This window comes from Modestobacter muralis (genome assembly GCF_010682105.1).
Classification (GTDB): domain Bacteria; phylum Actinomycetota; class Actinomycetes; order Mycobacteriales; family Geodermatophilaceae; genus Modestobacter; species Modestobacter muralis.
In genome coordinates this window covers 1-43,319 of the sequence record NZ_JAAGWH010000050.1, presented here as the reverse complement: position 1 = coordinate 43,319, position 43,319 = coordinate 1, and the positions used below count along the sequence as shown (strand labels likewise).

Annotated in this window: 40 protein-coding genes; 27 read left to right on the top strand and 13 right to left on the bottom strand. The window is 74.4% G+C overall.

The features are described 5' to 3' along the window. The 4 genes from GCU67_RS17060 to glfT1 form a co-directional block, all read left to right on the top strand. Positions 1–788, top strand: a 788-nt coding sequence (locus tag GCU67_RS17060) for an LGFP repeat-containing protein (RefSeq protein ID WP_420846364.1), incomplete at its 5' end; no start/stop codon positions are given. 62 nt (positions 789–850) lie between these two features. Then, a complete protein-coding gene (gene wzm, locus GCU67_RS17055) occupies positions 851–1,684 on the top strand; it encodes a galactan export ABC transporter permease subunit Wzm/RfbD (RefSeq protein WP_163612540.1) in 834 nt (277 codons plus the stop codon). A gap of 2 nt (positions 1,685–1,686) precedes the next feature. Further along, positions 1,687–2,493: a galactan export ABC transporter ATP-binding subunit Wzt/RfbE gene (gene wzt, locus GCU67_RS17050; protein ID WP_246215273.1), complete on the top strand. Its 807-nt coding sequence runs from the start codon at positions 1,687–1,689 to the stop codon at positions 2,491–2,493. Then, positions 2,490–3,395, top strand: a complete 906-nt coding sequence (gene glfT1 / locus GCU67_RS17045; RefSeq protein WP_163612538.1) for a galactofuranosyltransferase GlfT1 — start codon at positions 2,490–2,492, stop codon at positions 3,393–3,395. The genes wzt and glfT1 overlap by 4 nt, the downstream gene beginning before the upstream one ends. Positions 3,396–3,568: 173 nt before the next feature. On the opposite strand, the gene GCU67_RS17040 is transcribed toward glfT1, so the two are convergent. Together GCU67_RS17040 and glf are read right to left on the bottom strand one after the other, a co-directional pair. After that, on the bottom strand, positions 3,569–5,545 hold the full coding sequence (locus GCU67_RS17040) for a glycosyltransferase (protein ID WP_163612536.1): 1,977 nt from the start codon (positions 5,543–5,545) through the stop codon (positions 3,569–3,571). Between the two features lie 5 nt (positions 5,546–5,550). Further along, complete coding sequence (glf, locus tag GCU67_RS17035; RefSeq protein WP_163612535.1) at positions 5,551–6,738, bottom strand: UDP-galactopyranose mutase; 1,188 nt, start codon at positions 6,736–6,738, stop codon at positions 5,551–5,553. 182 nt (positions 6,739–6,920) lie between these two features. On the opposite strand from glf, the gene GCU67_RS17030 reads away from it, so the two are divergent. From GCU67_RS17030 to GCU67_RS17015, 4 genes are all read left to right on the top strand, one after another. Continuing rightward, the gene (locus tag GCU67_RS17030; RefSeq protein ID WP_163612533.1) at positions 6,921–7,817 is read left to right on the top strand and encodes a glycosyltransferase; all 897 of its coding nucleotides are present in this window, start codon (positions 6,921–6,923) and stop codon (positions 7,815–7,817) included. A 13-nt stretch (positions 7,818–7,830) separates the two neighbouring features. Next, entirely contained in the window at positions 7,831–8,928 is a 1,098-nt protein-coding gene (locus GCU67_RS17025; RefSeq protein WP_163612531.1) for a sugar phosphate nucleotidyltransferase, read from the top strand. Between the two features lie 136 nt (positions 8,929–9,064). Beyond that, complete coding sequence (locus GCU67_RS17020) at positions 9,065–9,835, top strand: SDR family NAD(P)-dependent oxidoreductase (protein ID WP_163612529.1); 771 nt, start codon at positions 9,065–9,067, stop codon at positions 9,833–9,835. Positions 9,836–9,948: 113 nt separating this feature from the next. Beyond that, a complete protein-coding gene (locus GCU67_RS17015; protein ID WP_338105103.1) occupies positions 9,949–10,824 on the top strand; it encodes a DNA-3-methyladenine glycosylase family protein in 876 nt (291 codons plus the stop codon). 77 nt (positions 10,825–10,901) lie between these two features. On the opposite strand, the gene GCU67_RS17010 is transcribed toward GCU67_RS17015, so the two are convergent. Continuing rightward, entirely contained in the window at positions 10,902–11,759 is an 858-nt protein-coding gene (locus GCU67_RS17010) for an MmyB family transcriptional regulator (RefSeq protein WP_163612527.1), read from the bottom strand. Positions 11,760–11,915: 156 nt separating this feature from the next. Between GCU67_RS17010 and GCU67_RS17005 the strand changes: the two genes are divergently transcribed. Both GCU67_RS17005 and GCU67_RS17000 read left to right on the top strand, forming a co-directional pair. Beyond that, positions 11,916–12,752: an SDR family NAD(P)-dependent oxidoreductase gene (locus GCU67_RS17005; protein ID WP_163612525.1), complete on the top strand. Its 837-nt coding sequence runs from the start codon at positions 11,916–11,918 to the stop codon at positions 12,750–12,752. A gap of 306 nt (positions 12,753–13,058) precedes the next feature. Then, positions 13,059–15,317, top strand: coding sequence for a YfhO family protein (locus tag GCU67_RS17000; protein WP_163612523.1), 2,259 nt, complete (start codon positions 13,059–13,061; stop codon positions 15,315–15,317). On the opposite strand, the gene rfbA is transcribed toward GCU67_RS17000, so the two are convergent. Beyond that, positions 15,290–16,153, bottom strand: a complete 864-nt coding sequence (gene rfbA, locus GCU67_RS16995) for a glucose-1-phosphate thymidylyltransferase RfbA (protein WP_163612521.1) — start codon at positions 16,151–16,153, stop codon at positions 15,290–15,292. The genes GCU67_RS17000 and rfbA overlap by 28 nt on opposite strands. A gap of 112 nt (positions 16,154–16,265) precedes the next feature. On the opposite strand from rfbA, the gene rfbB reads away from it, so the two are divergent. Both rfbB and rfbD read left to right on the top strand, forming a co-directional pair. Next, complete coding sequence (gene rfbB, locus GCU67_RS16990; protein WP_163612519.1) at positions 16,266–17,258, top strand: dTDP-glucose 4,6-dehydratase; 993 nt, start codon at positions 16,266–16,268, stop codon at positions 17,256–17,258. Beyond that, entirely contained in the window at positions 17,255–18,139 is an 885-nt protein-coding gene (gene rfbD / locus GCU67_RS16985; protein WP_163612517.1) for a dTDP-4-dehydrorhamnose reductase, read from the top strand. The genes rfbB and rfbD overlap by 4 nt, the downstream gene beginning before the upstream one ends. A 94-nt stretch (positions 18,140–18,233) precedes the next feature. Here rfbD and GCU67_RS16980 read toward each other — a convergent pair whose 3' ends face one another. The 3 genes from GCU67_RS16980 to cofD are packed head-to-tail and all read right to left on the bottom strand — an operon-like array spanning position 18,234 to position 20,908. After that, positions 18,234–18,833, bottom strand: a complete 600-nt coding sequence (locus GCU67_RS16980; protein ID WP_163612515.1) for a dTDP-4-dehydrorhamnose 3,5-epimerase family protein — start codon at positions 18,831–18,833, stop codon at positions 18,234–18,236. A 48-nt stretch (positions 18,834–18,881) separates the two neighbouring features. Continuing rightward, positions 18,882–19,946 (bottom strand): coenzyme F420-0:L-glutamate ligase, encoded by a 1,065-nt coding sequence (locus GCU67_RS16975; RefSeq protein ID WP_163612513.1) that lies wholly within the window; start codon positions 19,944–19,946, stop codon positions 18,882–18,884. Further along, positions 19,946–20,908, bottom strand: a complete 963-nt coding sequence (gene cofD, locus GCU67_RS16970; RefSeq protein WP_163612511.1) for a 2-phospho-L-lactate transferase — start codon at positions 20,906–20,908, stop codon at positions 19,946–19,948. The genes GCU67_RS16975 and cofD overlap by 1 nt, the downstream gene beginning before the upstream one ends. A 301-nt stretch (positions 20,909–21,209) precedes the next feature. Between cofD and GCU67_RS16965 the strand changes: the two genes are divergently transcribed. Further along, the gene (locus GCU67_RS16965) at positions 21,210–21,542 is read left to right on the top strand and encodes a WhiB family transcriptional regulator (RefSeq protein WP_163612509.1); all 333 of its coding nucleotides are present in this window, start codon (positions 21,210–21,212) and stop codon (positions 21,540–21,542) included. A gap of 124 nt (positions 21,543–21,666) precedes the next feature. Beyond that, positions 21,667–22,563, top strand: a complete 897-nt coding sequence (locus GCU67_RS16960) for a GNAT family N-acetyltransferase (protein WP_211661580.1) — start codon at positions 21,667–21,669, stop codon at positions 22,561–22,563. Here the strand turns inward: GCU67_RS16960 and GCU67_RS16955 are convergent. Both GCU67_RS16955 and GCU67_RS16950 read right to left on the bottom strand, forming a co-directional pair. Then, positions 22,541–23,590 carry a hypothetical protein gene (locus tag GCU67_RS16955; RefSeq protein WP_163612508.1) on the bottom strand — a complete coding sequence of 350 codons (1,050 nt, stop codon included), beginning with the start codon at positions 23,588–23,590 and terminating at the stop codon, positions 22,541–22,543. The two genes, GCU67_RS16960 and GCU67_RS16955, sit on opposite strands and share 23 nt — an antisense overlap. An 86-nt stretch (positions 23,591–23,676) precedes the next feature. Further along, complete coding sequence (locus tag GCU67_RS16950) at positions 23,677–24,135, bottom strand: metallopeptidase family protein (RefSeq protein WP_163612506.1); 459 nt, start codon at positions 24,133–24,135, stop codon at positions 23,677–23,679. Positions 24,136–24,258: 123 nt separating this feature from the next. On the opposite strand from GCU67_RS16950, the gene GCU67_RS16945 reads away from it, so the two are divergent. The 12 genes from GCU67_RS16945 (at position 24,259) to hpf (ending at position 37,821) form a co-directional block, all read left to right on the top strand. Then, positions 24,259–24,669 carry a DUF3499 domain-containing protein gene (locus GCU67_RS16945; RefSeq protein ID WP_338105104.1) on the top strand — a complete coding sequence of 137 codons (411 nt, stop codon included), beginning with the start codon at positions 24,259–24,261 and terminating at the stop codon, positions 24,667–24,669. A 104-nt stretch (positions 24,670–24,773) separates the two neighbouring features. Then, complete coding sequence (locus GCU67_RS16940; RefSeq protein ID WP_163612502.1) at positions 24,774–26,153, top strand: phosphomannomutase/phosphoglucomutase; 1,380 nt, start codon at positions 24,774–24,776, stop codon at positions 26,151–26,153. Then, positions 26,150–26,347: a Trm112 family protein gene (locus GCU67_RS16935; RefSeq protein ID WP_211661579.1), complete on the top strand. Its 198-nt coding sequence runs from the start codon at positions 26,150–26,152 to the stop codon at positions 26,345–26,347. Before GCU67_RS16940 ends, GCU67_RS16935 begins: the two co-directional genes overlap by 4 nt. Positions 26,348–26,419: 72 nt before the next feature. Beyond that, positions 26,420–27,559, top strand: a complete 1,140-nt coding sequence (locus GCU67_RS16930; protein WP_163612500.1) for an SIS domain-containing protein — start codon at positions 26,420–26,422, stop codon at positions 27,557–27,559. Further along, on the top strand, positions 27,556–28,596 hold the full coding sequence (locus tag GCU67_RS16925; protein ID WP_163612498.1) for a cation diffusion facilitator family transporter: 1,041 nt from the start codon (positions 27,556–27,558) through the stop codon (positions 28,594–28,596). Before GCU67_RS16930 ends, GCU67_RS16925 begins: the two co-directional genes overlap by 4 nt. Before the next feature lie 73 nt (positions 28,597–28,669). Continuing rightward, entirely contained in the window at positions 28,670–29,875 is a 1,206-nt protein-coding gene (gene manA, locus GCU67_RS16920; RefSeq protein WP_163612497.1) for a mannose-6-phosphate isomerase, class I, read from the top strand. 229 nt (positions 29,876–30,104) lie between these two features. Continuing rightward, entirely contained in the window at positions 30,105–31,589 is a 1,485-nt protein-coding gene (gene ahcY, locus GCU67_RS16915; RefSeq protein ID WP_163612495.1) for an adenosylhomocysteinase, read from the top strand. Between the two features lie 264 nt (positions 31,590–31,853). Next, entirely contained in the window at positions 31,854–32,561 is a 708-nt protein-coding gene (gene mtrA, locus GCU67_RS16910; protein ID WP_163612493.1) for an MtrAB system response regulator MtrA, read from the top strand. 52 nt (positions 32,562–32,613) lie between these two features. Continuing rightward, on the top strand, positions 32,614–34,329 hold the full coding sequence (gene mtrB / locus GCU67_RS16905) for an MtrAB system histidine kinase MtrB (RefSeq protein WP_163612491.1): 1,716 nt from the start codon (positions 32,614–32,616) through the stop codon (positions 34,327–34,329). Next, positions 34,326–36,062, top strand: coding sequence for an LpqB family beta-propeller domain-containing protein (locus tag GCU67_RS16900; RefSeq protein WP_163612489.1), 1,737 nt, complete (start codon positions 34,326–34,328; stop codon positions 36,060–36,062). The genes mtrB and GCU67_RS16900 overlap by 4 nt, the downstream gene beginning before the upstream one ends. A 96-nt stretch (positions 36,063–36,158) precedes the next feature. Beyond that, positions 36,159–36,992, top strand: a complete 834-nt coding sequence (locus tag GCU67_RS16895) for a ComF family protein (RefSeq protein ID WP_163612487.1) — start codon at positions 36,159–36,161, stop codon at positions 36,990–36,992. Between the two features lie 91 nt (positions 36,993–37,083). After that, the gene (gene hpf / locus GCU67_RS16890; protein WP_163612485.1) at positions 37,084–37,821 is read left to right on the top strand and encodes a ribosome hibernation-promoting factor, HPF/YfiA family; all 738 of its coding nucleotides are present in this window, start codon (positions 37,084–37,086) and stop codon (positions 37,819–37,821) included. 166 nt (positions 37,822–37,987) lie between these two features. Here hpf and GCU67_RS16885 read toward each other — a convergent pair whose 3' ends face one another. Further along, positions 37,988–38,554 carry a GNAT family N-acetyltransferase gene (locus GCU67_RS16885; RefSeq protein WP_163612483.1) on the bottom strand — a complete coding sequence of 189 codons (567 nt, stop codon included), beginning with the start codon at positions 38,552–38,554 and terminating at the stop codon, positions 37,988–37,990. Then, on the bottom strand, positions 38,551–38,988 hold the full coding sequence (locus GCU67_RS16880; RefSeq protein WP_163612481.1) for a TIGR03618 family F420-dependent PPOX class oxidoreductase: 438 nt from the start codon (positions 38,986–38,988) through the stop codon (positions 38,551–38,553). The genes GCU67_RS16885 and GCU67_RS16880 overlap by 4 nt, the downstream gene beginning before the upstream one ends. A gap of 89 nt (positions 38,989–39,077) precedes the next feature. On the opposite strand from GCU67_RS16880, the gene secA reads away from it, so the two are divergent. After that, a complete protein-coding gene (secA, locus tag GCU67_RS16875) occupies positions 39,078–42,233 on the top strand; it encodes a preprotein translocase subunit SecA (protein ID WP_163612479.1) in 3,156 nt (1,051 codons plus the stop codon). A gap of 117 nt (positions 42,234–42,350) precedes the next feature. Here the strand turns inward: secA and GCU67_RS16870 are convergent, their stop codons facing one another. Then, the gene (locus GCU67_RS16870) at positions 42,351–42,926 is read right to left on the bottom strand and encodes an Rv3235 family protein (protein WP_338105102.1); all 576 of its coding nucleotides are present in this window, start codon (positions 42,924–42,926) and stop codon (positions 42,351–42,353) included. Positions 42,927–42,974: 48 nt separating this feature from the next. Next, the coding region (locus tag GCU67_RS22065) for a LysM peptidoglycan-binding domain-containing protein (protein ID WP_476738954.1) at positions 42,975–43,319 on the bottom strand (345 nt) is incomplete at its 5' end.

The following is a 43,319-nucleotide window of genomic DNA, read 5'->3' as shown; positions in this document are numbered from 1 at the left end:
CGTGGGCCCGGGCGGGCTGGGAGAACGGTGCGTTGGGCTACCCGACGGGTGAGGCGCGGCCGTTGGCCGCGGGCGGGTCGTTCCAGACCTTCCAGCGCGGCTCGGTGTACGTGGGCTCGAAGACCGGTGCCCGGGTCGTGACCCAGGAGCTCTTCCCCGCGTGGGAGGCGCTCGGCTGGGAGAACGGCCCGCTGGGGTACCCGACCGCCGACACGGTGGCCCTGTCCGGTGGCGGACGGTTCGCGCAGTTCACCGGTGGGTCGATCTACTGGACCGCCGGCACCGGTGCCCACGCCGTCCGCGGCATGGTCCGCGACGCCTGGGGCCGGTCGGGCTGGGAGAACGGCTCGCTCGGCTACCCGACGGGCGACGCCCGGACTCTGGCCGGGGGCGGGTCGTTCCAGACCTTCCAGCGCGGCTCGGTGTACGTGGGCCCGAAGACGGGCGCGCGGGTGGTCGTGGCGGAGCTGTTCCCCGCGTGGGAGGCGCTCGGCTGGGAGAACGGCCCGCTGGGCTGGCCGACCGCCGACACCGTCGCGCTGTCCGGTGGTGGCCGGTTCGTGCAGTTCCAGGGCGGGTCGGTCTACTGGACCGCCGGCACCGGGGCCCACGCCGTCCGCGGTGCGGTCCGGGACGCCTGGGCCCGCACCGGCTGGGAGCGCGGGTCGCTGGGCTACCCGACCGGCGACGCCCGGACGACGGCCGGCGGGGGGACCGTGCAGGACTTCCAGCGCGGCGCGATCACCGTCTCCGGTGCCGGTGTGGTCTCTGTGCAGCCTGGTTCGTGACCGTGCCCGCAGTCGTGCCTGCCGACGTGGAGCAGCAGGTGGCCCCAGGTAGCGTGGGATCCGTGGCAACTGCTCAGCTGACCGGGTCGACCTTCGGCGCGGCCGTCTCCGATCTCCGCCGGGGGTGGGAACAGCGCTCGCTGTGGGGACACCTCGGCTGGCAGGACATCCGCCAGCGGTACCGCCGCTCGTTCCTGGGGCCGATCTGGATCTCCCTCACGATGGCCGTCACGGCCATCGCGCTGGGGACGCTGTACGCCGGGTTGTTCGACAACGACCTGGCCACCCAGCTGCCCCACGTCCTGGTGGGCTTCATCGTCTGGGGCTTCATCTCCGGCTGCATCAACGAGGGCGCGGAGGTCTTCACCTCCAACGTCGGCCTGATCACCCACCTGCCGGCGCCGCTGAGCGTCCACATCTACCGGCTGGTGTGGCGGCAGACGCTGTTCTTCGCGCACAACCTCGTCGTCTACGTGGTCATGCTCTTCATCTTCCACCAGGACCTGAAGTGGACCGGCCTGGCCGTGATCCCGGCCTTCCTGCTTCTCGCGCTCAACGGCGCCTGGGCGGCACTGCTGCTGGGCATCGTCGCCACCCGCTTCCGGGACTTCGTGCCCATCGCGCAGTCGGTGGTCCAGCTCGCGTTCTTCCTGACGCCGATCGTCTGGATCTACGACGAGCTGGCCCGCAGCCCCAACCCGGCCATCGCCGAGCGCGCGAAGCTGGCGGAGTTCAACCCGTTCCTGCACTTCCTGGAGATCGTCCGGGCCCCGCTGCTCGGGCAGGACCAGCAACTGCGCCACTGGATCGTGGTCCTGGCCATCACCGTCGTGGGCTGGGCGCTCACGATGGTCGTGCTGCGCCGGTACCGCGCCCGCGTCTCGTATTGGGTGTGAGCATGTCCCAGACAATGCAGCAGGTCAGCATCGACACCAGGGGGGCCTGCGTCGACTTCCCCATCTTCGACGCCCGCAGCCGGTCGCTGAAGAAGACGGTGATGGGCCTGGTCGGTGGCAACATCGCCAGCAACAGCAAGGTCCCGATCATCGAGGCCCTGCGCAACATCGACGTGCACCTCGAGCACGGTGCCCGGGTGGGCCTGGTCGGGCACAACGGGGCGGGCAAGTCCACGCTGCTGCGGCTGCTGTCGGGCATCTACGAGCCCACCCGCGGCAGCGCGGTGATCAACGGGCGGGTCGCGCCGGTGTTCGACCTCGGCGTCGGCATGGACCCGGAGGTGTCGGGCCTGGAGAACATCATCGTGCGCGGGCTCTTCCTGGGCATGACGCGCAAGGAGATGGAGGCGCGGGTCGACGACATCGCCGACTTCACCGAGCTCGGCGACTTCCTGCGGATGCCGCTGCGCACCTACTCCACCGGCATGCGCGTGCGGCTGGCCCTGGGCGTGGTCACCAGCATCGACCCGGAGATCCTGCTGCTGGACGAGGGGATCGGGGCGGTCGACTCCGCCTTCCTGGACAAGTCCAAGAAGCGGCTCAAGGAGCTGGTCGAGCGGTCCGGGCTGCTGGTCTTCGCCTCCCACTCCGACGCCTTCCTCCGCGACCTGTGCGACACCGCGATCTGGATGGAGCACGGCCAGATCAAGGCCCACGGTGACCTCGAGGACGTGCTGAAGGCCTACAAGGGCGACGACTACCGCACGCCCGACAAGACCAGCCGCGAGCGCGGGAGCGCCGAGGCGTGAGCCCGGCGGACGGCGGCCGGGTGGTCGCCGTGATCGTCACCCGGCACCGCCGGGAGCTGCTCACGGCCAGCCTCGCCGCGATCGCCGGCCAGACCCGCCGGCCCGACCACGTGGTCGTCGTCGACAACGGGCCCGACCAGTCCGCCGAGGACGTCGTGGCCGCCAGCGGGCTGCCGGTCACCTACCTGCCCAGCGAGCGCAACCTCGGCGGTGCCGGCGGCTTCGCCCTGGGCATGCTGCACGCCCTGGCCCTGGGCGCGGACTGGGTGTGGTGCGCCGACGACGACGGCCGCCCCGCCGATGACCAGGTGCTGCAGACCCTGCTCGACTGCGCGGAACGTCACGGGCTGGCCGAGGTCTCCCCGCTGGTCACCGACCAGGCCGACCCGGACGCGCTGGCCTTCCCGCTCCGCCGCGGGCTGCGCTGGCGGCGCCGGCGCAGCGACTTCGCCGGCGTGGAGCTGCTCCCCAGCTACGCCTCGCTGTTCAACGGGGCGCTGTTCCGCGCCGAGGCCCTCGACGTCGTCGGCGTCCCGGACTACCGGCTGTTCTTCCGCGGCGACGAGACCGAGATCCACCGGCGGCTGCTGCGCGCCGGGCTGCCCTTCGGCACCTGCACCGCCGCGGCCTACCTGCACCCCGAGGGGACGACGGAGTTCGAGCCGATCCTCGGCGGCCGGCTGTCGGCGCAGTACCCGGGCAACGACGTCAAGCGCTTCTTCACCTACCGCAACCGCGGCTACCTCATGGCCCAGCCGGGCATGCGGTGGCTGCTGCCGCTGGAGTTCGTCCGGTTCGGCTGGTTCTTCCTCGTCACCCGCCGCGACCGGGCCGGCTTCCGGGAGTGGTTGCGGCTGACCCGGTCCGGACGCCGCGAGCGCTTCACCCGCCCCGGGGCCTGACGGAGGGCCCTCCTGCCCCCGGCCCCGTCCCGAGGCTCGTCCCGAGCGTGCGAGGGATGAGGAGGACGGGGTCCTTCCACTCGCGGCGGGCCCCTGCAGGCAGGCCGTACTCCTCCCTGGGACGACTGAGGCCCCCGACCGTGTGGTCGGGGGCCTCAGTCGTCGGTGCGGGGTCAGACGCGCTCGTATCCCCACTCGTCGAACGCCTCGGTCCAGCGGTCGATGGAGGTGAGCTCGCCGGCCGCGGCCCGGTACTGCTCGCACAGGGCGGGGAAGTCGGTCGACATCTGGCGCAGCAGCTGCAGCGAGGTGGCGGCCAGCCGGCGGAAGGTGGCCGGGTCACGGCGCCGGAAGGTCACCCCACGGCCGTCGGCGGTGCCGACGGTCGCGCTGTCGAGCCGGGACAGCAGGAACCACTGGGCGTCCTGGAACGCCAGGTTCAGCTGCGGGGTCTCCACGTTGTCCGGGGCGACCGGGCGGGTGTTGTGCGCCAGCGCCTTGACCAGCGTGGAGCCGATCGACCGGGCACCCACCGGGATCCGGCGGAAGCGCAGCGCCTTGGCGGTGGTCATCGAGGGCAGCGGCAGGTCCGCGGAGGACTCCAGCACCTGGCCGTCGGCGTGCGTGGTGCGCACCTTGCGGGCCTGCACCACCGAGGTGGGCATGTCGGCGAACAGCTTCTCCGGGCCGGCCAGGAAGTCCCGGTAGGCCTTGTGGTGCAGCTCGACCGTGGAGTACTGCAGGTTGATCAGGAACCGCATGTCGGCCTTGATCATCTCCCGGAACATCTTGCCGCCGTGGCGGTAGGGGGAGTGCAGCGCCGCGGCGATGAGCCGGTTGCGGATGTGGAAGTAGGCCTGCCAGTCGCTGGCGTCGTCCTTGTCACCCCAGGAGAGGTGCCAGATGGCGGTGCCCGGCAGCGACACGGTCGGGAAGCCGCCGGCGAAGGCGCGCAGGCCGTACTCGGCGTCGTCCCACTTGATGAAGACCGGCAGCGGCATGCCCACCTTCTCGACCACGGCGCGGGGGATCAGGCACATCCACCAGCCGTTGTAGTCGACGTCGATGCGCCGGTGCAGGTCGCGGGACTCCCGCAGCGTCTTGCTGCCGAAGTCGTGGTGGTAGTAGGTGTTCGGGGCGTTGGTCCAGAAGAAGTTCGACCGGTCCACGATCTCGCCCATGCTGTGCAGCACCGAGCGGTTCTGCAGCGCCAGCATCTGCCCGCCGACCAGCGTCGGGCTCTTGGTGTAGGCGGCGAAGGCGCGGGCCCGCAGGATGCTGTCCGGCTCGATCATGATGTCGTCGTCGAGCAGGATCACGTGCGTGGCGTCGCTGGTGGTGAACGCCTCGTGGATCGTGCGGGCGAACCCGCCGCTGCCGCCGAGGTTGGGCTGCTCGATGACGTGCAGCCGGTCGCCCAGCGCCGCCTTGACGTCGGCGTAGCCGGCGGCGTCCTTGACGTGGTTGTTGCCCTGGTCGGCGATGGTGAGCAGCGCCAGCCGCTCGAGCACCGCGTCGTCCTCGACCAGCGCCTTGGCGGCGGCCAGGGCGTCGACCGGGCGGTTGTAGGTGCAGATGCCGATGGCCAGCCGCGGCTCCTCCACGGGGGCCTGGGGGGCGTACCAGCCGGACTCGCGGACGACGGTGTCGGTCTCGGCGGTGACGTCGAACCAGTACCAGCCGCCGTCGATGAACGGCGCCAGGTCCAGCTCGAACTCCAGCGTCTGCTGACCGCCGGCGTGCGCGACACCGGTGACGTGCATCGACTCGCCGTCGGCCTTGGACCGGTAGACGTCGATGCGGCAGGCGCCGTCGACGGTGACCTGCAGGACCACCGAGCGCAGCACGCTCCAGCGGCGCCAGTAGCTGGCCGGGAAGGCGTTGAAGTAGGTGGCGAAGGAGACCTCGGAGCCGGCCGCGATCGCGGCGGAGTGGCGGCCGTCCTGCTTGACCCGCTCGGCGTTCTCCTCGTCCAGGTAGAGGCTGCGCACCTTCAGCTGGTCGGCCGGGCGCGGCATGAGCACCCGCTGCAGGAGGTGGACGGCCTTGTGCGGGACCAGGTCGGCCGCGGCAGGCTCGCTGACCACCTCCGGGGAGACGGGGGCCTCCTCGGGCTGTGCTGCCGACTGTGCGGCTTCGGTCGTCGTCATGGGGGTCAGTCCTCCAGGCGGCCGTCGAGCGAGCCGCCCTCGTCGAAGAAGGGGCGGATCCGGTTGTCGAACATCGTCAGGGCGGAACCGATCGCCATGTGCATGTCCAGGTACTTGTAGGTGCCCAGCCGGCCACCGAAGAGCACCCGCTTCTCGGCCGCCTCCTTGGCGGCGAGCTCGCGGTAGGTCTCCAGCTTGGCGCGGTCCTCGGCGGTGTTGATCGGGTAGTACGGCTCGTCGCCGGGCTCGGCGAAGCGGGAGTACTCGCGGACCACGACGGTCTTGTCGGTCGGGTAGTCGCGCTCGGGGTGGAAGTGCCGGAACTCGTGCACCCGGGTGTAGGGCACGTCCTCGTCGGCGTAGTTCATCACCGAGGTGCCCTGGAAGTCACCGATCGGCAGGACCTCGGTCTCGAAGTCCAGCGTGCGCCAGCCCAGCTCGCCGGCGGAGTAGTCGAAGTACTTGTCGATCGGCCCGGTGAAGATGGTGGGCACGTCGGTGGGGAGCTCGTCGCGCACGTCGAAGTAGTCGGTCGACAGCCGCACCTCGATGTTCGGGTGCTCGGCCATCGTCGTCAGCCACGCGGTGTAGCCGTTGACCGGCAGGCCCTCGTAGGTGTCGTTGAAGTAGCGGTTGTCGAAGGTGTAGCGGACCGGGAGCCGGGCGATGACCGCCGCGGGGAGGTCCGTGGGGTCGGTCTGCCACTGCTTCTTGGTGTACGCGCGGATGAACGCCTCGTAGAGCGGGCGGCCGATCAGCGAGATCGCCTTCTCCTCGAGGTTGGCCGCCGACGCGGTGTCGATCTCACCGGCCTGCTCGGCCACCAGGGCGCGGGCCTCGTCGGGGGAGAAGCTCTTGCCGAAGTACTGGCAGATGGTGGCCAGGTTGATCGGCAGGGAGTAGGTCTGACCGTCGTAGATCGAGTAGACCTTGTGCTGGTACTTGGTGAACTCGGTGAACTGGTTGACGTAGTCCCAGACCCGCTTGTTCGAGGTGTGGAAGAGGTGGGCGCCGTACCGGTGGATCTCGATGCCGGTCTCGGGCTCGGGCTCGGAGTAGGCATTGCCGCCGATGTGGTCGCGCCGGTCGATCACCAGCACGCGCTTGTCCAGCTGGCTGGCAACGCGCTCGGCGACGGTCAGGCCGAAGAAGCCGGAGCCGACGATGACGAGGTCAGGGCGTGCGTCAGTCACGAGCGCCGACGGTACCGGTAGACGGGCTCCCAGCCCCCCCGGGCGGCGAGTCGGCGTGTGTGGAGACCCGTTCCGTCACATCGGCCCCACGCACCCCGGCGCGGGGCCCGTCCGGACCTCGTCCGGCGCCCTGCCGGGCGCCGTCCGAGGCGGCGCGGGGGAGCAGTGCCTAGGGTCGGTGCGTGGTCGCCCCCTCTCTGTTGCGCGTCGTCGCCGTCACCTACTCACCCGGCACCGCCCTGGACGGGTTCGTCGAGTCCCTGGCCGAGGCCACCACCGGGCCCACCGACGTGGTGCTGGCCGACAACGGCTCGACCGACGGCGCCCCGGAGCGGGTGAGCGCGGCCCATGACCACGTCCGGCTGCTCCCGACCGGCGGCAACATCGGCTACGGCGCCGCGGTGAACGCCGGGCTGGCCGACGTGACCGAGGGATGGGCGCTGGTGTCCAACCCCGACGTCCGCTTCGAGCCCGGCGCGGTCGACGAGCTGCTGGCCGCCGCCGCCCGCTGGCCGCGGGCGGCGACCCTCGGCCCGGCGATCCTGACGCCCGAGGGCGAGCTGTACCCCTCCGCCCGCGACCTGCCCCGGCTGTCCACCGGCATCGGGCACGCCCTGCTCGGCTGGGCCTGGGCCGGCAACCCGTGGACGGCGCGCTACCGCCGCGAGCGCGAGGCCCCCCGTGAGCGCCCGGCCGGGTGGCTGTCGGGCTCCTGCTTCCTGGTCGACCTGGCCGCCTTCCACTCCGTCGGCGGCTTCGACCCCGGCTACTTCATGTACTTCGAGGACGTCGACCTGGCCGCCCGACTGGGCCGGAAGGGGTACCTCAACGTCTACGTGCCGTCCGCGGTCGTGGTGCACGAGGGCGGGCACGCCACCCGGCGCTCCCCGCACCGGATGCAGAAGGCGCACCACGCCAGCGCGCTGCGCTACCTGTCCGCCGAGCACCCGGGGGTCGCAAACGCACCCCTTCGGGGGGTGCTCCGTGTCGGTCTCGGGCTGCGCGTGCTGATCTCGTACGTCAGCGGCCGCGTGGCCGCCGGTGCCCGGTTCCAGCGCGGCGCCGACGAGCTGGACTGAGGGAGGCACGGCTGTGCGGCACGCGGTGATCATGGCGGGCGGTTCGGGGACCAGGCTCTGGCCGCTGTCCCGGCAGGCACGACCCAAGCAGCTCCTGGACGTCGTCTCCGACGAGACCGGTGCGCACAGCCTGCTGGCCGAGGCGTTCACCCGGCTGGAGGCAGTGCTCCCGGCCGAGCAGATCTGGGTCTGCACGGCGGCGCGCTACGCCGACGACGTCCGGGCCGCGCTGCCCCGGCTGTGCCCGGACCGGCTGGTGCTCGAGCCCGTGGCCCGGGACACCGCCAACGCCGTGGGGCTCGCCGCCGCCCTGGTGGCCGACGTCGACCCCGACGCCGAGCTCGCGGTGGTCAGCGCCGACCACGTCATCCGCCCGGTGGCCGAGTTCGCCGCCGCGCTGACCACCGCCTACGACGTCCTCGCCGTCCGCCCCCGGGCGCTGGTGACCCTGGGGGTGACCCCGACCTCGCCGGCCACCGGCTTCGGCTACGTGCAGAAGGGCGCGCCGACCGAGGTGCCGGGTGCCGCCGAGGCGGCCTCGTTCCGCGAGAAGCCCGACCGGGCCACCGCCGAGGGCTACCTGGCCAGCGGTGGGTACGTGTGGAACTCCGGCATGTTCGTCTGGCGGGCCCGGACGGTGCTCGACGCACTCGCCGAGCACCTGCCGGCCTCGGCCGCCGGACTGGACCGGATCGTCGCCGCGCCCGCCGGCCCGGAGCGGGACGCCGTCCTGGCCGAGGTCTTCCCGACGCTGCCGAAGATCAGCGTCGACTACGCCGTGCTGGAGCCCGCGGCCGCCGAGGCCGGCCGCGTCGTCGTCGTCGACCTCGACGTCGACTGGCTGGACGTCGGCTCGTGGCCGGCGCTGGCGCACACGCTCGACCTCGACGAGGCCGGCAACGCCACCCGTGGGCTCACCGTGCTGCTGGACAGCTCGGGCAACGTGGTGCTCTCCGACGACCCCGACCACGTGATCGCGCTCGTGGGGGTGCGCGACAGCGTCGTGGTGCACACCGCCGACGTGACGATGGTCTGCCCGGTCGGCGACGCCGAGCGGGTCAAGGCGCTCCTCGCGGCGGTCGAGGCGCAGTTCGGGCCGCGGTTCGCCTGACGGCGGTCGAAGGACCCCCTGCCCCCCACCACTCGCGAGCTCGCGGCGGGCCCCTGCACGGGGGCCTGACCCCGCCCCTCGCAGGCTCGGGGCGGGCTCCTGGAAGGGGGCCGTGGCGCGGGTTACCGTGACCGGCATGAAGGACCTCGCTGTCGCCGCTGTCGTCACCGGTGGGGCCTCCGGGCTCGGCGCCGCCACCACCCGCGCACTCACCGCAGCCGGGGTGGCGGTCACGATCCTGGACCTGCAGGAGGAGCTGGGCACCGCGCTGGCCGCGGAGCTCGGCGGGGACACCACGTTCGTCCGCACCGACGTCACCGACGAGGCGTCGGTGCAGGCCGCGGTCGACGAGGCCACGGGCAAGGGCCGGCCGCTGCGGATCGCGGTGAACTGTGCCGGCATCGCCTGGGTCGGGCGCACGCTCACCCGCGACGGGGCGCCGCACGAGCTGCCCGACTTCACCCGCACCGTGATGGTCAACCTGGTCGGCACCTTCAACGTGCTGCGGCTTGCGGCGGCGGCGATGGCCCGCACCGAGCCCTCCGCCGACGGCTCCCGCGGGATCGTGCTGAACACCGCCTCGGTGGCCGCCTACGAGGGCCAGATCGGTCAGGTCGCCTACGCCGCGAGCAAGGGCGGCGTCGTGGGCCTGACCCTGCCCGCCGCGCGTGACCTGTCCTCGGTGGGCGTCCGGGTCTGCACCATCGCGCCCGGCCTGGTCGACACCCCGATGGTCGCCGGGCTGCCCGAGGCCGCCCAGGCGAGCCTGGCGGCGGGCATCCCGTTCCCGAAGCGGCTGGCCCGCCCCGAGGACTACGCCGAGCTCGCGCTGGACGTCATCCGGCACGACTACCTCAACGGCGAGGTCATCCGGATGGACGGTGCCCTGCGGATGGCGCCCAAGTGATGAAGGACCACCCTTCCCCCCACGCTTCGCAAGCTCAGCGCGGGCCCCTGAAGGGCGGCCAACTGCTCGATGACGGTCACGACGCCGTCTTCACGCCGGACTGGCCGATCGACGTGCGCCGCATCCTGTCCCGGGACCGGCGCGGCACCGGCGACCCGACGCTGCGGATGGCCGAGGACGGCGTCTGGCGGACGACGAGCACCCCCGACGGCCCGGCCACCGTGCGGCTGTCCGGCGGCGCCACCGCGGTGCGGGTGGAGGCGTGGGGGCCGGGAGCCGACTGGGCCGGGGCGACCGCGGCCCGCTGGCTGGGCGCCGAGGACTGCGTCGACGGCTTCGACGCCGCCGCCCACCCGCTGGTGGAGCGGCTGCACCGCAGCACCCCGTGGCTGCGGCTGGGCAGCACCGGGCGGGTGTGGGACGCCCTGCTGCCCGCCGTCCTGGAGCAGAAGGTCACCGGCATCGAGGCGCACCGCACCTGGCGGGAGCTGCTGCGGCTGGCCGGGGAGCCCGCGCCCGGTCCGGCACCGGAGGGGATGCGGGTGCTGCCCTCGCCCGAGCGGGTGCTGGCGGTCACCGACTGGCAGTGGCACGCCTGCGGCCTGGACGGCGCCCGCCGCCGCGCGCTGCGGGCGGTGGCCTCGGTGGCCTCCCGGCTGGAGGTCACCGAGATGCGTGACCACGAGGACGACTGCGCGCTGCTGCGCCGCCGGCTGCAGTCGGTGCCGGGCATCGGGGTGTGGACCGCCGCCGAGGTGGTCCAGCGCGCGCTGGGCTGCCCCGACGAGGTCAGCGTCGGCGACTACCACCTGAAGAACCTGGTCGGCTGGTCGCTGGCCGGCCGCAAGACCGACGACGCGGGGATGCTGGAGCTGCTCGAGCCCTGGCGCGGGCACCGGCAGCGGGTGGTGCGCCTGCTGGGCATCGGCGGGAGCATGCCGCCCAAGCGCGGCCCGCGGATGGCCCCGACGAACTACCGGGGCTTCTAGGTCTTCCGCCGGGCCCTTCGGCGCCTTCGTAGGGGCCCGCCACGAGCCTGCGAGTGGTGGGGGGCGAGGGGGTCCTCCTAGACGCGAGGACGGCTGGTCAGCGACCAGCTGGCCAGCAGGTCCAGCGCCTCCCGGGAGGCCGTGCCCGCCGGCGCGGAGTAGACGAACAGCGTCTGGCCCGGGTCGCCGGGCATGGTCAGCGTCTCGTAGTCCACGGTCAGCTCGCCGACGATCGCGTGCCGCAACCGCTTGGACCCGTGCGTGCGCTGGTGCACCCGGTGCTCGGCCCACCAGCGGCGGAACTCAGGACTCGCCGCCGACAGCTCGGCCACCAGCTCCGCCGCGCGGCGGTCGCCGGGGTCGGTGCCGACCTCCAGCCGCAGGTTCTCCACCACCGCGCGCGCCTGCACCTCCCAGTCCAGGAACAGCGCGCGGGCCTCGTCGGTGTCGAACACCCACCGCGCGTAGTTCCGCTCGCGCGCCGGCAGCCGGTCGAAGTCGGTGAACAGCGCGGCGGCCATCCGGTTGCCGGCCAGCACGTCGGTCCGCCGGCCCAGCAGCAGTGCCGGCTGGCCGTCGAGGGAGTCCATCAGCTGGCGCAGCCCGGGCCGCGTGCGCTGGGCCGGGGCCGCGCCCCGGGCACCGCGGCCGCCGGGTGCACCGACCAGGTGGCCGAGGTGGGCCCGGCCGGCGGCGTCGAGGTCCAGGGCGCGGGCGACGGCGTCCAGGACGCCGTCCGAGGGGGTGATCCGCCGCCCCTGCTCCAGGCGCGTGTACCAGTCGGTCGAGACCCCGGCGAGCAGCGAGACCTCCTCGCGGCGCAGCCCCGGCACCCGGCGGACGCGCCCGTCGGCGGGCAGTCCGGCGCGTGCGGGGTCGACGGCGGCCCGCGCCCGGCGGAGGAAGTCGGCAAGCTCCTGGTTGGCGGCGGTCACCCTGTCATCGTGGCAGGACGACGCGTGCCCAGCCTGGGTCGCTGAGTCCCAGGCGGGCGCGGACCAGGGTCCGGAGGACCAGCTGAGCGGCCCCGAGCGCCCCGGCGCGGCCGGAGGGTGGAGGGGACCCCGGTCCACCACGTAGAGGAGAACACCGTGTCCACCTGGTTCGTCACCGGCACGTCCCGCGGCCTCGGCCTCGAGCTCGTCCGCCAGCTGCTCGAGCGCGGCGAGGACGTCACCGCGACCACCCGCTCCGCCGAACGGCTCACCGCCGCCCTCGGCGACGTCGACACCTCCCGGCTGCTCGCCGTCACGCTCGACCTCACCGACGCCTCCGCCGTGGACGACGCCGTCCGGGCCACCACCGAGCGGTTCGGCGGGCTCGACGTCGTGGTCAACAACGCCGGCTACGGGTTCCTGGCCGCCGTCGAGGAGGTCACCGACGCCGAGGCGCGCGAGATGTTCGACGTCCAGGTCTTCGGCGTCTGGAACGTGCTGCGGGCGGTGCTGCCGCTGTTCCGCGCGGCCCGCAGCGGCCACGTCGTCAACGTCTCGTCGATCCTGGGCCTGACCACGTTCCCCGGCTGGGGGCTCTACTGCGCCGGCAAGTACGCGCTGGAGGGGCTCACGGGGTCGCTCGCGGCCGAGGTCGCCGACCACGGCATCCGGGTCAACCTGGTCGAGCCCGGCTACCTGCGGACGGACTTCCTCACGGCCGGCTCGCTGGGCCTGCCGACCGTGCCGCGGAGCGGCTACGAGGCCGTCCGCGAGATGACCCGGGCGCACCAGGCGATGCCCGGCACCCAGCTGGGCGACCCGGTGCGGGCTGCGGCGGCGGTCATCGCGCTCGTGGCGGCCGGCGACGCCCCGCTGCACCAGCTGCTGGGCTCGGACTCCCACGGGCTGGCGCAGGCGGCGGTCCAGGCGCTCACCGTCGACATCGAGGCCGGCCGGGAGCTCGCGCTCACCACCGACGTCGTCCCTGCCTGACCACGCGGGGGACGGCGGCCGCGCGGCCGCCGTCCCCCGCCCGGTGTGACGTACATCTGGTCCCACCGCCCCCACGGTGCCCAGGCGCCGCGGTCGTCCCTCGGCGGCCCGGCGGTTCCGGATAGCTTCCGATCGGGTGAGTTCCGGTTTGCCGCGGCGCCGGTCGTGGCAGCGGGGCCACCCAGGAGAGCGGGGGCTCGGATGATCGACGTGGGGACGCGTGAGCTGCAGGCGGTCGTGGTGTCGGCGGGCCGGCCGACGCCACGACGGCCGAGGACCCGGGCTCTGTCGCCAGCGGTGGTCTACGTGCTGGCGCAGCTGACGGTGCTCGGCCTGCTCAAGCTCCTCGCGCCGCGCTTCTTCGTCGCGGAGCCCACCCGGCTGGCCTGGTTCTCCGACGTCCAGGCCCAGTTCATGCCGGTCATGTGGTGGATGGGGCGCAACGGGCAGGGCACGGTCCCACCGCTCGTCGACCCCGACGTGGGCGGGAACGGCAACTTCACCGCCGACATGCAGTACGGCGCGCTGGACCCGCTGCACTGGGCGCTGCTGGAGGTGCTCTCCCGCTTCGACGACCTCGTCCTGTTCTCCTGGGTCTTCGCCGCGGGCACGGTGACCGCCACCGGTCTCGGGGCCCTCCTCGTCGCCCAGCGGGCCGGCGCCCGCGGCGTGCTGGCGGTCCCGGCTGCACTGGGGGCGGCCACCTCCGGCTTCTTCCTGTTCTTCGGCGGCGACTGGTGGCCGGTGCTGTGGACCGCGCCGTTCTTCCTGCTCGGCTGGTACGGGCTGCTCCGCCGGGACGTGCGGGGCGCCCTGCTCGCGGGCCTGTGCACCTGGGGTCTGGTCAACGGCGGCAACATCTACCTGGTCCCGTTCGGGGTGCTGCTGCTGGTCACCGTGGTCGTGCTGGAGGGGCGAGCGCACGGGTCGGTCCGCGCCGCGGTCCGCCAGCCCTGGCTGCGCGGCAGCGTGCTGGCGATGGCCGGGGGAGCGGTGGCCGCCTCCCCGACCCTGCTGACGGTGGCCGGCCTCGGCGAGTTCGCCGGGCGCCCCGTCGACGCCAGCCTGATGGGCAACAGCGGCTTCGGCGTCCCGAACCTGCTCGACGTGCTGGTCGGCGGCGCGAGCATGCACGCGATCGCCAACGACTGGATGGGGGTGGTGCAGCAGACGCCGGCGTTCTCCACCTTCGTCGTCGCGCTGCCGGCCCTGGCGCTGGTCGACTGGCGCCGGGCCGTGCGCTCGCCGGTGGTGGTCACCGCCCTGGTGCTCTGCGTCTCGGCGGCGGCGGCCACCCAGCTGCCCTCCGTCCTGGGCGATCTGCGCATCCCGTTCCGCTACGTGCTGGTGCTGGCCCTGGTGCTGCCGGTGCTTGCCGTCGTCGCGCTGAGCCTGGCCCCGCAGCTGACCCGCCGCCGGGTCCAGGTGGCCGCCGGCATCGTGCTCCTGCAGGGCGCGGTGGCCTGGAGCCGGTCCCCGGCCCTCGCCTGGTGGCACCTGCTCGCGGTGGCGGTCGCCGCCGTCGCCCTGGTCGCCCTCACCGTCGTGGCAGCGGCGGGTCCCGGCCGCGGCCTTCGCAGCCCGCTGGCCGCGGGGGTGCTCCTGCTGGCCGCGGCCGCCCCGGTCTTCCTGGGCTACGGCCAGCTGGCCGACATGCACGGCCGCATCCAGGCCCAGTACCCGGAGCAGTACCGGTTCCAGGGCGAGGGCTACGACCTCGGGACGACGGTCGAGGACTTCCGCGGGCGCGCGCTCGCCACCGACACCGCGGTCACCGTGCTGCAGTACGACTCGTTCGACGTCCCGCCGGACCAGCGCGCCGAGGCGGGCGTGCTCTTCGGGGACGCCAACCTGCTGGCCGGCCTGCGCACCGGAACCGGGTACTCGGCGGTGAAGCACCTGGGGACCCAGACGCTGGAGTGCCGGGGGCCGGTGGCCGGGCTGGACTCGTGCCCGGACCTGCTGCGCACGGTGCCGGCACCCGACGGCACCTCGCTCGTGTGGCTCGACGTCCTCGCCGCCGACCGGGTGTACGCCTCGCCCGCGACGCCCGCGGCCGTGCTGGAGCACCTGGACACCAGCCCGCTGTGGGCGGCGGGCGGTGCCGACCGCACGTACCGCACCTGGACCCGCGTGACCCCGCTGACCGGGCGGGTGACCTGGTCGGCAGGGACCTCGGTCGGCACGGAGGGAGTGCTGTCGACCTTCGCCCGGCTGGGCGAGGACCAGGAGCGGTACACCGTCTCCACCGGCGACGCGGCGGGCAGCGTGGTCCTCCGCGTCCCGTACTGGCCCGGGTACGAGGCGTCCGTCGACGGCGAGCAGGTGCCGGTGCGGGCCTTCGGCGGGGCGCTGGTCGAGGTCGACCTGCCGGCCGGGCTGGACGCCGCGCAGCTGACCCTCCGGTACGCCCCTACCGGGGTGCGGCTGTTCTGGCCGCTGCTGGGGCTCGGTGCCCTGGGCGTGGCGGCCGGGGGGCTGTTGGCCGCCGGTCGACGCACCGGGACGCCGCCGTTGCCGCCGGTGCCGGCGCCCGGCTACCCGGCGAGCAGGCGCAGGAGGTAGGCGCCGTAGCCGCTCTTGCCCAGCGGCTCGGCGATCCGGCGCAGGCCCTCGTCGTCCAGCCAGCCGTTGCGCCAGGCGACCTCCTCGATGCAACCGATCTTGAGGCCCTGCCGCTCCTCGACCACGGAGACGAACTCGGTGGCCTGCCGCAGCGAGGCGAACGTGCCGGTGTCCAGCCACGCGGTGCCGCGGTCCAGGACGGTGACGGTGAGCCGGTCCTGACGCAGGTAGTGCTCGTTGACCGCGGTGATCTCCAGCTCGCCCCGGGCGCTGGGGGTGATGCCGCGGGCCACCTCGACGACGTCGCGGCCGAAGAAGTACAGGCCGGGGACGGCGTAGGAGCTCTTCGGGGCGGCCGGCTTCTCCTCGATGGAGAGCACCCGCCCGCCCTCGTCGAACTCCACGACGCCGTAGGCCCGCGGGTTGGCCACGTGGTAGGCGAAGACGTGCCCGCCGTCGGGCTCGGGCAGCCGGGACAGCGCCGTGCCCAGGCCGGCGCCGTAGAAGATGTTGTCGCCCAGCACCAGCGCGGCGGACTGCCCGTCGAGGAAGTCCGCCCCGATCAGGAACGCCTGCGCCAGGCCCTCGGGGCGGGGCTGCACGGCGTACTCGATCCGCATGCCCAGCCGGCTGCCGTCGCCCAGCAGGCGGGCGAAGGCGTCGCGGTCCTCGGGGGTGGTGATGACCAGCACCTCGCGGATCCCGGCCATCATCAGGGTCGAGAGCGGGTAGTAGATCATCGGCTTGTCGTAGACCGGCATGAGCTGCTTGCTGATGCCGAGGGTGATCGGCCACAGTCGACTGCCGGTCCCACCGGCCAGGATGATCCCGCGCATGGGCTGAACCTAGAGCCCGCACCCGACGACGGGCAGTGACGCTCACCCCGGCGGATGACGAGCCCCCGCGTCGTCCGTCGGCGGCACGGCTCCCTCGCCTACGGTTCCCGTCATGCGCGTCCTCGTCACCGGCGGTGCCGGCTTCATCGGATCCCACTACGCCAGGACCATGCTGTCCGGTGGCTACCCGGGCTTCGAGGACGCCGAGGTCACGGTCTTCGACAAGCTGACCTACGCCGGCAACCTGGCCAACCTGGCCCCGGTCGCCGACAACCCGCGGTACCGGTTCGTGCAGGGCGACATCTGCTCACCCGCCGACCTCGACGCCGCGCTGCCCGGGCACGACGTGGTGGTCAACTTCGCCGCCGAGTCCCACGTCGACCGCTCGATCGGCGGGGCCGCTGCCGACTTCGTGCTGACCAACGTGCTCGGCGCCCAACAGGTGTTCGAGGCCTCGCTGCGCCACCGCGTCCGCCGGGTCGTGCACGTCTCCACCGACGAGGTCTACGGCTCCATCGACACCGGTTCCTGGACCGAGGACCACCTCCTCGAGCCCAACTCGCCGTACTCGGCGGCCAAGGCCGGCAGCGACCTGATCGCGCGTGCCTACGCGAAGACCTACGGGCTGGACATCTCCGTCACCCGGTGCAGCAACAACTACGGGCCGTACCACTTCCCGGAGAAGGTCATCCCGCTGTTCGTCACCAACCTGCTCGACGGGCAGAAGGTCCCGCTCTACGGCGAGGGCGCCAACGTGCGCGACTGGCTGTTCGTCGACGACCACTGCCGCGGCATCCAGCTCGTGCTCGAGCAGGGCGCGGCGGGGGAGTTCTACAACATCGGCGGCGGCCGGGAGCTGTCCAACCGCGAGCTCACCGAGAAGCTGCTGGCGGCCACCGGCCGCGACTGGTCCTACGTCGACCACATCGTCGACCCGCGCGGTGGCGGGCACGACCTGCGCTACTCCGTCGACCACAGCAAGACCGCCGCACTCGGCTACGCCCCGCGGATGGGCTTCGAGGAGGGCCTCGCGCTCACCGTGCAGTGGTACCGCGACAACCGCGCCTGGTGGGAGCCGCTCAAGGCCGCCGCCGCCCGGGCATGACCGCCCCGACCGCCTGGCTGGTCACCGGCGCCACCGGGCAGCTCGGCACCGACCTGCAGGCGCTGCTCGCCGGCGCCGACGTCACCGCGCTGGGCCGCCGGGACCTCGACCTCACCGACGAGGCGCAGGTCCGCGGGGTCGTCGGCGCGTGGCGGGACGACGTGCTCGCGCGCGGCGCCCGGCCGGTGGTGCTCAACGCCGCCGCCTACACCGCCGTCGACGCCGCCGAGGACGACGAGACGGTCGCCGGGCTGGTCAACGGCTCGGCGCCCGGCTGGCTCGCCGAGGAGCTGGCCGGCCGCGGCCGCCTGGTGCACGTCTCCACCGACTACGTCTTCGCCGGCGACGCCGACCGGCCCTACCGCACCGACGACGAGCCGGCCCCGCGCACCGCCTACGGCCGCACCAAGCTCGCCGGGGAGCGCGCCGTCGCAGCCGTGGACGACGACGCCGTGGTGGTGCGCACCGCCTGGGTGTACGCCGCGCACGGGCGGAACTTCGTGCGCACCATGCTGAGGCTGGAGGGCGAGCGCGCGCAGGTGTCGGTGGTCGCCGACCAGACCGGCAGCCCCACCTGGGCGGCCGACCTCGCCCGCGGGCTGGTCGAGGTCGCGCTGTCGCCGGCCCGCGGCGTCCTGCACGCCACCGACGGCGGCGCCACCACCTGGCACGGGCTGGCCCAGGCGGTCTTCGCCGGTGCCGGGGCCGATCCCGCCCGGGTGCTGCCCGTCCCGACCACTGAGTACCCGACGCCGGCGCACCGGCCCGCCTACTCCGTGCTCGACGGCACCGGCTGGGCCGCCGCCGGGCTCACCCCGCTCCCGGCGTGGGAGCCCTCGCTGCGCGCCTGCCTGGCCGCCCTCGGCGCCCTCCGCACCTGACCCCGCGACGGGCGGAAGTGGCCACTTCCGTCCTGGGGAGTCCAGCGGCGTCGTCCCGGTCCCCTGAGGAGCCCGCGGACCTGGCCCTCAGGGGTCAGGCGCGCTGCTCGGCGTAGCGGGCGGCGCACTGCTCCAGGGTGGGCAGCAGGCCCTGCTCGCGGGCCTGCTCCAGGGTCGGGGCGGCGACGTCCTTGGCCGACAGCTCGAACCCCAGGTCGGCCGGCCAGGGCAGGTCCAGCGCCGGGTCCAGCGGGTGGACGCCGAACTCCCGGCCGGGGGAGTAGCCGCTGGAGACCAGGTAGGTCACCGAGCTGGCGTCGGTCAGCGAGACGAACGCGTGGCCCAGCCCCTCGGACAGGAACACCGCCCGCGGCTGCTCGCTGTCGAGGACCACGGAGTCGTGCACGCCGAAGGTGGGCGAGCCGACCCGGATGTCGACGACGACGTCGAGCACCTTCCCGGCCGGGCAGTAGACGTACTTGGCCTGCCCCGGCGGGACGAGGGCGAAGTGCACCCCGCGCAGCACGCCGCGGGCGGACACGCTGTGGTTGGCCTGCGCGAGGGGCAGCGCCCGGCCGGTGGCCTCGGTGAGGACGTCGGCGCGGTACCACTCGGTGAACCGACCACGGGCGTCACCGTGCGGCACCAGGTCCAGGACGTAGCTGTCGGGCACGGCGAGCTCACGGATCTGCACGCCCCGACGCTATCGACCGCGATCGCGGGCCACCCTCGCGCCCACCCCTCAGGGCGGCGGGGCCCCCAGTCGCAGCCGGCCGACCAGGGAGCTGCCGCCCAGCGTGGCCACCGGCTGCCAGCGGGTGGCCCAGCCCTCGGCCTGGAGCTGGACCAGCGCGGCGCCGACGACCGCGCCGACGGACAGCGCGGCCCCCGGCGTGACCGGCTCGGCCAGGTGGACGTCGACCACGTCACCGTCGTCGCCGTCGTCCGCCAGGCCGTAGCGGAAGACGACGGGGAACTCCGGCAGCGCGGCGACCGCGACCCGGAAGGCCCCGGTCACCGCGTCCCCGGCGCCCGGCCGGCGGGTGAGCAGCGGCGTCGGGCCGCGGCTGCCGACGAGGTCCCGGGTGCCGGTGGCGAACAGGTCGCCCGGGCCCAGCCGCACCAGCGGCCGGGTGCCGGTGTCGGGTGCCGGCGGGGCGAGGTGCAGCCCGCGGACGACGGCGACCGGGACGCCGGCGAGCTTGCCCTTCACCAGGTCGGCGGCGGCGGCGAGCTCGTCGACCACCGCGACCTGGGTGGTCTCCAGCCGGTTGCCGTGCGAGTCGACGCTGCCGCGGTGGTCGACCAGCGCCGGCAGCCCGGCCGCGCCGATGGCGACGTCGCTGACCCCGTCGCGCCACGGGCGGCCGAAGGTGTCGCTGACCACGACGGCCACGGTCACGCCCAGCAGCTCGGCCAGCCGCTCGCGCAGCCGGCGGGCGGAGGCGTCGGCGTCGGCGGGCAGCAGCACCAGGGTGTCGGCGGCGACGTTGGAGGCGTCGATGCCGGCGGCGGCGACGACCCAGCCGTGCCGGGTCTCCACGATCCGCAGCGGGCCGCGGCGGGCCACCACCCGCACGGTCTCGGCGGTGATCGCCCGCTGCCGGGCGGCCTCCCGGTCGGTGCCCGGCTCGACGCGCACCAGGTTGCCCTCGACCTTGGCCACGACCTTGGAGGTGACCACCACGACGTCGTCGTCGGCCAGCCACGGGGCGGCCGCGGCGAGCGCGCCGGCGAGGTCGTCCCCGGGCTGGAACTCCGGCAGCCCCGGCACGGGGTGCACGGAGAGGCCGGCGGGCGCGGGCATCAGCGTGCGGAGCCGGGGAGTGCGGCGTCCAGCGCGGCCTGCGCCAGCGCACGGGTGGCGGCCGGGTCGCTCATCAGCAGCGGCACCGACCGGACGTCCACACCGGGGACGGCGGCGGTGTCCCCGGTGTGCACGAGCCAGGCGTCGAGCACCCCGCCGGTGGAGCGGGCGCCGTAGTGCCGGCCCACCCCCTCGGCGCTGACCTCCACGCCGAGCACCGGCAGGCAGCGGTCGGCCATGCCACGCAGCGCTGCGCCGGACACGATGGGGGACACCCCGACGACCCGCCCGGACGCGGCCCGGAGCGCGTCGCGGACGCCCGGCACACCGAGCACGGTGCCGATGGACACCACCGGGTTGGACGGCGCGAGCAGCACCGCGTCGGCGGTGGCCAGCGCCTCGACCACCCCGGGGCCCGGGCGGGCGTCGTCCACGCCGACCTGGACGAAGCGCCGGGCGTCGAGGGCGGCGCGGTGGCGCACCCACCACTCCTGGAAGTGCAGGGTGCGCTCGCCGCCCGTCGCCGGGTCGTCGACGACCACGTGGGTCTCCACCCGCTGGTCGCTCATCGGGAGCAGCCGGACCCCGGGCTGCCACCGCTGCGCCAGGAAGGCGGTGACCTCCGACAGCGGGTGGCCTGCGCCCAGCATCCGGGTGCGCACCAGGTGCGTGGCCAGGTCGCGGTCACCGAGGCCGAACCAGGTCGGCTCGGCGCCGTAGGCGGCCAGCTGCTCCTTGACCGTCCAGGTCTCCCCCCGCTGGCCCCAGCCGCGCTCCTCGTCGATGCCGTCACCGAGCGTGTACATCACGGTGTCCAGGTCGGGGCAGATCCGCAGCCCGTACATCGTCACGTCGTCGCCGGTGTTGACCACCGCGGTGACCTCGGCGTCGGGGACGGCGTCGAGCAGGCCGCGGAGGAAGCGGGCGCCACCGACGCCACCGGCCAGTACGACGATGTGCACCCCGCCATCGTGCCTGATCGGCAGATGTGCACCGGGCACCCGGCCGTCGCCCCGGCGAACTGCACGAACCCGGCCGGTCCGCATGGCAGATGGTGTCCAGGCGGGCGGCGTGTCGAGGTGGCTGGTGACCACCACCGGACGACGCGGGACGGGTGTGACCTGTGAGTCTGGGCAATACACCGGCCCGACTTGACCTCGACTCAACGACACGCGTGTAATTCCGATGTTGTCATCAGGCGCTGGCCGCTCGGGATCCGCCCGGGGACGCACGCCGTGACGGAGCGAGAGGGGACGCAACGTGATGGCCGAGGTCTCTTGGTTGAGCGAGCACCAGTCCACGACGACGCCCGCGCCGGCTGCCGACGTGCGGGGTGCGACCAGCGTCTTCGACGCCGGCTTCGGCCTGCTGGACGGCGACGAGCAGGGCTGGCAGGAGCGCGCGCTGTGCGCCGAGACCGACCCGGAGGCGTTCTTCCCGGAGAAGGGCGGCTCCACCCGCGAGGCGAAGAAGATCTGCACCGGCTGCGAGGTCCGGGCCGAGTGCCTGGAGTACGCGCTGGGCAACGACGAGCGCTTCGGCATCTGGGGCGGCCTGTCCGAGCGTGAGCGCCGCCGCCTGCGCCGCCGCGCCTGAACGAAGACCCCATCGCCCCCACCCCTCGCAGGCTCGGGGCGGGGCCCTGCGACAGGGTCGAACGACACTGCACCGCTGACCGTCGGTCCACCCGGTCCCCCTCGGGTGTGGTCGACTGGGCGGTGTGCTGATCCGCGTGGCCGACGGGCGCGCGTCGGTGGTGCGTGAGGTCCGCGCCGCCGCGCCGCTCATGGCCGACCTCGCCGCCCCCGTGCCCGCCTGCGGGCCGTGGCTGACCGCTGCCCTCAACGTCCAGTCGACCCGGCCGCTGGCCCGGGTCCGTCCCCGCGCGGTCGTCGTCGAGCGCGGTCCGGACGGCGGCCCCGACGGAGTCGCCCTGCTCGCCCTCCGGCGCCGCGGCGCCACCACCGCGGTCACCCTGCTCGGCGCCGAGCCCGGCCCGCTGCCCGAGGGACGGCCGCCGGCCCGGCTGCTCGCCCGCGACCCCGAGGTCGCCGCGCACCTGGCCGAGGGCCTGGTCGACCTGCTGGAGCGGCTGCGCGGACCGTGGACGCTGCGGCTGGCCGGTCTCCCGCTCGGCGACCCGACGCTGGCCGCGCTGGCGGCGGTGATGCCGGACTCCCAGCTGTCCAACAGCCGCACCCGCCGGCTCGTCGACGACCTGGACACCGTCGGCGACGTCCACCGCACGGTCGACCCGGTCGAGCTGGAGCGCCTGCTGCCGGCGGTGCTGGCCCGGGTGCCGGCGCCCCAGCAGCTGTTCGTCCGGGCCGCGGCGCGGCTGCACGCCGCGATCGGCCAGCTCGAGCTCGCCGTCGTCGGCGGCGGGCCCGACGGCCGGCCCGCCGCCGTCCTGCTGACGCTGCTCGACCGTGGCCCGGCCGGGACCGACCGCTGGCCGTGGTGGGGGAGCAGTGACGTCGGCGGGCTCCGCCGCGAGCTGGGCCAGCCCTCGGTGACGCTGACCGCCTCCGCCGGGCTGGTGCGGCTGGGCCGGCGCTCCCCGCTGCGGGCCGCCGGCGGCGCGAGCACCGCCGTCAGGGGTGCTGCAGCCGGTTGACCCCGGGATCGGTGACGGCCGGCGCGATGTCCAGACCGATCCGGACGACGCCCGTGGCCGGTGCCGTGCCGTCGTCCACCGGACCGTCGGGGGTGAACGCGGCGGCGAGCTGGTACGTCCGTCCCGTGTAGACCGGCGCGGTGCCGTTGGGGCGGGTGTAGGTGGCGAACCGGCCGGTCAGCTCCAGGCGGTCGCCGTCCCGGGAGACCTGCAGCCCGGGGTCGGCCAGGTCGGCGTACTCGGTCGGCGTCGGCACGCAGTTGGCCTGCGTCGGGTCGGCCGGCGGCTCGGTGGTGAGGCAGTTCCAGGTCGGCAGCCGCACGTGGGCCAGGGACCGCCGGCCGTCGGTGGTGACGCTGACGCCGGGGTAGGTGACGGTCAGCCCCACCGCGCGCTGTTCGAGGACCAGGCCCTGGAAGGTCGCCGTCGCCGCGATGCCCGCGTCGGCCAGCGGCACCGAGGTCAGCGCGAGCGCCCCGGCGGGCGTGTCGGCGTCCTGTGCCGGGCTGCTGGGCGCGGCGGCGGTCGCGGGGGTCGCGGTCCCGCCGGAGGTGGGCGTGCCGGGGACGCTGGCGTCGGCGGCCGGGGAGGTGACCGAGGAGCCACCGGCGAAGGCGACCAGCACCGCGGCGACCAGCAGCACGGCCGAGGCGGTGAGCCCCAGCGTCCCGCCGCGGCCGGGCGGTCCGTCGTCCCGGTGGGGTGCGGGGGCGGCCGCCGCGGTCGAGCCGGTGCGCGCGGCGTCGGCCACCGGGGCCCGGTGCTGCCCGGCCGCGGGCAGCGCGCCCCGGTCGGCGTCCGAGCCCGGGGGCCGGTCCAGGAAGCCCGGGAGGTCGTCGACGGCGAAGCCGGCCACCGGTGCGGGCGGCGGCTGCACCGCCGGGGCGGGGTCGTGCCGGGCCCGGGCCGCGCGGCGGCCGCGCAGCACCCCGCCGACGAGGACGCCGACGAGCAGCGCCAGCGCCAGTCCGACCAGGACGCCGACGGCGATCCAGGTGCCCGGTTGCGCCTCTGCTGCAGTGCCCATGTCACCGCCCAGCATGTCAGCGGGTCCGGCCCCGCTCCACCGCTCCTGCTGGCGGCCCCTCTGCAGGGTCCCGCCCGGGTGGCCGCTCAGCCCGTGGGGTCGATCTCCTCCGGGTCGCGGCCCAGCAGCACCGCGACCTGGTCGACGACGACGTCGCGCACCAGGTCGGCGAGGTCGTCGCGGTCGGCGGCCCGGATCTCCAGCGGGCGCCGGTAGACCACGATCCGCGCCGGGTGTTCCTGGCCGCCCTCACGGTGCGCCGGCAGCACCCGGGCGAGCGGGACGCTGCTGTCGTCGAGCACGTCGGAGTCGAGCACCACGTCGTCCGGGCTGCTGTGGTCGACCCACGGGACGTCCTCGACGGCGAACTCGACACCGGCCAGCTCCCGCTCCCAGCGCCGCTCCAGGTCCTCCACCGCGTCCAGGACGAGGTCGTCGAACTGTTCCGCGCGGCTGCGTGACAGCGGCACGGTCGGGGGGACGAGGCGGCCGCGCAGGCCGCGGCCGTGGCGGTCGCGCCGGGCGCGTGCAGGGGGACGGTCCATCGCGGTGGGCAGCCTACGTCGCCGGCCGGCCGGTCGGCGCCGGCCGCGCCCGGACGGCGCCCGCGGGGCCGGCGGGACGGGGGGTGCCTGCCGGGACGAGAGGTGCACCTGGTGCCCACCCCGGTGTCGGTGCTGCCCGGACCAGGGCTCCGGGATTACTGTGCTGGACGTGAGGAACCGGTGGTGAGGCAGTCTCGGCGCTGCTCGCGTAGCGGCTGCGCGCAACCGGCAGCGGCGACCCTGACGTACGTGTACGCGGAGTCCACGGCCGTGGTCGGCCCGCTCGCGACGTACTCGGAGCCGCACAGCTACGACCTGTGCGAGTTCCACGCCGAGCGGCTCACCGTGCCGCGCGGCTGGGAGGTCGTCCGGCACGAGATCGACGCCGAGGACGCCGGGCCCACCGGTGACGATCTGCTCGCCCTGGCCGACGCCGTCCGTGAGGCGGCCCGCCCCGAGCCCCCGCGCGACCCCGCCGACGACGGCAGCGGCACCCGCCGCGGGCACCTGCGCATCCTGCCCGACCTCCCCTGACGGGGGGCGTCGAGCCGCTCGACGCGCTCGTCCACCCCGCGCGCCGATAGGGTCGGGCGCCGCCGGTCGCCGGACCGCGGCTTCTCGAGTGCGAGGGTGAGCTGTTGTCCGACCTGTCGTCGATCATCAAGGCCTACGACGTCCGGGGCCTGGTCCCGCAGCAGTGGGACGAGGGCGTGGCCCGGGCCATCGGGGCCGCGTTCGCCGAGTTCGTGCACGCCGAGACCGGCGCGACCACCGTCGTCACCGCCCACGACATGCGCGAGTCGTCGGTGCCGCTGTCGCGGGCCTTCGCCGAGGGCGTCCTGTCCCGCGGCGTCGACGTCGTCGAGGCGGGGCTCGGCTCCACCGACATGCTGTACTTCGCCGCCGGCTCGCTGGACGTGCCCGGGGCGATGTTCACCGCCAGCCACAACCCGGCCCAGTACAACGGCATCAAGCTCTGCCGCGCCGGTGCGGCACCGATCGGCCAGGACTCCGGGCTGGTGCAGATCCGCGAGTGGGCCGAGCAGCTGGTCGACGGCGCAGCGCTCTTCGACCGCGAGGTGACCTCGCCCGGCAGCGTCTCCAGCCGCGACCTGGTCGCCGAGTACGCCGCCTACCTGCGCGGCCTGGTCGACCTCTCCGGCATCCGCCCGCTCAAGGTCGTCGTCGACGCCGGCAACGGCATGGGCGGGTTCACCGTGCCGGTGGTGCTCGACGGGCTGCCGCTGGACGTCGTCCCGATGTACTTCGAGCTCGACGGCTCCTTCCCCAACCACGAGGCCAACCCGCTCGACCCGGCCAACCTCGTCGACCTGCGGGCCGGCGTCGTCGAGCACGGCGCCGACATCGGGCTGGCCTTCGACGGCGACGCCGACCGCTGCTTCATCATCGACGAGCGCGGTGAGCCGGTGAGCCCCTCGGCCATCACCGCCCTGGTCGCCGTCCGCGAGCTGGCCAAGGGCGCCGGGACGACGATCATCCACAACCTGATCACCTCCCGGGCCGTGCCGGAGATCGTCCGCGAGCACGGCGGGGACCCGGTGCGCACCCGGGTCGGCCACTCGTTCATCAAGGCCGAGATGGCCCGCACCGACGCCGTCTTCGGGGGCGAGCACTCGGCGCACTACTACTTCCGCGACTTCTGGCGCGCCGACACCGGCATGCTCGCCGCGATGCACGTGCTCGCCGCGCTGGGCGAGCAGCCGCGGACGCTGTCGGAGATCAGCGCCCAGTACGAGCGCTACGCCGCCTCCGGTGAGATCAACTCCACCGTCGCCGACGCCGCCGGGCGGGTGGCCGCGGTGCGGGAGACCTTCGGCGCGCGGGACGGCGTCACCTTCGACGACCTGGACGGGCTGACCGTGTCCCTGCCTGACGGCTCCTGGTTCAACCTGCGGGCCAGCAACACCGAGCCGCTGCTGCGCCTGAACGTCGAGGCCGCCGACGCGACGCGGATGGCCGCGGTGCGCGACGAGGTCCTCGGGCTGGTGCGGGCATGACCGCGGGCGAGGGCACGCTGGGCATCGACCCGGCGCTGCTGGCCATCCTGGCCTGTCCCGACACCCACCACAGCCCGCTGACCGTGGACGTCGAGGCCTCCGAGCTCGTCTGCCCCACGTGCCGGCGCGCCTTCCCGGTGCGCGACGGCATCCCGGTGCTCCTCCTGGACGAGGCGCGGCAGCTGCCCGCGTGAGCGGGTTTGCGGCATCGCGCTGGGGCGCACCACCTGGGGCATGGAGCTGACGTACGCCGGCAGGGCAGCGGCATGACCTCGCCCGAGCTGGCCGAGGAGGTCCTCGACGACCTGACGCTGCTGCGCGCCCGTGACCCCCGGGGCCTGCTCCCGGCCGTCGCCGGGGCCGGGGCGCAGGTGCGTGAGACCACCCGGCTGACCCAGGAGGCCGGCCTGTCGCGGGTCACCTCGGCCGGTCGGCCGCGCGGGCTGGTCGTCATCGGCCGCCGTGAGGGTGCGGTGGCCGGGGAGCTGCTGCGCGCGCTGCTCGGCCCGGCCACCCCGGTCACCGTCGACGTGGTGCCCGGCCCGGACCTGCCGGTGTGGATGGGCCCGTCGGACATCGCGGTGATCGCCACCCGCACCGGGGCCGGCCGGTACGCCGTCACCCCCGCCTACGAGGCGGCCCGCCGCGGGGTGGCCGTGGTCGGCATCGGCGCCGAGGACGCGCCGCTGCACGCCGCCTGTGCCAGCTCCCGCGCGCCCTACGTCGCGCTGCCGCCGACTCGGGTCCGGCACGCCACGCTGTGGTCGCTGCTGACCCCCATGCTGCTGCTCGCCGCCGAGCTGGGCCTGGTCGGCGCCGAGGTGGCCGACACCGAGCAGGTCGCCGCGGCCCTGGACGAGGTCGCCGCCGACTGCGGCCCGGCCCGGGAGTCGTTCGTGAACCCGGCCAAGACCCTGGCCCTGGAGCTGCTGGACGCCCTGCCGGTGATCGCCGCCGAGGGCCCGCTCGCCGGCGCCGCGGCCGGCCGGGTCGCCGACCAGCTGGCCACCCTGGCCGGGTTGCCGGTCGCCGCCTTCCGGCTGCCCGACCAGCGGGTGGCGCTGCGGACCGTGCTCGCCGGGCCGCTGGCCACCTCCGCCGGGCAGGACGACTTCTTCCGCGACCGCACCGACGACGTCGGTCGCCGGCTCCGGCTGATCACCGTCCGCGACGCGCACGCCGCCGAGCACGACGGCGACGAGCGGGTGCCCCGCTCGGCCGGTGAGGCCATGGGCGAGGTGCTGCGCATCGCCGAGGCGCACAACGTGCCGGTCAGCGCCCTGGCCGCCACCGAGCCCGGCCGGCACCCGCGGCTGGCCCGGCTCGCCCGTCAGCTCGCCGTCGCCGACTTCGGCGCGGTCTACCTCGCACTCGCGCTCGACCACGAGAGGGCCCTCCAGCCATGACCGACCACACCACGGCCCCCGCCTCCGGCGCCCACCCCGCACGCACCGGCCCCAGCGGCGGAGGCGACGGGCACGCCGCCGGCGCGGGCGGTGAGCACGGCGGGGGCGGGCACGGCGGCGGGACGACGGCGATCATCGCCGCACTGGGTGCCAACCTCGGCATCGCGGTCGCGAAGTTCGTCGCCTTCCTGATCACCGGCGCCTCCTCGATGCTGGCCGAGGCGATCCACTCGGTGGCGGACTCCGGCAACCAGGTGCTGCTGCTGGTCGGTGGCAAGCGGTCCAGGCGCGCCGCGACCCCCGAGCACCCCTTCGGCTTCGGGCGCGACCGCTACATCTACAGCTTCATCGTCGCGATCGTGCTGTTCAGCGTCGGTGGCCTCTTCGCGATCTACGAGGGCGTGCAGAAGGTCCGCGAGGAGGCCGAGGTCGAGTCGCAGACGGTGGCCATCGTCGTGCTGCTCGTGGCGATCGCGCTGGAGAGCTTCTCGCTGCGCACCGCGCTGAAGGAGACCAACGCCGTCCGCAAGCCGGGGGAGAGCTACTGGGCCTTCATCCGGCACGCCCGCGCCCCCGAGCTGCCCGTCGTCCTGCTCGAGGACAGCGCGGCGCTCACCGGCCTGGCGTTCGCGCTGGTCGGCGTCAGCCTGTCCGCGCTGACCGGCGAGAGCCTGTACGACGGGCTGGGCACCATCGCCATCGGCCTGCTGCTGGTGGCCGTGGCGGCTGTCCTGGCGATCGAGACCAAGAGCCTGCTGGTCGGTGAGTCGGCGACCCCGGACGCGCAGCGGCAGATCGTGGCCGCGCTGGTCGACGGCGGGTCCGTGCAGTCGGTGATCCACATGCGCACCCAGCACCTCGGTCCCGAGGAGCTGCTGGTGGCCGCCAAGATCGCCGTCCGGCACGACGACACCGCCGAGGCGGTGGCCCACGCCATCGACGCCGCCGAGGCGCGGGTCCGGGCCGCCGTGCCGATCGCCCGGGTGATCTACCTGGAGCCGGACATCCGGTGGTCGCAGACCCCCGCCGGACGGTGAGCCTCACCCGGTCGGGCGTGACCCCGGTCCGACCCGGGGTCAGGCAGGGTGCGCGCCGGTAGTGTCGCCGCCGATGTGGCAGATGACGAACGCCGTCCGGCACTACCCGTGGGGTTCCCGCACGGTCATCCCCGAGCTGCTCGGCGAGCCCTCGCCCGCTGACCGGCCGTACGCCGAGCTGTGGATGGGGGCCCACCCCGCGCAGCCCAGCGTGCTGTCCGACGGCCGGCCGCTGGACGCCGCGATCGCCGCCGACCCCGAGGGGATGCTCGGCGACTCCGTGCAGCACCGCTTCGGCGACCGGCTGCCCTTCCTCATGAAGGTGCTCGCCGCCGACCTGCCGCTGTCGCTGCAGGCGCACCCGACCACCGCCCAGGCGCAGGTCGGTTTCGCCGCCGAGGAGGCCGCCGGCATCCCGCTGGACGACCCCACGCGCACGTTCAAGGACCCCTACCACAAGCCGGAGATCCTGCTGGCGATCACGCCGGTCGAGGCGCTGTGCGGCTTCCGGCCGATCGCGGAGTCGCTGCACTGCCTGGCCAAGCTGCAGCTGGCAGAGCTGATGCCCACGATCGCCGCACTGGCCAACGGCGGGCTGCGGGCCGCGATCCCGCAGCTGCTGGCACTGTCGGAGCGGCGGCGCGAGTCCCTGGTCAGCGCCGTGGCCGCCAAGGCGGCCAGCTTCGTCGCCGCGCACGACCCGGAGTTCATCAACACGTACCGGTGGGCTGCCGCGCTGGCCGAGACCTACCCCGGTGACCCCGGCGTCGTCATCTCGCTGATGTGCAACCACCTCCGCCTCGCCCCGGGTGAGGCGGTGTTCCTGCCCGCCGGCAACCTGCACGCCTACCTCAGCGGTGCCGGTGTCGAGGTCATGGCCAGCTCGGACAACGTCCTGCGCGGTGGGCTCACCGACAAGCACGTCGACCTCGCGGCGCTGATCGAGGTGCTGGACTTCACCGACGGACGGGTCCCGGTCATCCACCCGGTCCTCGGCCGGGGCGGGCTGCGCTACCCCACGCCGGTCCGCGACTTCGACCTCACCCGCGTGCAGGTCGACGTCGAGCCGGGCGTGCTGACCACGTCCGGGCCGCAGGTCCTGCTGTGCACCGAGGGGACCGCCGTCCTCGGGGGGCCCGACGGCGAGGTCGTGCTGCAGAAGGGCCAGTCGGCCTTCGTGCCCGCCGGGCAGCTGGTGACCGCCTGCGGTCCCACGATCCTCTACCGGGCGACGACCGCGAGCGCCTGGACGCCGGCCCAGCGGGACCAGCGGACCTGAACGAGGGCCCTCCTGCCCCCACCACGAGCCAGTTCGCGGCGGGCCCCCGCAGGAGGGCCGGGGTGCGACCGGTCCCACGCCGCCCCGTCGGGCGGAACCGGGCTGGTGGTCCGGCAGCGGTTACCCTGGGAGACGGTACGAGCCCCGCCGAAGCCTCGGCATGCTCGCTCAGATCTCAGTAACCGACTGCGCCCGCCCATCCGGGGCCGGGCCGGGACACTGGAGCGACATGACCGCCAGCACTGGCACCCGCGTACTGACCTCCGACGACTTCAAGGTCGCCGACCTCTCCCTCGCCGGCTTCGGCCGCAAGGAGATCTCCCTCGCCGAGCACGAGATGCCCGGCCTGATGGCGCTGCGCGCGGAGTACGGCGACGCCCAGCCGCTCGCCGGCGCGCGCGTCGCCGGGTCCCTGCACATGACCATCCAGACGGCCGTGCTCATCGAGACGCTGACCGCGCTCGGCGCCGACGTCCGCTGGGTCAGCTGCAACATCTTCTCCACCCAGGACCACGCCGCCGCGGCGATCGTCGTGGGCGAGGGCACCGCCGAGGAGCCCACCGGCGTCCCCGTCTTCGCCTGGAAGGGCGAGACGCTGCCGGAGTACTGGTGGTGCACCCAGCGGATGTTCGAGTTCCGCGACTCCGCCGGTGACGTCGTCGGCCCGAACATGATCCTGGACGACGGCGGCGACGCCACGCTGCTGGTCCACCTGGGCACCCGCTTCGAGGCCGACGGCGCCGTCCCGGACACCACCGAGGCCGACTCCGAGGAGTACGGCGTCATCCTCGACACGCTGCGGAGCACCCTCGCCGAGGACGCCTCGTACTGGACCCGCATCGGCCAGGGCATCAAGGGCGTCACCGAGGAGACCACCACCGGCGTCATGCGCCTGTACGAGCTCGCCCGCGACGGCCGGCTGCTCTTCCCGGCGATCAACGTCAACGACTCGGTCACCAAGAGCAAGTTCGACAACCTCTACGGCGTCCGGCACTCCCTCATCGACGGGATCAACCGCGGCACCGACGTGATGATCGGCGGCAAGGTCGCCGTCGTCTGCGGCTACGGCGACGTCGGCAAGGGGTCCGCGGACTCCCTGCGCGGCCAGGGCGCCCGGGTCATCGTCACCGAGATCGACCCGATCAACGCCCTCCAGGCCGCGATGCACGGCTACGAGGTCACCACGCTGGACGAGGTGATCGGCAAGGCCGACATCATCATCACCACGACCGGCAACAAGGACATCATCACCGCCGAGCAGCTCGGTCAGACCAAGCACCAGGCGATCATCGGCAACATCGGCCACTTCGACAACGAGATCGACATCGCCGGGCTGGCCCGCACGCCGGGCATCGTCAAGACGAACATCAAGCCGCAGGTCGACGAGTGGCGGTTCGCCGACGGCCACACGATCATCGTGCTGAGTGAGGGCCGGCTGCTGAACCTGGGCAACGCCACCGGGCACCCCAGCTTCGTGATGAGCGCGTCGTTCTCCAACCAGACGCTGGCCCAGATCGAGCTGTGGACCAACCGGGCCGCCTACGAGGGCAAGACCCCCGGCGTCACCGTGCTGCCCAAGAAGCTCGACGAGCACGTGGCCCGACTCCACCTCGACGCGCTCGGCGTGAAGCTGACCGAGCTGACCAAGGTGCAGGCCGACTACATCGGCGTCCCGGTCGAGGGCCCCTACAAGAGCGACCACTACCGCTACTGACAGGACCCCCTTGCCCCCCGCCACGAGCAAGCGCGGCGGGACCCTGCAAGGGGGCCGACGGACCGGCCGGACGATGGTGCGGGTCGACCCTCGTGAGCCGACCTGGAGCCGCGCTGTGGCGCGGCTCCAGGTCGGTCCGAGCGGCTCGACCCGCGCTGTCGACGGCCGCCCGATCGGTCGCTGACCAGCAGTTCCCGCCCCGTCCGGTGAAGTCCGCCGGGCGGGGCGGGGCGTTTCCCGGCGTGCGTCGCGCAGAATGGGCGCGTGCCCCCCTCTGCGCCGTCGTCCGGCACCAGCCGCGGCCGTGTCCTCGTCGTCGACGACGACGCCGCCCTCGCCGAGATGCTCGGCATCGTGCTGCGCCGGGAGGGCTACGAGCCCGCGTTCGTCTCCGACGGCGCCCGGGCCGTGGCCACCTTCCAGCAGCTGCGGCCGGACCTGGTGCTGCTGGACCTGATGCTGCCCGGTCGCAACGGCCTGCAGATCTGCGCCGACATCCGCACCCAGTCGACCGTGCCGATCGTGATGCTCACCGCGAAGACCGACACGATCGACATCGTCCAGGGGCTCGAGGCCGGCGCCGACGACTACGTCACCAAGCCCTTCAAGCCCGTCGAGCTCGTGGCCCGGGTCCGCGCCCAGCTGCGCCGCGGCGACAACGGACAGGCCGAGAGCCTGTCGATCGGCGACGTCTCGATCGACGTCCCCGCCCACCAGGTGAGCCGCGACGGCGCCCCCATCGCGCTGACCCCGCTGGAGTTCGACCTGCTGGTCGCCCTGGCCCGGAAGCCCCGGCAGGTGTTCACCCGCGAGCTGCTGCTCGAGCAGGTGTGGGGCTACCGGCACGCCGCCGATACCCGGCTGGTCAACGTGCACGTGCAGCGGCTGCGGGCCAAGGTCGAGCGCGACCCGGAGAAGCCGGAGGTCGTCCTCACCGTCCGCGGCGTCGGCTACAAGGCCGGCCCGCCGTGAGCCGACCGGGCTGCGCCGTCAGCGGCGCTCGACACGGGGCTCCCGCGGTCCGGTGAGCACCACGACCGGGCCGCCGGTCGTCGACCGGGCATCACAGCCGGACGACGGCAGCCGCCGTCCGCCGCCACGCCGCCGCCCCGCCCAGCTGGGTCGCGGGGTGCGCCGCCGCGTCCGCCGGGCCCGCCGACGGGCCTTCGTGCGCACCGGCCGGGGCGTCCGCCGGGTCGTGCGCGCCTGGCGCTCGTCGCTCCAGCTGCGGGTCGGGGCCATCACCATGCTGGTCGCCGCCGTCGTCGTGGTGATCGTGAGCATGGTGCTGTTCACCCAGATCCGCGGCCAGCTGCTCGACGTCAAGCAGCAGGCCGCGGTCGACCAGTCGCTGGCCGGGGTCGTCTACGCCCAGACCGAGGTCAGCGGCATCGCCACCGGCGACTCCGCGAGCGTGCGCTCCACCCTGTCGCGCACCGTCGAGGGCCTCCAGCGCCTGGGCGGCGCGGCCGGGGACTTCGACGTGGTGATGGTCTACCGGTCCGGGGAGGACGAGCGCCCGGCGGTCAGCCGCCGCGGCGTCGAGCCCGCGCTGCCGGCCGACCTCCGGGCCCAGGTGGCAGGCGGGGCGCAGGCCTACCGCTACGCCCGGGTGCCCGACCTGCGCGGTGAGCCGGTGCCCACGCTGATCGTCGGGGCCCCGGTGCCCACCGACCCCGGCGGCGGCGACAGCGTCGAGGTCTACTTCGCCTTCCCGCTGGACCAGGAGCAGGCCAACCTGTCCGGCATCCGCAGCACGGTCGCCATCACCAGCGCCGTCCTCGTGCTCTTCGTCGCCGGCATCGGCGTGCTGGTGACCCGGCTGGTCGTCGACCCGGTCCGGCGCGCCGCCGGCAGCGCCCAGCGGCTGGCCGACGGGCACCTGGAGGAACGGCTGGCGGTGCGCGGGGAGGACGACCTGGCCCGGCTGGCCACCAGCTTCAACGCCATGGCCGAGGGGCTGCAGCAGCAGATCACCCAGCTCGAGGCGCTGTCCCAGCTGCAGCAACGGTTCACCTCCGACGTCTCCCACGAGCTGCGCACCCCGCTGACCACCGTGCAGATGGCGGCGGCGGTGCTGCACGACGCGCGGGGCGAGTTCGACCCGGCGGTCGCCCGGTCCGCCGAGCTGCTGCAGGCCGAGCTCAACCGCTTCGAGGCGCTGCTGACCGACCTGCTGGAGATCAGCCGCTACGACGCCGGCGCCGCCACCCTGGAGCCCGAGGCGCAGGAGCTGGGCCCGCTGGTGCAGCGGGTGGTGAGCGGGATGGCGTCGCTGGCCGAGCGGCACGACTGCGCCCTGCTGGTGAGCCTGCCACCGCGCTCGGTCATCGCCGAGGTCGACGGCCGCCGGGTCGAGCGCGTGCTGCGCAACCTGGTCGGCAACGCCATCGAGCACGGCCGTGGGAAGCCGGTGGAGATCACCCTGGCCGCCTCGCGATGGGCGGCGGCGATCACCGTGCGCGACCACGGCGTCGGGCTGACCGCCGAGGACGCCCAGCACGTGTTCGACCGGTTCTGGCGCGCCGACCCCTCACGGGTGCGCACCGTCGGCGGCAGCGGCCTCGGCCTGTCGATCAGCCTCGAGGACGCCCGGCTGCACGGCGGCTGGCTGCAGGTGTGGGGCCTGCCCGGTGAGGGCGCGCAGTTCCGGCTCACCGTGCCGCTGGTCGTCGGCGCCGAGCTCACCAGCTCGCCGCTGCCGCTGCGCCCGCCGATGCTGAGCCGGGGGCAGGCGTGACCGGCCGCGGCGTGCGGGCGGCGCTGGCCGGGCTGGCCGCGGTCCTGCTGGCCGGCTGCAGCACCGTGCCGAGCAGCTCGCCGGTCACCCAGATCACCCAGGTCCCCGAGCCGCCGGCCGACGCCGTCGGCATCGAACCGCAGGCACCCGAGCCCGGCGCGACCCCCGAGGAGGTCGTGCGGGGGTTCATCGACGCCAACGCCAGCACCGCGCGCAACCACCCGGTCGCCCGCCAGTACCTCAGCGGGGCGGCCGCGGACAGCTGGTCCGACAGCGACGGGGTGACCGTGATCAGCGGTGACTACGCGCCGGTCCAGGCGCAGGCGGGCACGGTGCAGGTCACGGCGAAGGAGATCGGCAGCATCGACGAGCGGGGCGTCTTCGCCGTCGGCTCCGAGCAGGTCTACGCCCGCACCTTCACCCTGACCGACGAGTCGGGGGAGTGGCGGATCACCGACCCGCCCGACGGGCTGTTGCTGCTCGAGCCGGACTTCACCCGCACCTACGAGCAGATCGACGTCTACTTCCTCGACCCCACCGGCTCCCGCGTCGTCCCCGACCCGCGGTACCTGGTGGACGGCGAGGCGCAGCCCAACGCGGTGGTCGAACGGCTGCTGTCCGGCCCGTCGCCGGCGGTCGGGGCGGGAGTGGTGAACCCGCTCAACGGCGCCGGCCTGCGCAGCACCGTGTCCGTCGCCGGGCAGAGCGCGACCGTCGACCTGACCTTCCCGGCCGGCACCGGGGACGAGACCGTGTCCGTCGCCGTCGGGCAGCTGGTGTGGTCGCTGCAGCAGGACCAGCTGGGCCTGCAGACGGTGGAGGTGCTGCGCGACGGCCAGCCGCTGGGCCTGCCCGGCGTCCCCGACCGGCAGACCACGGCCGACTGGCCGGCGCTGGACCCCGACGCAGCCCCGCCGAACGCGGTCGGGCACTACCTCGTCGACGGCGGGCTGCGCCGGGCCTCCGACGGGACGCCGTCGCCCGGGCCGGCGGGCACCTCCGCGTACGGGCTGTCGTCGGCGGCCGTGTCGGTCGACCCGCGCACCGGCCAGCTCGGGCTGACCGCGGGGGTGTCGACCACCAACTCGCCCACCGGCGCCCCGGCGGCGCTGTTCGCCGGCCCCTACGACGGGGACCTCGCGTGGGTGCTCGACGGCGCCAGCTTCACCGCACCGACCACGGCGGGCACCCGGTCGGAGGTCTGGACGGTGCGCAACGGCACCGACGTCGTGCGACTGCCCGCCGGTGGCTCGCCGCAGGCGGTGAGCGCCCCGACGCTGGCCGGGCTGGGCCGGGCCACGACGTTCCAGCTGTCCCCGGACGGCGTCCGGGCCGCGGTGGTCATCGAGGGCCCCGACGGCGGGCGGCTCTACGTGGGCACGGTGGTCCGCGCCGCCGACGCGGTGAGCGTCCGCGACCTGCGCTCGATCGCCCCCTCGGTGCGGCAGGTCGTCGACGTGGCGTGGCGCAACGCCGGCCTGCTGATGGTGCTGGCCGGGGACCCCGGCGCCCAGCGCACGGTGCCCTACACGGTCGGCGTCGACGGCTTCGGTCTCACGCGGGTGATCACCAACGGACTGCCCGAGCAGGCCACCGCCCTGGCGGCGGCGCCTGGCCGGCAGCCGCTGGTGGTCTCCGAGGGCACGGTCTGGCAGCTCGCCGGCGGCACGTGGGTGACCCTCGTCCGCGGTGCCCCGCCGCTGGCCGGACAGGCGCCCTTCTACCCGATGTGAGCCCGCGGGGCCGGCCGCCGTCCCCAGCGGCCGGCCCCGTCCCCGGACCGGCCGGAGGACGGCGCGGGGCGCCCGTCCCCGGGCAGGGTGGGCGCCGTGCGACCGGCCGGGACGACGCAGGACGGCGCCCCGCCGTGGGCCGGGGTGCTGCAGGCCGGCGGGCGGGCGCTGGCCGACCTGGTGCTGCCCCGCGTCTGCGCCGGGTGCGCGCTGCCCGGGTCGGTGCTGTGCGCGCCGTGCGGCAGCCGGCTGGCCCGGCCCCGGCTGGCCGAGCCGCGCCGCCACCCGCCGGGCTTCCCGCCGACGGTGGCCGCGGGGGCGTACGCGGGTCCGGTGCGCCCGGCGGTGGTGGCCTTCAAGGAGCACGGCCGGGCCGAGCTGGCCGCACCCCTGGGCACCGCGCTGGCCCTGGCGGTGGCCACCGTGCTCACCGGCCTGCCCCCGTCCAGCGGGTCCTCGGATGGCGGGTCGTCGGATGCCGGGTCGTCGGATGCCGGGCCGGTCGTGCTGGTGCCGATGCCCAGCGACCCGGCCGCCGTGCGGCGGCGCGGGCGCGACCACGTGCAGGAGCTGGCCGACCGCGCCGTCGCCGAGCTCGCCGCCGCGGGGCTCACCGCGACCACGGTGCCGCTGCTGGGCCGCGCCGGGAGGACCCGGGACTCCGCCGGCCTGGACGCCGCGGCCCGGCGGGCGAACCTCACCGGCCGGTTCCGCCGGCTGCCGGTCCTGCTGCCGCCGGGCTGCCGGCTGGTGCTGGTCGATGACGTGGCCACCAGCGGCGCCACCCTCACCGAGGCGGCCCGGGCCCTGACCGCGGGGGCGCCCGTCGGCGGGGAGCCGGTGCTGGCCGCGGTGGTGGCGGCGACGCCGCGGCGGGTGCGGCGACCGGACCCGCCACGCTCGGCAGCCGTTCTCACCCTGCGGAGGTGAACCGGACGAGTTCGGTCACTGCCCCCGGTGTCGGGAGCGGGAGAGGGGGGCTAGCGTGGGTTCGATCACACCCGCCCGATCGGGAGGTCTCATGGAGATCGTGGTCCGAGGTCGCAACGTCGAGGTACCCGAGCACTTCCGCCAGAAGGTGGAGGACAAGGTCGGTCAGCTGGAACGTTTCGACAGCAAGGTCATCCGCATCGACGTCGAGTTGCTGCACGAGAAGAACCCGCGCCAGGCGGCCAACTGCCAGCGCGTGGAGATCACCCTCCGGGGCAAGGGCCCCGTGGCCCGCGCCGAGGCGTGCGCGCCGGACTTCTACGCCGCCCTGGAGCTGGCGGCCGGCAAGCTGGAGAACCGGATGCGGCGGGCCAACGACCGCCGCCGGGTCCATCACGGCCGGCACACCCCGCCCAGCGTGCGGGTGGGCGGAGTCCCCGTCGACGTCGTCGCGGTGGGTGCCGAGGACACCACCGCCCCCCTCGGCGAGCTCGCCGGTGCCTCCGGCGCCGCCGAGCCGTCCGCGGACATCGAGGCCGCCCTCGTCGACGGCCCTCTGGTCACCGACCTCGACGAGCACCTGCCCGGGCAGATCGTCCGGGAGAAGGTCCACCAGGCCAAGCCGATGCACGTGGACCAGGCGCTCTACGAGATGGAGCTCGTCGGGCACGACTTCTTCCTGTTCCTGTGCGCCGACACCGGCCAGCCCTCGGTCGTCTACCGGCGGCACGCCTTCGACTACGGGCTGATCCGGCTCGGCGCCTCCGTCGCCTCGCTCGACGGCGCCGCGGCGTCCGTCGCGGCAGAGCGGGAGCCCGCGCACGCCTGACCGACCCAGCTCACCCGGCGAGCCGTCCTCCGCACCCGCGGAGGGCGGCTCGCCGCACGTCCGGGGCCCTCCGGCCGGCCGCACGGGTGAGATCTGCGTTCTCGTGGCGTCACGGGCCCGGATGCCTCCAGTTCGCAGACCTCGTGCCCGCCGGCGGGTGGGGGCGTCAGTCGCCGGGCAGGCGGGAGAACAGCGCGGCGTCGGCGCGGCGGCCGTCGCGGTAGTGCAGGTAGGAGCGCAGCACGCCCTCGCGGTGGAACCCCGCCTGGACGGCGACGGTCTGCGAGCCGGTGTTGGCCACGTCGGCGACCAGGTAGACCCGGGGCGCGCCGAGCCCGATCGCCCAGTCGGCCAGGGCGTGTGCGGCCTCGGCGGCGTACCCGCGCCCGCGGGCCCGGGGAGTGATCCAGTAGCCGACCTCCGGGCCGATCGGGTGCTGGCCGATCCGCTGGACGCCGCTGGCGCCGACCAGCTCGCCGTCGGCCTCGACGGCCACGGTCAGCCCGGTGCCCTCGCGCCGCTGACCGGGGGCCTCGCCGAGCACGAACGCGGCGGCGTCCTCCCGGGTGTAGGGCACACCGACGGCGGCGATCCAGCGGGGGATCTCCGGGTCCTGGCAGGCCGCGAACACCGCGTCGACGTCGTCCGGGCGGAACGGGCGCAGCACCAGCCGGGCGGTGCGGATCGTCTCGGTGGTGAGGTCGATGCCGCCGAGGTGCATCCCGCCGCTCACGCCGCCCCCTGCGGACCGCGGTGGCGCTCGGCGTTGCCGAGCACCCGGTCCACGGTGATCTCCAGGACCACCCGGGCCGGGTTCTCCCGGGGCTGCCGGTACCGGCGGGCGTAGCGGGCCACGGCGTCGGCGACCGCGGCGGCGTCGTCGCGCACCACCGCCGTCCCCTCCAGCGTCGTCCAGCAGGCGCCGTCGACCTGGCAGACCGCCACCCGGGCCTGCCCGTCGCGCACGTGCCGGGCCTTCATCGAGGTGCCCGAGGTGATCACCCGGGCGGTGCCGGTCGCCGCGTCCAGGGTGACCCCGACCGGGACGACGTGCGGGCTGCCGTCGGCGCGCAGCGTGGTGAGCGTGGCCAGGTGCCGTTCGGTGAAGAAGGCCACCAGCCCGGGCCCGAGGAGCGGGGTGGCGGGGGAGTCTGGGTCGGAGGACACGCCTGCCGACGGTACGGACGAGGCGCGCCCGGGTACACAGAACGGTCGGGCGTGGACCAGTCCAGGGGTTCGCCGCCTACGCTGGTGCCGTGGTGTTCAACAAGCTATTGCGTGCCGGTGAGGGCAAGATCCTCCGACGGTTGTCCAAGATCGCCGACGCGGTCGACGCCCACGAGGCCGACACCGCCGGCCTGACCGACGCCGAGCTGCGCGCGAAGACCGACGAGTTCAAGGCCCGGTACGCCGACGGGGAGAGCCTGGACCTGCTGCTGCCGGAGGCGTTCTCCGTCGTCCGCGAGGCGGCCGGCCGCACCCTGGGCCAGCGGCACTACTCCGTGCAGATGATGGGCGGCGCCGCGCTGCACCTGGGCAACATCGCGGAGATGAAGACCGGTGAGGGCAAGACGCTCACCGGTGTGCTGGCCGCCTACCTCAACGCGCTGCCCGGCGAGGGCGTGCACATCGTCACCACCAACGACTACCTGGCCGCCCGTGACGCCGAGAACATGGGCCGCATCCACCGCTTCCTGGGCCTCACCGTGGGCACGATCGTCTCCGGCCAGCAGCCGGACGAGCGCCGCGCGCAGTACGCCTGCGACATCACGCACGGCACGAACAACGAGTTCGGCTTCGACTACCTGCGCGACAACATGGCCTGGTCCAAGGCCGACCTGGTGCAGCGCGGGCACGCCTACGCGATCGTCGACGAGGTCGACTCGATCCTCATCGACGAGGCCCGCACCCCGCTGATCATCAGCGGCCCGGCCGAGACCAGCGCCAAGTGGTACGGCGAGTTCGCCCGCATCGCCCCGCTGATGCGCCGCGACCGGCACTACGAGGTGGAGGAGGCCAAGCGCACGGTCGCCGTCACCGAGGAGGGCGTGGAGTTCGTCGAGGACCAGCTGGGCATCGACAACCTCTACGAGGCGGTCAACACCCCGCTGATCGGCTACCTGAACAACGCCCTGAAGGCCAAGGAGCTGTTCAAGAAGGACCAGCAGTACATCGTCACCAACGGTGAGGTCCTGATCGTCGACGAGTTCACCGGGCGCGTGCTGTCCGGGCGCCGCTACAACGAGGGCATGCACCAGGCCATCGAGGCCAAGGAGCGCGTCCAGATCAAGGACGAGAACCAGACGCTGGCCACGATCACGCTGCAGAACTACTTCCGGCTCTACGACAAGCTCTCCGGCATGACCGGCACGGCCCAGACCGAGGCCGCCGAGCTCAACCAGACGTACAAGCTGGGCGTCGTGCCGATCCCGACCAACCGGCCGATGGTCCGCGAGGACCGCGCCGACGTCATCTACAAGACGGAGAAGGCGAAGTTCACGGCCGTCGTCGAGGACATCGCCGAGCGCCACGAGGCCGGGCAGCCGGTCCTGGTCGGAACCGCGAGCGTCGAGAAGTCCGAGGAGCTCGCGAAGTACCTGCTCAAGCGCGGGATCCCGCACGAGGTCCTGAACGCCAAGAACCACGCCCGTGAGGCCTCGATCATCGCCATGGCCGGCCGGCTGGGCTCGGTCACCGTGGCCACCAACATGGCCGGCCGCGGTACCGACATCCAGCTCGGCGGCAACTCCGAGTTCATCGCCGACGAGCAGCTGCGGGCTGCGGGCCTGTCCCCGGCGGAGACGCCGGAGGAGTACGAAGCCGGCTGGGACGACGCCCTCGCGGCGGCCAAGGCGCAGGTGAAGGCCGAGCACGACCAGGTGGTCGAGGCCGGTGGCCTCTACGTGCTGGGCACCGAGCGGCACGAGAGCCGGCGCATCGACAACCAGCTGCGCGGTCGCTCCGGCCGTCAGGGCGACCCGGGCGAGTCCCGGTTCTACCTGTCGCTGGGCGACGACCTGATGCGGCGCTTCAACGGCCCGATGCTCGAGTCGATGATGAACACCCTCCGCGTGCCGGAGGACCAGCCGATCGAGTCCAAGATGGTCAGCCGGGCGATCCGGTCGGCCCAGACCCAGGTCGAGCAGCAGAACTTCGAGGTCCGCAAGGACGTCCTGAAGTACGACGAGGTGCTCAACCGCCAGCGCACCGTCATCTACGACGAGCGCCGCAAGGTCCTCGACGGTGAGGACCTGCACCTGCAGGTGCAGACGATGGTCGACGACGTCGTCACCGCCTACGTCAAGGGCGCGACCGAGACCGGTTACGCCGAGGACTGGGACCTCGAGCAGCTGTGGACCGGTCTGAAGACGCTGTACCCGGTGGGCCTGGACCAGCAGGAGATGCTCGACCGGGTGGCCGACGGCGACCAGTCCGCGCTGTCCGCCGAGGACCTGCAGGTCGAGCTGCTCGCCGATCTGCACCGCGCCTACGACGCGCGCGAGGAGGCCCTCGGCTCAGAGGTCATGCGCGAGCTCGAGCGGCGGGTGCTGCTGAGCGTGCTCGACCGCAAGTGGCGCGAGCACCTGTACGAGATGGACTACCTGCGGGCCGGCATCCACCTGCGCGCGATGGCCAACCGCGACCCGGTCGTGGAGTACCAGCGCGAAGGCTTCGACATGTTCAACGCGATGCTCGACGGGATCAAGGAGGAGTCCCTCGGCTTCCTGTTCAACCTGGAGGTCAAGAGCCAGGAGCAGCAGCAGGCCGAGGCCGCCCAGCAGCAGGCCGCCGCCGAGGCCGAGGCGCTCGCCCGCGCCCAGGCCGGCACCCAGGCCGTGCTCGCCCGTCAGGCCGCCGCGCAGGCGGCTGCCGCCCAGGCCGCCGCCGTGCGGGCCGCGATGACCGCCGCGCCGACCGAGGCCCCGGCGCCGGCCCCGACCGGCAACGGGTCGGCGCCGGTGGCGCCCTCGTCCCACGGCAACGGGTCGGTTCCGGTCGGGACCGGGGCGCCCGCCGCCCCGGCGGCCGGCAACGGCAACGGCGGGACGACGACGAGCTCGGCCCGGCGCACCCGCAAGCCGGCCCCGGCCGAGTCGACCACCGACGCTGCCCCGGTCGACTCTGCCCCCGCGCCGGTCGCGTCTGCCCCGACGGCCACGGTGACGGCCGAGCCGGAGACCTCGGGTACCGGCACCGGCCCCGTCCTGGACGTCAAGGGGCTGCAGCCGCCGAAGCAGGAGCAGCTGAGCTACAGCGCGCCGGACCTGGAGGCCTCGCCCAAGGAATCGGGTCCGGCCAAGGCCGCGAAGTCGGTGACCGTGACCGGCACCAAGGAGACCCCGCGCAACGCCCCCTGCCCGTGCGGGTCGGGCAAGAAGTTCAAGCAGTGCCACGGCGTCGCGGGCGCCTGACGCCCTGACGTCCCAGGACGCCCCGTCGACCACCCGGTCGACGGGGCGTCCTGCTGTCCGGCCCCGTCCAGCGGCTCGCCCCGAGCTCGCGAGGGGTGAGGGGGACGGGGTCCTTCGTCAGCCGATCTGCAGGGCGGTGCAGCGCCAGCGGCCGTCGATGCCCTCGAGCCGGGCGGCGACCGCGTGGGCCCGGCCACCCCGCCGGGCGACCGCGCTGACCTCGGCCACGCCGTCCACCGGCTCGCACACCCGCACGGAGCTGATCAGCAGCGGCGCCGTCCCCTCGGTGCACCAGCGCGGGCGCCGGCCGGTGGTGAGCGAGCCGAACAGCGGAGGGCTGACCAGGCCCCGCAGCTGGGTCATCGGCCGGCGGCCGGCGAAGGCCTCCAGGGTCAGCGTCACCAGCCGCCGGCCGGCCGCCTGGGCGTCGGGGAGCTCTGCGCGCTGCGACCACACCGGGCCGAAGTCCGCGGCGTCCTCGACGCGCGGCGCCGGCCGGTCGAGCCGCGGGCGCGGTCCCGGGACGGGCGCCGGGCGGGAGGTGCGCCGGCCGGGCACCAGCAGGCGCACCGGGGCTGCCTCGTCCTCCAGCGCCGGCCCGGGGGTGGGGACGACGACCAGTCGCAGGCGGCGGTGGGCCGGACCGATGGCGTGGTCCGGGGACGACGGGGCGAGGTACGGGGAAGCGGTCACGGCAGCTCTCCAGGGGACGGTGCGGACGGTCGGCGGGGGCGGTGCGGGTCAGCCGGGCGGCCGGAGGACCTGACCGGGCAGCAGCAGGTCGGGATCGGGGCCCAGGACGGCGGCATTGGCCTGCCACCAGGCGTGCACGGCCCGCGCGACCTCGGCGTCGGTGACCGGGGCGCCGGGGTGCTGGCGGGACAGCCACGACTCGGCGACGTCCCAGAGGCAGTCGCCGCGGACGACGACGTGCTCGCCGGGCGCGGGGGCCGGCCAGTCGAGGTCGGGTGCGGCGGGGGGCGCCGCCGGCCAGTCCAACTGGAGGGCGGGACCGGTCTGGCTCGCCGTGGCGACGGCGGTCGAGGGGGCCACCACCGCCGGCAGCACCGCCGGGCCGACGGTGCT

Coding starts and splice junctions, on each gene's coding strand:
- rfbD (WP_163612517.1), top strand. CDS start 17,255: ATGACCGCCCCGACCGCCTGGCTGGTCACCGGCGCCACCGGGCAGCTC.
- GCU67_RS16935 (WP_211661579.1), top strand. CDS start 26,150: ATGACCGCGGGCGAGGGCACGCTGGGCATCGACCCGGCGCTGCTGGCC.
- GCU67_RS16925 (WP_163612498.1), top strand. CDS start 27,556: ATGACCGACCACACCACGGCCCCCGCCTCCGGCGCCCACCCCGCACGC.
- GCU67_RS16955 (WP_163612508.1), bottom strand. CDS start 23,590: ATGGGCACTGCAGCAGAGGCGCAACCGGGCACCTGGATCGCCGTCGGC.
- GCU67_RS17020 (WP_163612529.1), top strand. CDS start 9,065: ATGAAGGACCTCGCTGTCGCCGCTGTCGTCACCGGTGGGGCCTCCGGG.
- GCU67_RS16930 (WP_163612500.1), top strand. CDS start 26,420: ATGACCTCGCCCGAGCTGGCCGAGGAGGTCCTCGACGACCTGACGCTG.
- rfbA (WP_163612521.1), bottom strand. CDS start 16,153: ATGCGCGGGATCATCCTGGCCGGTGGGACCGGCAGTCGACTGTGGCCG.
- manA (WP_163612497.1), top strand. CDS start 28,670: ATGTGGCAGATGACGAACGCCGTCCGGCACTACCCGTGGGGTTCCCGC.
- hpf (WP_163612485.1), top strand. CDS start 37,084: ATGGAGATCGTGGTCCGAGGTCGCAACGTCGAGGTACCCGAGCACTTC.
- wzt (WP_246215273.1), top strand. CDS start 1,687: ATGTCCCAGACAATGCAGCAGGTCAGCATCGACACCAGGGGGGCCTGC.
- GCU67_RS16950 (WP_163612506.1), bottom strand. CDS start 24,135: ATGGACCGTCCCCCTGCACGCGCCCGGCGCGACCGCCACGGCCGCGGC.
- GCU67_RS17040 (WP_163612536.1), bottom strand. CDS start 5,545: ATGACGACGACCGAAGCCGCACAGTCGGCAGCACAGCCCGAGGAGGCC.
- ahcY (WP_163612495.1), top strand. CDS start 30,105: ATGACCGCCAGCACTGGCACCCGCGTACTGACCTCCGACGACTTCAAG.
- GCU67_RS16975 (WP_163612513.1), bottom strand. CDS start 19,946: ATGCCCGCGCCCGCCGGCCTCTCCGTGCACCCCGTGCCGGGGCTGCCG.
- rfbB (WP_163612519.1), top strand. CDS start 16,266: ATGCGCGTCCTCGTCACCGGCGGTGCCGGCTTCATCGGATCCCACTAC.
- GCU67_RS16965 (WP_163612509.1), top strand. CDS start 21,210: ATGGCCGAGGTCTCTTGGTTGAGCGAGCACCAGTCCACGACGACGCCC.